Annotated in this window: 59 protein-coding genes and 1 pseudogene (2 of these 60 cut by a window edge); 44 read left to right on the plus strand and 16 right to left on the minus strand. The window is 67.6% G+C overall.

Annotation, left to right across the window (positions count from 1 at the left end; genetic code table 11):
• The 6 genes from PCQ86_RS02730 to PCQ86_RS02755 form a co-directional block, all read left to right on the plus strand.
• A protein-coding gene (locus PCQ86_RS02730) for an RNA polymerase factor sigma-54 (protein ID WP_270174813.1) crosses the window boundary here: on the plus strand, nucleotides 1-760 show its final stretch. Its footprint begins 818 nt before the window's first position; 760 of the gene's 1,578 nt are visible here — the last part of the coding sequence; the start codon falls outside the window, past its left edge; its stop codon occupies nucleotides 758-760.
• Between the two features lie 3 nt (nucleotides 761-763).
• Nucleotides 764-1,207 (plus strand): acyl-CoA thioesterase, encoded by a 444-nt coding sequence (locus tag PCQ86_RS02735; protein ID WP_012655408.1) that lies wholly within the window; start codon nucleotides 764-766, stop codon nucleotides 1,205-1,207.
• The gene (locus PCQ86_RS02740) at nucleotides 1,204-2,517 is read left to right on the plus strand and encodes a THUMP domain-containing class I SAM-dependent RNA methyltransferase (protein WP_270174814.1); all 1,314 of its coding nucleotides are present in this window, start codon (nucleotides 1,204-1,206) and stop codon (nucleotides 2,515-2,517) included. Before PCQ86_RS02735 ends, PCQ86_RS02740 begins: the two co-directional genes overlap by 4 nt.
• Nucleotides 2,507-2,992, plus strand: a complete 486-nt coding sequence (locus tag PCQ86_RS02745) for a putative toxin-antitoxin system toxin component, PIN family (protein ID WP_270174815.1) — start codon at nucleotides 2,507-2,509, stop codon at nucleotides 2,990-2,992. Before PCQ86_RS02740 ends, PCQ86_RS02745 begins: the two co-directional genes overlap by 11 nt.
• On the plus strand, nucleotides 2,980-4,281 hold the full coding sequence (locus PCQ86_RS02750; RefSeq protein WP_011803815.1) for a UDP-N-acetylglucosamine 1-carboxyvinyltransferase: 1,302 nt from the start codon (nucleotides 2,980-2,982) through the stop codon (nucleotides 4,279-4,281). The genes PCQ86_RS02745 and PCQ86_RS02750 overlap by 13 nt, the downstream gene beginning before the upstream one ends.
• Nucleotides 4,282-4,763: 482 nt before the next feature.
• Nucleotides 4,764-5,594 (plus strand): YecA/YgfB family protein, encoded by an 831-nt coding sequence (locus PCQ86_RS02755; protein ID WP_270174816.1) that lies wholly within the window; start codon nucleotides 4,764-4,766, stop codon nucleotides 5,592-5,594.
• 245 nt (nucleotides 5,595-5,839) lie between these two features.
• Here the strand turns inward: PCQ86_RS02755 and PCQ86_RS02760 are convergent, their stop codons facing one another.
• From PCQ86_RS02760 to apaG, 7 genes are all read right to left on the minus strand, one after another.
• A complete protein-coding gene (locus tag PCQ86_RS02760) occupies nucleotides 5,840-6,379 on the minus strand; it encodes a CinA family protein (RefSeq protein ID WP_270175413.1) in 540 nt (179 codons plus the stop codon).
• 5 nt (nucleotides 6,380-6,384) lie between these two features.
• Complete coding sequence (locus tag PCQ86_RS02765; protein ID WP_011803818.1) at nucleotides 6,385-6,915, minus strand: phosphatidylglycerophosphatase A family protein; 531 nt, start codon at nucleotides 6,913-6,915, stop codon at nucleotides 6,385-6,387.
• A 63-nt stretch (nucleotides 6,916-6,978) separates the two neighbouring features.
• Nucleotides 6,979-7,953 (minus strand): thiamine-phosphate kinase, encoded by a 975-nt coding sequence (thiL, locus tag PCQ86_RS02770; protein ID WP_270174817.1) that lies wholly within the window; start codon nucleotides 7,951-7,953, stop codon nucleotides 6,979-6,981.
• A 15-nt stretch (nucleotides 7,954-7,968) separates the two neighbouring features.
• Nucleotides 7,969-9,093, minus strand: coding sequence for a YbdK family carboxylate-amine ligase (locus tag PCQ86_RS02775; protein WP_012655413.1), 1,125 nt, complete (start codon nucleotides 9,091-9,093; stop codon nucleotides 7,969-7,971).
• A complete protein-coding gene (locus PCQ86_RS02780; protein ID WP_011803821.1) occupies nucleotides 9,083-10,348 on the minus strand; it encodes a cation:proton antiporter in 1,266 nt (421 codons plus the stop codon). The genes PCQ86_RS02775 and PCQ86_RS02780 overlap by 11 nt, the downstream gene beginning before the upstream one ends.
• Before the next feature lie 181 nt (nucleotides 10,349-10,529).
• Nucleotides 10,530-12,512: a site-specific recombinase gene (locus PCQ86_RS02785; RefSeq protein WP_270174818.1), complete on the minus strand. Its 1,983-nt coding sequence runs from the start codon at nucleotides 12,510-12,512 to the stop codon at nucleotides 10,530-10,532.
• On the minus strand, nucleotides 12,509-12,916 hold the full coding sequence (gene apaG, locus PCQ86_RS02790) for a Co2+/Mg2+ efflux protein ApaG (RefSeq protein WP_047349333.1): 408 nt from the start codon (nucleotides 12,914-12,916) through the stop codon (nucleotides 12,509-12,511). The genes PCQ86_RS02785 and apaG overlap by 4 nt, the downstream gene beginning before the upstream one ends.
• Before the next feature lie 111 nt (nucleotides 12,917-13,027).
• Between apaG and rpe the strand changes: the two genes are divergently transcribed.
• Entirely contained in the window at nucleotides 13,028-13,708 is a 681-nt protein-coding gene (gene rpe / locus PCQ86_RS02795) for a ribulose-phosphate 3-epimerase (protein ID WP_270174819.1), read from the plus strand.
• Between the two features lie 40 nt (nucleotides 13,709-13,748).
• Here the strand turns inward: rpe and PCQ86_RS02800 are convergent, their stop codons facing one another.
• Nucleotides 13,749-14,114, minus strand: a complete 366-nt coding sequence (locus tag PCQ86_RS02800; protein WP_270174820.1) for a hypothetical protein — start codon at nucleotides 14,112-14,114, stop codon at nucleotides 13,749-13,751.
• A 166-nt stretch (nucleotides 14,115-14,280) separates the two neighbouring features.
• Between PCQ86_RS02800 and gph the strand changes: the two genes are divergently transcribed.
• Nucleotides 14,281-15,006, plus strand: coding sequence for a phosphoglycolate phosphatase (gph, locus tag PCQ86_RS02805; RefSeq protein WP_088887799.1), 726 nt, complete (start codon nucleotides 14,281-14,283; stop codon nucleotides 15,004-15,006).
• 51 nt (nucleotides 15,007-15,057) lie between these two features.
• On the opposite strand, the pseudogene PCQ86_RS02810 reads toward gph, so the two are convergent.
• Nucleotides 15,058-16,828: pseudogene (locus tag PCQ86_RS02810) on the minus strand (methyl-accepting chemotaxis protein).
• 121 nt (nucleotides 16,829-16,949) lie between these two features.
• The gene (locus PCQ86_RS02815; RefSeq protein ID WP_270174821.1) at nucleotides 16,950-17,552 is read right to left on the minus strand and encodes a chalcone isomerase family protein; all 603 of its coding nucleotides are present in this window, start codon (nucleotides 17,550-17,552) and stop codon (nucleotides 16,950-16,952) included.
• Between the two features lie 355 nt (nucleotides 17,553-17,907).
• On the opposite strand from PCQ86_RS02815, the gene trpE reads away from it, so the two are divergent.
• From trpE to PCQ86_RS02855, 8 genes are all read left to right on the plus strand, one after another.
• Nucleotides 17,908-19,407 carry an anthranilate synthase component I gene (trpE, locus tag PCQ86_RS02820; RefSeq protein ID WP_012655421.1) on the plus strand — a complete coding sequence of 500 codons (1,500 nt, stop codon included), beginning with the start codon at nucleotides 17,908-17,910 and terminating at the stop codon, nucleotides 19,405-19,407.
• On the plus strand, nucleotides 19,404-19,748 hold the full coding sequence (locus tag PCQ86_RS02825; protein WP_270174822.1) for a chorismate mutase: 345 nt from the start codon (nucleotides 19,404-19,406) through the stop codon (nucleotides 19,746-19,748). The genes trpE and PCQ86_RS02825 overlap by 4 nt, the downstream gene beginning before the upstream one ends.
• Complete coding sequence (locus PCQ86_RS02830; protein ID WP_270174823.1) at nucleotides 19,745-20,317, plus strand: aminodeoxychorismate/anthranilate synthase component II; 573 nt, start codon at nucleotides 19,745-19,747, stop codon at nucleotides 20,315-20,317. Before PCQ86_RS02825 ends, PCQ86_RS02830 begins: the two co-directional genes overlap by 4 nt.
• 97 nt (nucleotides 20,318-20,414) lie before the next feature.
• On the plus strand, nucleotides 20,415-21,449 hold the full coding sequence (gene trpD, locus PCQ86_RS02835) for an anthranilate phosphoribosyltransferase (protein ID WP_011803832.1): 1,035 nt from the start codon (nucleotides 20,415-20,417) through the stop codon (nucleotides 21,447-21,449).
• A 10-nt stretch (nucleotides 21,450-21,459) separates the two neighbouring features.
• Entirely contained in the window at nucleotides 21,460-21,633 is a 174-nt protein-coding gene (locus PCQ86_RS02840) for a hypothetical protein (protein WP_162844513.1), read from the plus strand.
• A gap of 70 nt (nucleotides 21,634-21,703) precedes the next feature.
• Entirely contained in the window at nucleotides 21,704-22,504 is an 801-nt protein-coding gene (gene trpC / locus PCQ86_RS02845; RefSeq protein WP_270174824.1) for an indole-3-glycerol phosphate synthase TrpC, read from the plus strand.
• 138 nt (nucleotides 22,505-22,642) lie between these two features.
• Nucleotides 22,643-25,324: a diguanylate cyclase gene (locus PCQ86_RS02850; protein WP_270174825.1), complete on the plus strand. Its 2,682-nt coding sequence runs from the start codon at nucleotides 22,643-22,645 to the stop codon at nucleotides 25,322-25,324.
• A 45-nt stretch (nucleotides 25,325-25,369) separates the two neighbouring features.
• Entirely contained in the window at nucleotides 25,370-26,083 is a 714-nt protein-coding gene (locus PCQ86_RS02855; protein ID WP_103738512.1) for a uracil-DNA glycosylase, read from the plus strand.
• On the opposite strand, the gene PCQ86_RS02860 is transcribed toward PCQ86_RS02855, so the two are convergent.
• The 3 genes from PCQ86_RS02860 to PCQ86_RS02870 form a co-directional block, all read right to left on the minus strand.
• A complete protein-coding gene (locus PCQ86_RS02860; RefSeq protein WP_103738511.1) occupies nucleotides 26,084-26,971 on the minus strand; it encodes a DMT family transporter in 888 nt (295 codons plus the stop codon). It lies immediately after the preceding gene.
• Complete coding sequence (gene queA, locus PCQ86_RS02865) at nucleotides 26,968-28,068, minus strand: tRNA preQ1(34) S-adenosylmethionine ribosyltransferase-isomerase QueA (protein ID WP_270174826.1); 1,101 nt, start codon at nucleotides 28,066-28,068, stop codon at nucleotides 26,968-26,970. The genes PCQ86_RS02860 and queA overlap by 4 nt, the downstream gene beginning before the upstream one ends.
• A gap of 103 nt (nucleotides 28,069-28,171) precedes the next feature.
• Complete coding sequence (locus PCQ86_RS02870; protein ID WP_270174827.1) at nucleotides 28,172-29,431, minus strand: HD-GYP domain-containing protein; 1,260 nt, start codon at nucleotides 29,429-29,431, stop codon at nucleotides 28,172-28,174.
• Nucleotides 29,432-29,489: 58 nt separating this feature from the next.
• Here PCQ86_RS02870 and recG point away from each other — a divergent pair, with 58 nt between their 5' ends.
• The 5 genes from recG to ubiA all read left to right on the plus strand — a co-directional run bounded on the left by recG (nucleotide 29,490) and on the right by ubiA (nucleotide 35,921).
• Nucleotides 29,490-31,661: an ATP-dependent DNA helicase RecG gene (recG, locus tag PCQ86_RS02875; RefSeq protein ID WP_270174828.1), complete on the plus strand. Its 2,172-nt coding sequence runs from the start codon at nucleotides 29,490-29,492 to the stop codon at nucleotides 31,659-31,661.
• A 68-nt stretch (nucleotides 31,662-31,729) separates the two neighbouring features.
• On the plus strand, nucleotides 31,730-32,695 hold the full coding sequence (locus tag PCQ86_RS02880; RefSeq protein WP_011803839.1) for a LysR substrate-binding domain-containing protein: 966 nt from the start codon (nucleotides 31,730-31,732) through the stop codon (nucleotides 32,693-32,695).
• Nucleotides 32,696-32,772: 77 nt separating this feature from the next.
• The gene (locus tag PCQ86_RS02885) at nucleotides 32,773-33,291 is read left to right on the plus strand and encodes a Dps family protein (protein ID WP_011803840.1); all 519 of its coding nucleotides are present in this window, start codon (nucleotides 32,773-32,775) and stop codon (nucleotides 33,289-33,291) included.
• Nucleotides 33,292-33,315: 24 nt separating this feature from the next.
• Nucleotides 33,316-34,854 (plus strand): CYTH and CHAD domain-containing protein, encoded by a 1,539-nt coding sequence (locus PCQ86_RS02890; RefSeq protein WP_103738507.1) that lies wholly within the window; start codon nucleotides 33,316-33,318, stop codon nucleotides 34,852-34,854.
• Nucleotides 34,855-35,048: 194 nt separating this feature from the next.
• On the plus strand, nucleotides 35,049-35,921 hold the full coding sequence (ubiA, locus tag PCQ86_RS02895) for a 4-hydroxybenzoate octaprenyltransferase (protein WP_196994511.1): 873 nt from the start codon (nucleotides 35,049-35,051) through the stop codon (nucleotides 35,919-35,921).
• A 54-nt stretch (nucleotides 35,922-35,975) separates the two neighbouring features.
• Here ubiA and proC read toward each other — a convergent pair whose 3' ends face one another.
• The 3 genes from proC to PCQ86_RS02910 form a co-directional block, all read right to left on the minus strand.
• The gene (gene proC, locus PCQ86_RS02900; protein ID WP_270174829.1) at nucleotides 35,976-36,806 is read right to left on the minus strand and encodes a pyrroline-5-carboxylate reductase; all 831 of its coding nucleotides are present in this window, start codon (nucleotides 36,804-36,806) and stop codon (nucleotides 35,976-35,978) included.
• A 165-nt stretch (nucleotides 36,807-36,971) separates the two neighbouring features.
• A complete protein-coding gene (gene glpK, locus PCQ86_RS02905; RefSeq protein WP_270174830.1) occupies nucleotides 36,972-38,468 on the minus strand; it encodes a glycerol kinase GlpK in 1,497 nt (498 codons plus the stop codon).
• 49 nt (nucleotides 38,469-38,517) lie between these two features.
• Entirely contained in the window at nucleotides 38,518-39,285 is a 768-nt protein-coding gene (locus tag PCQ86_RS02910; RefSeq protein WP_135147736.1) for a DeoR/GlpR family DNA-binding transcription regulator, read from the minus strand.
• Nucleotides 39,286-39,479: 194 nt separating this feature from the next.
• Here PCQ86_RS02910 and PCQ86_RS02915 point away from each other — a divergent pair, with 194 nt between their 5' ends.
• The 23 genes from PCQ86_RS02915 to rpsD all read left to right on the plus strand — a co-directional run.
• Nucleotides 39,480-40,574 carry an ABC transporter ATP-binding protein gene (locus PCQ86_RS02915; RefSeq protein WP_123674858.1) on the plus strand — a complete coding sequence of 365 codons (1,095 nt, stop codon included), beginning with the start codon at nucleotides 39,480-39,482 and terminating at the stop codon, nucleotides 40,572-40,574.
• Between the two features lies 1 nt (nucleotide 40,575).
• Nucleotides 40,576-41,646, plus strand: a complete 1,071-nt coding sequence (locus PCQ86_RS02920) for an ABC transporter ATP-binding protein (protein WP_270174831.1) — start codon at nucleotides 40,576-40,578, stop codon at nucleotides 41,644-41,646.
• Nucleotides 41,643-41,801, plus strand: a complete 159-nt coding sequence (locus PCQ86_RS02925) for a hypothetical protein (RefSeq protein WP_270174832.1) — start codon at nucleotides 41,643-41,645, stop codon at nucleotides 41,799-41,801. Before PCQ86_RS02920 ends, PCQ86_RS02925 begins: the two co-directional genes overlap by 4 nt.
• Nucleotides 41,794-42,690, plus strand: coding sequence for a carbohydrate ABC transporter permease (locus PCQ86_RS02930; RefSeq protein WP_270174833.1), 897 nt, complete (start codon nucleotides 41,794-41,796; stop codon nucleotides 42,688-42,690). The genes PCQ86_RS02925 and PCQ86_RS02930 overlap by 8 nt, the downstream gene beginning before the upstream one ends.
• Nucleotides 42,683-43,495 (plus strand): carbohydrate ABC transporter permease, encoded by an 813-nt coding sequence (locus PCQ86_RS02935; protein ID WP_012655440.1) that lies wholly within the window; start codon nucleotides 42,683-42,685, stop codon nucleotides 43,493-43,495. Before PCQ86_RS02930 ends, PCQ86_RS02935 begins: the two co-directional genes overlap by 8 nt.
• A gap of 12 nt (nucleotides 43,496-43,507) precedes the next feature.
• A complete protein-coding gene (locus PCQ86_RS02940; RefSeq protein WP_011803850.1) occupies nucleotides 43,508-43,816 on the plus strand; it encodes a DUF2160 domain-containing protein in 309 nt (102 codons plus the stop codon).
• A 174-nt stretch (nucleotides 43,817-43,990) separates the two neighbouring features.
• Nucleotides 43,991-45,724: an ABC transporter substrate-binding protein gene (locus PCQ86_RS02945; RefSeq protein WP_123674860.1), complete on the plus strand. Its 1,734-nt coding sequence runs from the start codon at nucleotides 43,991-43,993 to the stop codon at nucleotides 45,722-45,724.
• A gap of 102 nt (nucleotides 45,725-45,826) precedes the next feature.
• Entirely contained in the window at nucleotides 45,827-47,425 is a 1,599-nt protein-coding gene (locus PCQ86_RS02950) for a glycerol-3-phosphate dehydrogenase/oxidase (protein ID WP_270174834.1), read from the plus strand.
• Between the two features lie 191 nt (nucleotides 47,426-47,616).
• Nucleotides 47,617-47,985, plus strand: coding sequence for a 50S ribosomal protein L14 (gene rplN, locus PCQ86_RS02955; RefSeq protein ID WP_011803853.1), 369 nt, complete (start codon nucleotides 47,617-47,619; stop codon nucleotides 47,983-47,985).
• Between the two features lie 10 nt (nucleotides 47,986-47,995).
• Nucleotides 47,996-48,316, plus strand: coding sequence for a 50S ribosomal protein L24 (gene rplX, locus PCQ86_RS02960; protein ID WP_011803854.1), 321 nt, complete (start codon nucleotides 47,996-47,998; stop codon nucleotides 48,314-48,316).
• Between the two features lie 9 nt (nucleotides 48,317-48,325).
• Nucleotides 48,326-48,865: a 50S ribosomal protein L5 gene (gene rplE, locus PCQ86_RS02965; RefSeq protein WP_103738498.1), complete on the plus strand. Its 540-nt coding sequence runs from the start codon at nucleotides 48,326-48,328 to the stop codon at nucleotides 48,863-48,865.
• A 9-nt stretch (nucleotides 48,866-48,874) separates the two neighbouring features.
• A complete protein-coding gene (gene rpsN / locus PCQ86_RS02970) occupies nucleotides 48,875-49,180 on the plus strand; it encodes a 30S ribosomal protein S14 (RefSeq protein WP_011803856.1) in 306 nt (101 codons plus the stop codon).
• Nucleotides 49,181-49,200: 20 nt separating this feature from the next.
• Entirely contained in the window at nucleotides 49,201-49,596 is a 396-nt protein-coding gene (rpsH, locus tag PCQ86_RS02975) for a 30S ribosomal protein S8 (protein ID WP_011803857.1), read from the plus strand.
• Nucleotides 49,597-49,620: 24 nt separating this feature from the next.
• A complete protein-coding gene (gene rplF / locus PCQ86_RS02980; protein ID WP_011803858.1) occupies nucleotides 49,621-50,154 on the plus strand; it encodes a 50S ribosomal protein L6 in 534 nt (177 codons plus the stop codon).
• A gap of 11 nt (nucleotides 50,155-50,165) precedes the next feature.
• Entirely contained in the window at nucleotides 50,166-50,531 is a 366-nt protein-coding gene (gene rplR / locus PCQ86_RS02985) for a 50S ribosomal protein L18 (protein ID WP_011803859.1), read from the plus strand.
• A 17-nt stretch (nucleotides 50,532-50,548) separates the two neighbouring features.
• Entirely contained in the window at nucleotides 50,549-51,070 is a 522-nt protein-coding gene (rpsE, locus tag PCQ86_RS02990; RefSeq protein ID WP_011803860.1) for a 30S ribosomal protein S5, read from the plus strand.
• A gap of 14 nt (nucleotides 51,071-51,084) precedes the next feature.
• A complete protein-coding gene (gene rpmD, locus PCQ86_RS02995) occupies nucleotides 51,085-51,267 on the plus strand; it encodes a 50S ribosomal protein L30 (RefSeq protein ID WP_012655443.1) in 183 nt (60 codons plus the stop codon).
• A 10-nt stretch (nucleotides 51,268-51,277) separates the two neighbouring features.
• Nucleotides 51,278-51,709 carry a 50S ribosomal protein L15 gene (gene rplO, locus PCQ86_RS03000; protein ID WP_011803862.1) on the plus strand — a complete coding sequence of 144 codons (432 nt, stop codon included), beginning with the start codon at nucleotides 51,278-51,280 and terminating at the stop codon, nucleotides 51,707-51,709.
• A 23-nt stretch (nucleotides 51,710-51,732) separates the two neighbouring features.
• Complete coding sequence (gene secY, locus PCQ86_RS03005) at nucleotides 51,733-53,052, plus strand: preprotein translocase subunit SecY (protein ID WP_011803863.1); 1,320 nt, start codon at nucleotides 51,733-51,735, stop codon at nucleotides 53,050-53,052.
• A 144-nt stretch (nucleotides 53,053-53,196) separates the two neighbouring features.
• A complete protein-coding gene (rpmJ, locus tag PCQ86_RS03010; RefSeq protein ID WP_003050535.1) occupies nucleotides 53,197-53,310 on the plus strand; it encodes a 50S ribosomal protein L36 in 114 nt (37 codons plus the stop codon).
• A 23-nt stretch (nucleotides 53,311-53,333) separates the two neighbouring features.
• Nucleotides 53,334-53,699, plus strand: a complete 366-nt coding sequence (rpsM, locus tag PCQ86_RS03015) for a 30S ribosomal protein S13 (protein ID WP_011803864.1) — start codon at nucleotides 53,334-53,336, stop codon at nucleotides 53,697-53,699.
• A 17-nt stretch (nucleotides 53,700-53,716) separates the two neighbouring features.
• A complete protein-coding gene (gene rpsK / locus PCQ86_RS03020; protein ID WP_011803865.1) occupies nucleotides 53,717-54,121 on the plus strand; it encodes a 30S ribosomal protein S11 in 405 nt (134 codons plus the stop codon).
• Nucleotides 54,122-54,209: 88 nt separating this feature from the next.
• A protein-coding gene (gene rpsD, locus PCQ86_RS03025; RefSeq protein ID WP_012655444.1) for a 30S ribosomal protein S4 crosses the window boundary here: on the plus strand, nucleotides 54,210-54,781 show its 5' portion. 52 nt of this gene lie beyond the right edge of the window; the window shows 572 of its 624 coding nt (coding positions 1-572); its start codon is at nucleotides 54,210-54,212; the stop codon falls past the right edge of the window.

The following is a 54,781-nucleotide window of genomic DNA, read 5'->3' on the forward strand; positions in this document are numbered from 1 at the left end:
GGCCAAGCGCGACGTGCGCCGCCTGGCGCAGGCCTGCGGCACCAGCGAAGAGCGCACGCGCGCTGCGATGGCCTTGATCGCGCGGCTGGAGCCACGCCCGGGCAGGCGCTTTGCCGACGTGGACCGCAACATCATCGTGCCCGACGTGATCGTCAAGAAAACCGGCCGCGGCGGACAGCAGAACTTCAGCGTGCAGCTCAACCCGGACGTGATGCCGCGCCTGCGCGTGCACGACATCTACGCCGGCGCGTTGCGCGGCGGCCGTGGCGAAGGCCACCAGGCGCTGCAGGCACGGCTGCAGGAGGCGCGCTGGTTCATCAAGAACATCCAGCAGCGTTTTGACACCATCCTGCGCGTGTCGCGCGCCATCGTGGAGCGGCAGAAGAACTTCTTCGTGCATGGCGAACTGGCCATGCGCCCGCTGGTGCTGCGCGACATTGCCGATGAACTGGGCCTGCACGAGTCCACCATCAGCCGCGTGACCACCGCCAAGTACATGGCCACACCCCAGGGCACGTACGAGCTCAAATACTTCTTCGGCTCGGGGCTGGGCACCGAAACCGGCGGCAACGCCTCCAGTACGGCCGTGCGCGCGCTCATCAAGCAGTTCATCGCGGCCGAGAACCCGCACAAGCCGCTGTCGGACAGCCAGATCGCCGAGATGCTCAAGGAGCAGGGCATTGAATGTGCGCGCCGCACCGTGGCCAAATACCGTGAGGCGCTCAAGATCGCCCCGGCCAACCTCCGCAAGGCACTTTGAACCATGGCACGCGTCGTCTTCGACCTTCCCCCGCACTTCGGCTTCAGTACCGAGCTGCAGATCTACATCAGCCATGTCAACCAGGGCGGGCACCTGGACAACGCGCAGTTGCTCAGCCTCGTGTCCGAGGCGCGCGTGCGTTTCTTCAAGTCGCTGGGTTACCCCGAGGCCGACGTGGCGGGCCTGTCCACCGTGGTGGGCGACATCGTGGCGCAATACAAGTCCGAGGCGTTCCACGGCGAGACGCTGCGCGTGGAGATGACGCCGCAGGACTTCAACCGCTACGGCTTCGACCTCGTCTTCCGGTTGACCGAGAAGAGCCAGGGGCGCGAGATCGCGCGCGGCAAGACCGGCATCGTCTTCATCGACCGGGCGGCCCGCAAGCCCGCACCCATTCCCGAATCCGTGCTCCAGCCATTGCTGCAGCGCGCAGCACAGCCGCAATGAACCAGCTTCAACTCTTTTTGCCCTGCGCCGCTGGCGTGGAGGGCTATCTGGCCGACGAGGTGCATGGCCTCACGGGGCTGGCCGGGCAGGACCTGCTCGTGGGCCGCGCGGGCGTGCTGCTGCGCGCCTCCTGGCGCGACGCGCTGCGCCTGAACCTGCACAGCCGCCTGGCGCAGCGCGTGCTGGTGCAACTGGCCGAGCGGCCCTACCGCAACGAGGACGACATCTATGCCGCCGCGGCCGACGTGGCCTGGGAGATCTGGTTCACCCCGCGCCAGAGCTTCAAGGTGGAGGTGACGGCCCAGCACAGCCCGCTCAAGAGCCTGAACTTCGCCGCGCTGCGCGTGAAGGATGCCGTGGCCGACCGCTTCCGCGCCAAGGCCGGCGTGCGCCCCGACGTGCAGACGCAGTGGCCCGACGTGCGCGTGCACCTGCACCTGACCAGCGACCGCGCCCAGATCTACATCGACACCTCGGGCGAACCGCTGTTCAAACGCGGCTGGCGCGAGGACAAGGGCGACGCGCCGCTCAAGGAAACGCTGGCCGCCGCCATGATCGCCGCCACCGGCTGGGACCCGCATGGCGAGCAGCCGCTGCCGCTGTACGACCCCTGCTGCGGCAGCGGCACCGTGGTCATCGAGGCCGCGCAGATCGCCTGCCGCATCGCGCCGGGGCTGCAGCGGCGCTTTGCCTTCGAGAAGCTTTTGCCGCACCAGGCCCATGTCTGGTCTGCGATCAAGGACGAAGCTGCCAGCGCCGTTACCGCGGCCTCGGTGCCGATTTTTGGCAGCGACGTGTCGCACCGCATGGTGGACTTTGCCCAGCGCAATGCCGTGCGCGCCGGCGTGGCCGACGCGGTGCAGCTGCGCGGGGGCGACGCGCTGCAGCGCATGCCGCCCAGTGAACAACCCGGGGTCATGCTGCTGAATCCGCCGTATGGCGAGCGCATCGCCGCGGCCGGCACGGCGGGGCGCAATGCGCGTGAGCGCATGTCCACGGTCGAGCGCATGGGCCGCGAGACGGCGCAGACCGAAGACGGCGTGGACTTCTTCGCGCAGTTGGCCGCGCACTGGAAGAAGCACTACGCCGGCTGGCAGGCCTGGATGCTCACGCCCGACCTCAAGCTGCCCGGCAAGATGCGCCTGAAGGAGTCGCGCCGCGTGCCGCTGTGGAACGGCCCCATCGAATGCCGCCTGTTCCGCTTCGACCTCGTGGCGGGCGCCGTGCGGGATCGGCCGCGCGCCGGCCACGCGGGGGAGGGCGGCGCGGCCAACGGTGCGCCGGCCGGCGGAGCCTCGGATGCGTCCTGAGCTGCGCCTGCCTGCCGTGGCGCCGGCGGGCGAGAGCGCGCGTGTCGTGGTGCTGGACACCAACATCGTGCTCGACCTGTTCATCTTCGCCGACGCGGCCGTGGCCACCGTGCGTGCGCTGCTGCAGGCCCAGCGCCTGGACTGGATCGCCACGCAGCACATGCGGGACGAGCTGGAGCGCGTGCTGCAGTACACCCACCTGCAGCCGCGCATGGCGTATTACGGCGTGGGCGCGAATGACGTACTGACGGCGTTCGACGCGGGCGTGCGCCTGGTCGAGGTGGCGCCGCGCGCGCCCTGGGCCTGCAAGGACGCGGACGACCAGAAGTTCATCGACCTGGCGGTCGCGCACCGCGCCATCATCGTGTCCAAGGACAAGGCTGTGCTTTGCATGCGAAAACGGCTGTTGACGCAGGACACGCATGCGGTGGCAGCTATTGTTTTTGAAGAGGTTTGCGAACCATGTCCAACCTGATCGTGCATGGCGGCACGCCGCTGCGTGGCCGCGTCACCCCCTCGGCCAACAAGAACGCGGTGCTGCCCGTGCTGTGCGCCACGCTGCTCACGCGCGCGCCGCTGCGCCTGGTGGGCGTGCCCGACATCACCGACGTGCGCAAGATCCTGGAGATCTTCCGCACCCTGGGCAGCGAGGTGCGCTGGGACCATGCCAGCGCCACGCTGGAACTGCACCACCAGGCCACGCATTTCGACGCCGCCACGCACCGCCTGCCCGAGGAGATGCGCTCGTCCATCATGCTGGTGCCGCCGCTGCTGGCGCGCTTCGGCGTGGCGCGGCTGGAGGACAACGTGAAGGGCTGCACCCTGGGCGTGCGCGAGATCGACCCGCATGTGGAGGTCTTTCGCAGCTTCGGCGGCCAGGTGGAGCGGGCCGAGGGCTCGCTGCTGGTGCGCCGCGTGGGCATGCTCACGCCGGTGCACCACTGGCTGGACTATGCCTCGGTGACCACCACCGAGAACTTCGTGCTGTGCGCCGTGGCCGCGCAGGGCACCTCCACGCTGACCAACGCGGCGTCCGAGCCGCACGTGCAGGAGTTCTGCCGCTTCATGCAAATGCTGGGCGCGCAGATCGAGGGCGTGGGCACCTCGCGGCTTACGGTGCACGGCGGCGGCGACCTGGGGGGCGGTGAATTCCGCTTTGCCGAGGACTTTCACGAGATCACCACTTTCCTGGCGCTGGGGGCCATCACCGGCGGCGACGTGGTGGTGAAGAACAGCGCACCGGAGAACTTCCCGCTGATCGACCGCACGTTTGCCAAGTTTGGCGTGCGCGTGGAGCACCGGGACGGCTGGTCGCGCGCCTTCGTGGACGGGCCGCTCACGGTGCAGACGCCCTTCACCCCCAACGTGCTGACCAAGGTGGAGGCCGCGCCCTGGCCCTATTTCCCGGTGGATCTGCTGCCGATCTTCATCGCGCTGGGCGTGCGCGCGCAGGGCAACGCGATGTTCTGGAACAAGGTGTACGACGGCGCTTTAGGCTGGACGGGCGAGCTGTCCAAGTTTGGCGCGCATGTGTACCAGTCCGACCCGCACCGCATCGTCACCTTCGGTGGGGGGCCGCTGGCGCCGGCGGTGGTGGAGAGCCCCTACATCATCCGCGTGGCGATCGCGCTGTTCATGGTGGCGGCCAGTATCCCGGGGCGCTCGGAGATCCGCAACGCCACGCCCATCCGCCGCGCGCACCCGCACTTTGTGGAGAACCTGCGCAGCCTGGGGGCCCGGGTGGAGTGGACGGCAGAGGAGTAGCCGCGCCCTGATCGCCCCAGCCTTCGCTGCGCTGCAGCACAAAAGTGGATTGTGGTTTATACTTACGCCTAAGGGTTAACACTTAGTGGTTAACCCGATGTTGGTCGGCGTATGAGATGCGCGCCGTTCCGCACCGGATGAGCATCTCAGTCAGGAAACCACACCATGCGCGAAGCCGTCCGTCTGATCCTCGAGTTCATCCAAGAAGCCCGCGAGGCCCATCTGGAAATCGCCAGCCAATAAGGCTGGGCGGGCCGCCCAAGTGGCCCTTTGTTACCGACCGCTGCGCCCCATTGCCTTGGCATGGGGCGTTTCTGTTTTTGAGGCCAAATCAAGCTCTAGCGCTTGTGTGATAAGCGCGAGAAGCTATTAATAAAATAGCTTGCGCGCAACCTACGACGTTACACTGCGCGCCTCAGGCCTCCTGGGGCCCTGTTTCTCCTCCTCCTTAGCCCGCGGGTCCAAGCCCCGCCCGATTCCGCATGAACGCCACCTCCGACACCCCCGCATCCGCCGCCGCCCCCGCCCTGGGGCCGGATGAACTGGACGAACTCGACAGCCTGCTGGACGACCTGCGCACGCGTGAGGAAGATGTGCCGCAGTGGGAGTTCTGCGACGGCTTCCTGACGGCGCTGGTCTGCACGCGCCGCCCCGTGCCCGCGGCGGAATGGCTGCCCATGCTGCTGGGCGACGGCCAGGAGCTGGACGTGGCCGAAGGCGAGCCCCTGCCGCTGGTGCCCACGTTCAAGGACCTGGCGCAGCAGGAGCGCTTCCTTGCCTTGTGGGAGCTGCGCCGCGCCGAAGTGCAGGCGCAACTGGACGAGCAGGCCGAATCGCTGGACGCCGACAACGCCTTCCAGCCCGAGGTGATCGACATGCGCGGCGCCATCGCCAGCCTGCCCGAGGAGGAGCGCGCCGAGATGGCGGGGCAGGAGATTCCTTCCTTCGGCCAGGTCTGGGCGCTGGGCTTCATGTTCGCCGTGGAGAACTGGCCCGAGGACTGGGCCACCCCGCGCGACAAGGAAGCCGCCCAGTGGCTGGACGGCGCGCTCGAATCCATCGTCGCCCTCACCGAGGACGACACCGGCAAGCCCGAGATCTGCATGTACGCCGAAGACGGCCCGCCCAGCACCAGCCAGGAGCGCCTGGAGGTCTTTGGCGAGGCCATCTGGGGCGTGTACGACCTGCGCCAGCTCTGGCGCAGCCTGGGTCCGCGCCAGGAAACCATCGTCAAGGGCGAGCAGCCCGGCCGCAACGACCCCTGCCCCTGCGGCAGCGGCAAGAAGTACAAGAAGTGCTGCGGCGCGGCTTGACGCGGCTGTGGCCAGGTGTGGCTGGCCTGGCACGGCCTTGCCTGGTGTAGCTGGCCTGGCGCGGCCCGGCCTGACGCGGCACGGCCTGGCGCGGCCCGGCCTGGCGCGGCCCGGCCTGGCGCGGCCCGGCCTGACGCGGCACGGTTCGACTCGCCGGCATTGAGTGGGCGGCACGCAGCCGGTGGCCCGGTATTGCGCTCTGGGCCTGCCCAGGTGCTACGGCGCCGCCAGGCCCAGTGGGACCGTCAGGAGCGCGAAGGGGCGGGCGCCTGGGCCAGCAACTGCGCCAGCCGCCCCAGCGCGTGGCGCACCGTGGCGGCGCGCACGGCGGCGCGGTCTCCGGCAAAGCGCCGCAGTTCCGAATGGGTGGCGCCAGCCACGCACCAGCCGAACCACACCGTGCCCACCGGCTTGTCCGGGCTGCCGCCCGTGGGGCCGGCCACGCCCGTCACGGCCACGCTGACCTGCGCGGCGCTGTGGCGCACGGCGCCCTCGGCCATGGCGCGGGCCACGGGCTCGCTCACGGCGCCGTGGGCCGTGATGAGATCGGCGGGCACGCCCAGCAGCGCGGTCTTGGCGGCGTTGGAATAGCTGACGAAGCCGCGCTCGAACCATTGGCTCGACCCCGCCAGGTCGGTGCAGGCCGCCGCGATCAGGCCGCCGGTGCAGCTCTCGGCCGTGGCCAGCATCCAGCCGCGTGCGAGCAGGTCCGTGGAGATATGAATCAAATTGGCCTCCAGCGCCCGTCCATCAAGCGCTGGCAGCTCTATTTTTGATAGCTCCATGGCATTCACCCGAACCAGTGGCGCCACAGCGCGATCACCAGCAGCGTGCAGAACGCGGCCACCAGGTCGTCCAGCATGATCCCCAGGCCGCCGCGCCAGCCGAAGCCCTTGAACAACCGGTCGGCCCAGGCCACGGGGCCGGGTTTGGCGGCATCGAAATAACGGAACAGCGCAAAGGCGGCGAGCTGGCCCCAGAAGCCCATGGGCATGGCCAGCCACAGCACGATCCAGATCGCGACGATTTCATCCCACACGATGTGGCCGGGGTCTGCCACGCGCATGTGGCGTGCGGTGACGGTGCAGGCCCACCAGCCCAGCAGCAGCGACAGCGCGATCAGCAGCCCCATGCCGCGCGGCGTGAGCCACAGTTGCAGCACCAGGAACGCCAGCCACCCCCACAGCGTGCCCACCGTGCCCGGTGCCACACGCGACAGTCCGCTGCCAAAGCCCAGCGCGATGCAGTGCGCGGGGTGCACGAACAGAAAGCGGCGCAGGGCGTGGGGCGGCAGCGGGGTGGGGGGCGGCGTATCGGGCATGGGCGACAAGGATGCAAGTGCCGGCCGATGCTACCAGCGGCGCCGGCCCGGTAGCGGGAGCGGTCAGGCGAAGTGGTCGAACGAGGCGAAGTGCTGCGCCACGGGCTGCCCCTGGCCGTCCACTACACGCAGGCCGGGCGCGGCCTCGACGCGGCCGATGCGCGTGGCGCGCGTACCGCTGGCCTGCGCGGCGGCCTGCACGGCGGCCTGCTGTGCGGGAGGGGCGGTGAAGACCAGTTCGTAGTCGTCGCCGCCGGCCAGCGCGCATTGCATCAGCGTTTGTGCGTCAAAATCGGCTGCAGCTCCCGCCTGTTGGGCGCTGGCAGCTAGTAAATTGGTAGCGACGGTGGCGTCCACGCAGGCGCCCACGCCCGAAGCCTTCAGGATGTGCCCCAGGTCGCCCAGCAGGCCATCGCTCACGTCGATGGCGCTGCTGGCCACGCCGCGCAGCGCCAGACCCAGCGCCACGCGCGGTGTGGGCTGCTCCAGCCGTGGGCGCAACTGCTGCAGGGCGGCGGGCGGCAGCGCCAGGCGGCCGCGCAGCGCATCCAGCGCCAGGCGCGCCTCGCCGGGCGTGCCGCTCACGTAGATGTCGTCGCCCACCCGCGCACCGCTGCGCAGCAGGGCCTGGCCCGTGGGCACTTCGCCGAACACGGTGACGCAGAGGTTCAGCGGCCCCTGCGTGGTGTCGCCACCGACCAGCTCGCACTGGTGCGCGTCGGCCAGCCGCAGCAGGCCGTCCGCAAACGCTTGCAACCAGGGCGCATCCACGCGCGGCAACGCCAGCGCCAGCGTGAAGGCCAGCGGCCTGGCGCCGCAGGCGGCCAGGTCCGACAGGTTCACCGCCAGCGCCTTGTGGCCCAGGTGCGCGGGGTCCACGTCGGCAAAGAAATGGCGGCCCTCGACCAGCATGTCGCTGGACACGGCCAGCTGCATGCCGGGCGTGACCGACAGCAGCGCGCAGTCGTCGCCCACGCCCAGCGTCGCACGGCGCACCGGGCGCGTGAAGTAGCGCGCAATCAGGTCGAACTCACCCATGGGCGGCTGCCGCGTTCAGATGTCGTGCCCGCGAAAGCGCAGCGCGGCCTGGCGGCTGACCTCGGCCAGCAACTGCTCTTCGCGCTGGCGCTCGCGCAGCCAGCGGGCGTCGTTCTGGCCCAGCGCGGTCTCACCGCGCAGCATGTGCAGCGCGCCCGATGCGCCATGCGTGCCGGCGTAGCGCGCCACGTGGTCCAGCGTCTGCAGGATGTGGTCGCGCAGCGGCATGTGGTCGCCGCTGGCGGGGTCCACGTACACCGCGTCCAGTCCGAAGCGGCAGGCCTGGAAGCGGTTGTAGGTGTAGACGAGGTAGTCGTCCTCGGTGGGGGTGAAGGGCTGCTCGGCCAGGAACCACGCGGCCAGCGACTGCACGTAGCCGGCCAGGGCCGCGGCGCGCTCGATGGTGAGCGGCGTGTCGAACACGCGGATCTCGATGGTGCCGTACTCGGGCTTGGGGCGGATGTCCCAGTAAAAGTCCTTCATGCTCTTGACCACGCCGGTGCGCGTCATTTTGTTGAAGTACTGCTCGAACTCGCTCCAGGTGAGTACGCAGGGCGCGCGGCCCGACAGCGGGAACGCGAACACCGAGTTGAGGCGCGCGGAGTCGAACTGCGTGTCCTGCGCCTGCACGTACGGGCTGGAGGCCGACAGCGCGATGAAGTGCGGGATGTAGCGGCTCATGCGGTGCAGCATGAGCAGGGCGGAGTCGGCGTCGGGGCAGCCGATGTGCACGTGCTGCCCGAAGATGGTGAACTGCTTGGACAGGTAGCCGTACAGCTGCGACAGCTCCTGAAAGCGCGGCTTGTCGTAGATGCGCCGCTCGTGCCATTGCTGGAAGGGGTGCGTGCCGCCGCCGACGACGGCGATGTTGAGCTTGTCCGCGCTCTTGACCAGCGCGTCGCGGATCTGCGTGAGTTGGCCCAGCACCTCGGAGCTGCTGTGGCACACGCCGGTGGAGATCTCGATCATGCTGTTGGTCATCTCGGGCACCACGCTGCCGGGCAGCGGCACCTTCTTCATGAGGCGCAGCATGTCTTCGGCGTAGGGCGCGAGGTCGTAGTCGTTGGTGCTCACGAGCTGCAGTTCCAGCTCGACGCCCAGCGTCAGGGGCTCGGAATGGTGGAAGGCTTCAAGACTCACGTTGGGTGTCTCCGGTGTTGCTGCCGCGGCTGCTCAGGGGCGCCCAGGGCTTGGAGCTTTCGCCCGCGCGGTAGATGGCCACGGTGGCGATCACTGCGCCCAGCACTTCCATCACCAGGATGGCCGGCAGGGCGATGCGCGCGATCAGGTGGCCCGTGGAGGCCGAGGCCACCACGAACTGCGAGGCCACCAGCAATGCGATGGCCGACATCGGCGCCATGGCGCAGCTCAGCCACAGGGCCTGGCGCCAGCTGGCGCCACTGCCCACGTTGCCCACGCCCACGCCCAGCGCCTTGGCCAGCAGGCGCACGAAGATCAGCGCCAGCACGGCGCCGACCACCGGGCCGCTCCAGTCGGCCTGCGCGGCGACGGTGGAGACGAGCACAAACATCAGCATCGTCAGCAGCGAAGAGGCGGTGCCCATCTGCCGCGGCCAGGCCCAGGGGCGCGGGTGCAGTTGCTTGAGCAGCATGCCGCCCAGCAGCGCGGCCAGCGGGGCCGAGCCGCCCATGTGCGCGGTGACGGCGGTGCTGGCGGCGATCAGGGCCATCAGCAGCATGGAGGTGTTCTCGCTCGTCGGGCTCATCACGCGCAACGCCAGGCGCAGGATGAGCGACAGCAGTGCACCCACGGCCACAGAAACGCCCAGCACCACCAGCGCGGGATACAGCGTGCCCACCAGGCCCACGCCGGGGCGGTTGATGAGCTCGGCCTGCGCGCTGCCCAGCGCCAGCGCATACAGGGACGACAGCGTTGCGAGCACCACGGCACGGTCGGTCACGGGGCCGGCGGCGCGCGTGTCGGACACCACGCGCGTCAGAACCGCCGGTGATGCCGCCATCGCGACCAGGGCCAGCGGGCCGGCGGCGCGCTCGGGTACGTCGAACCACAGCATCGTCCAGTACACCGCGAAATAGGTGAAGGCGGACTCCGCGATGCTCTGCACCAGCACCATGGGGTTATGGCGGAACCAGCGCAGCGGAATGCGACCGCCCGCCTCGAACAGCACCACGGCCACGCCCAGCTCCACCAGGAACAGGCCAATGCCCTGCAGCGGCCACACGGCGCCGCCAAAGCCCAGCAGGCCCACGATGGTGCCCACGAGCGTGTAACCCACGACCTTGGGCAGGCCGCTGTAGCGTTGCACCAGATAGCCCGTGATGGAGGCCACGGCCAGCAGCAGCGACCACTGCACCGTGGGCAACCCCGCCGATGGGCGCAGCCACTGCGCCCAAAAGCTCATCAGCTCATTCATTGTTGTAGATCCTCTGTCTCGTGCGGGCAGGCCCGCTGGATGCCGGGGCGCAGCCTGCGCCAAGGGCGCGCGCTGCAGCTGCGTGGAACGTGACTACGTTCCCAGGCTGTTAACTGAATGTATCTGCAGCGGTCGCGTTGCTTCTGTAGGACGGCGCGCAGCCTGCGGTGGGCGCACCTTATCAGACGGTGCGGCGCGGGGGCAGGAAAAAGCCCAGCGGCGCGCTGCGCCAGCGCGCCAGCAGCGCGCGGTAGATGCGCGCGCGGTCCACGCTGCCCACGTTGTGCGCACGCAATGCCAGGCGGAACGCCAGGTAGAAGCTGACGAGGACGTTGAGCGCACCGTTGAAGGGCACCATGGCCACGGCCCACCAGAAAGCCGGCTGGTGCAGCACGTCCATGCCCAATGTGGCGCTGGCCACGCCGATCTGCCCGGTGGACAGCGTAACGTGGCGCACATCCAGGCCCAGCCCGAAGAACGCGGCAAAGGCCGGCGTCAGCCCCAGCATGAAGCCGAGCGAAATGTTGGCCGCAAAGCCCGAGATGTTGCCCCGCAGGAAGCGCGCCCAGCGGGCGGCGCGTGCAGCACCCAGCATGTGCGTGATGCGCGGGTTGTACTGGATGGCCGAGTCCAGCCGGCGCAATACGAACCAGTTCTCCACCCAGCCCGCGAAAATGCTGGACGCGAACAGCAGCACGCCGGTGAAGGCCGCGAACAGCAGCGAGGGGCCCAGCAGGTGCAGCGACTGCAGCACGTGTTCCGCCTGGGCCGTGCCGATGGCCGGCTGCCCGAGCATCTGCGCGATGAGCAGCGCCAGGGCCAGCGCCCCGGGGAACACCAACAGCACGTTGCCCAGCACGGCGGCCACCTGCGAGCGCACGAGATGCGCGACCTCGTCCACGAAGGATTCCAGCCCCTGCGCCTCGTCCAGGTCCTTGAGCTTGGCGGCCATGGCGGGTGCCGTCATGGCGGGCTGCTTGGTGGCCACCGTGAAGTGCAGCAGCTGGATCAGCACGAAGCTGACGGCGTAGTTCACGCCCGCCATGAAGCCGCCCCAGAACGCGGACAGCGCCAGCGCGTACAGCCCGAACTTGGCCAGCGTGGTGAAGGCCATCACCAGCCCGCCACCCGCCGCCTTGCGCACCATGGCCAGGTATTCGCCCGCCGTGCGGGTGATGTAGTGCTCGCCCGTCTCGGCGCTGCGCTCGGCGACCTTGGCCGCCAGCATGGACGAGTTGGACGCCACCAGCGCACGCAGGCTGCGCCGCTCGCGCCCCACGGTCACCAGGCGCGCAAGGAACTTGGCCGCCGCCACGGCGGGGCGGGGCGACAGCAGGCATTCCAGCAGCTCGCGCACGCGCAGGATGCGCTCGCGCAGCTGGCGCAGGCGAAACACCAGGCCCACGGAGATGCCGTTGTCCTCGAAGTGCGCATACACCGTGTTGGTGGCGGCGCGGCAGGCGTCCAGGCGCTCGCGCAGGCGCTGCACGGCTTCCTGCAGGCGGTCGCCGGTGCGCAGCGGGTGCTCCACCTCCACGCGCAGGCTCTCCACATCGCGGATCAGCGCATGAAAGGGCTGGGCCTCGCGCGCCTCCTCGCTCATGCGCAGACGCAGCTCGGGCGCAAAGCCGGTGGACAGGATCTGCCCGGCGCAGTAGGTGATGGCGTCCAGCAGCGCGCGCTGCCAATGGCTGGCGCCGCCCTGCTCGCTGGCGGGCACCAGCACGGCCAGCAGGCGGCCCAGCAGGGTTTCGTCCAGCGACGCGAGCCAGCGCGCGTCGAAATCGCCAGGCAGCGCCAGCATGAACAACTCCGACGCATCCAGCGTTTCGGGGCTGGAGGGCAGCAGTTTGTAGCGCACGCGCTCGGCCAGCTCGCTGGCCATGGAGGTGCGCTGGGCAAAGCCGAAGTCCGCCAGCAGCGTGGTGATGTCCACCTGCTGCGTGAGCGCTGCCCACCAGGCCTGCAGCCGCACCTGGATGTCGGGCGAGCGTTCCGCCGCGTCGACCAGCAGGGCCACGCGGCCTGCGGCGCCCTCCGTGGACTGGCCGTCGCCGCGCACCCAATCCAGCACGGCGATGAGTTGCAGGTGCCGCTGTGCCAGCGGTGCGGTCGGGTCGATACCGGCGAGCAGCTGCGCCAGGTCAGGGCCGCTGCGGCTCAATGCAGCACCCTTGCCGCCATGGGCTGGCCCGGTTGGCCGGGCGAGAAGGCCTCCAGCACGAACAGCTCGATCGGACAGGTGAACGGCTCACCATCCTCGGCCACGCAGAAATAGCTGCCGTGCATGCTGCCGCTGGCGGTGCGCAGGCGGCAGCCGCTGGTGTACTGAAATGCCTCGCCGGGCTTGAGCAGCGGTTGTTGGCCCACCACGCCCAGGCCCTTGACCTGCTCGGTGTGGCCATTGGCATCGGAGATGATCCAGTGGCGTGAAATCAGCTGCGCGGTCACGTCGCCCGTGTTGGTGATCGTGATGGTGTAGGCAAAGCTGTATACGCCTTCGTCGGGCGCGGACTGGTCGGGAAGGTACTGCGGTTGCACCTCCACCTGGAACTGGTATTTCGGCATCGTGCAATGGTAGCGGCGATGGTGAGTCCCGTGCCGCACAAGGACCCGCTCCGGCTGTGCCCGGCATGCGACCGTCGCGCTGCAGCGGCGTCAACTGCGACAATCGCGGCCATGAGCCGCACCTACCGCATCGCCCCTTCTATCCTGTCCGCCGACTTTGCCCGCCTGGGCGAAGAAGTGCGCAACGTCATCGCCGCCGGCGCCGACTGGATCCACTTTGACGTGATGGACAACCACTATGTGCCCAACCTCACCTTCGGCCCGATGGTGTGCCAGGCCCTCAAGCCCCATGCCGTGACGCCCGCAGGGCATGCCGTACCGATCGACGTGCACTTGATGGTGCAGCCCGTGGACGAACTGGCCACGGCGTTTGCCAAGGCGGGGGCGGACCTCATCAGCTTCCACCCCGATGCCTCGGCGCACGTGCACCGCAGCATTCAGAACATCCGCGCGCAGGGCTGCAAGGCGGGCCTGACCTTCAACCCCGCCATGCCGCTTGACGTGCTGGACTGGGTGATCGAGGACATCGACCTGATCCTGTTGATGAGCGTGAACCCCGGCTTTGGCGGACAGAGCTTCATCGACAGCACGCTGCGCAAGGTCGAAGCGGCCCGCAAGCGCATCGAGGCCTCGGGCAAGGACATCCGCCTGGAGGTGGACGGTGGCATCAAGGCCGACAACATCCGCCGGGTGGCGGATGCGGGCGCAGACACGTTCGTTGCAGGCAGCGCCATCTTCGGCAAGAGCGACTACAAGGCGGTGATCGACGCCATGCGCGCCGAACTGGCGTGAGGCGCCGCCGCGCGGCTTGATCGCAATCCGCTGAAAAAGCCTATTGCACCGGCGTGGTGGCTTCGCGCAGCACGCCACCGCCTTCCACCGAGCCCGACACCGTGGCGCTGCTGCGCACGCGCGCCTCGCAATCGGACCGGTCCTGTGGAGTCTTGAAGGCCTCGCAGCGGGCCAGCGCGTTGCGCTCATAGATGCTGGTGTCGCTGCTGGACAGCTGGCCCGTGCGCGCGGCCTGGGCGGCCGCCCCTGCCTCGCGTACGCAGGCGGCGCGGCTTTCCGCGGGCACGGACGCGCAGGCGGCACGGTCGCTGCTGTACTGGCTGCGCACTTCGTTGGCAGCCTGCGCCGCGCCGGCGCACAGCAACAATGCGGCGGGAAGCAGGGCGGTGAATCGATGCAATGGCATGGGATGACCTCCTGAAGGGCGATGGTTTTGACGGTTCCAACAATGGCTGTCCAGCGTAGGGCGCCACCCGGAAGGCGTCTGTCCGCGTGCGGCGCCGTGGTGTGTCGGACGGGTCGGACAGCGCATACACTGCCCGCGCTCAATGCATGACTGACAAGGACAAGGGATGGAACGGGTGCAACAAGACCTCGCCGCGCTGCTCGCGCGCACCGACGCCGCGATCGTGGACCTCGACGGCACTATGGTGGATACGTTGGGCGATTTTGCCGAGGCGCTCAATCGCATGCTGCGCGACCTGCAGCTGCCCGCCATCGCGCCGGGGGCGATCGAGCGCATGGTCGGCAAGGGGTCGGAGCATCTCCTGCGTTCAGTGCTAAAACACGTTCTAGCGCCCGACCAGCAAGCGCTGACAGCTATGCAATTGGAAGCAAAGGCCGAGGCCTTGTATCCCCAGGCGTGGGAGCGCTACCAGCACCATTACCTGGCCATCAACGGCCAGTATGCGGCGCTGTACGCCGGCGTGGCCGAAGGGCTTGCGGCGCTGCACCGCACCGGTCGGCCGCTGGTGTGCCTGACCAACAAGCCCACCGACTTCGCCCGGCCTCTGCTGCGCGCCAAAGGGCTGGACGGCTTCTTCACCCACGTGTTCGGCGGCGATGCGTTCGCGCGCAAGAAGCCCGACCCGCTGCCACTGCTCAAGGCCTGCGAGGCGGTGGGAACCTCGCCCGCGCGCACGCTGATGATCGGCGACTCCAGCAACGATGCCCAGGCCGCGCGTGCGGCGGGCTGCCCCGTGGTGCTGGTGACGTACGGCTACAACCACGGCCAGCCCGTGCGCGGCGTGGACGCGGACGGCTACGTGGATGCGCTCACCGAGCTGATCGCTAGCTGAATTCCTCCGGCCGCATGCGCGCCATGGGCGCCGCGCGGGGCGCCCGGGTCCTCAGAAGCTCTCCCATTCGTCGTTGTCGGCAGCCGTGCGGGCCGCCTGCGCGGGTTGAGGACGCGCTGCAGCCGGACGTGCCAAGGCGGCGGTCGGCGCCCGGGCGGACGCCGGCGGCGTGGCGGGCCGGGCAGGGGCGGCGGGTGTCGCGGAGGTGGCGGGTACGGGAGCCGGCACGGCCGCGGCATGCACGGGCGCCATGCGTGGCAGGGCGGAGGCGTTCTGCGCCAGCTTGAACACGGCGACGGCCTCGACGAGCTCGCGGGCCTGGCCGCTGAGGCTGCTGGCGGCGGCGGCCATCTCCTCGACCAGCGCGGCGTTCTGCTGCGTGGCCTGGTCCATCTGGGTGATGGCCTCGCCCACCTGGGCCACGCCCGCGCTTTGTTCGCTGCTGGCGGCGCTGATCTCTCCCATGATGTCGGTCACGCGGCGAATGGCGGTGACCACCTCGGTCATGGTGGCACCGGCCTTGTCCACCAGCTGCGAGCCCTGCTCCACGCGCTCCACGCTGGCGGTGATGAGCTGCTTGATCTCCTTGGCGGCCTCGGCCGAGCGCTGCGCCAGCGCGCGCACCTCACCGGCCACCACGGCAAACCCGCGGCCTTGCTCGCCGGCACGCGCGGCCTCCACGGCGGCATTCAGCGCCAGGATGTTGGTCTGGAAGGCGATGCCATCGATCACCCCGATGATGTCGGCGATCTTGCGGCTGGACTCATTGATGCCGCGCATGGTGTCCACCACCTCGGAGACCACCTCGCCGCCCTGCACGGCGACGGTGCTGGCATTCATGGCGAGTTGGTTGGCCTGGCGGGCGTTGTCGGCGTTCTGGCGCACGGTGGCGCCCAACTGCTCCATGGAGGCGGCCGTTTCTTCCAGGGCGCTGGCCTGGCTCTCGGTGCGGCCGGACAGGTCGTGGTTGCCCTGCGAGATCTCCGCGCTGGCCGACGCGACGCTCTCCGCATTGGCGCGCACGCCGGCCACTACGCGAGCGAGGTTGCCCTGCATGTGGCCCAGTGCCTTCAGCAGCGCCGCGGCTTCGTCGCGGCCGTGGGCTTGGATGGACTGGGTGAGGTCGCCTTCGGCGATCAAGCCTGCGCCGCGCACGGCCAACTGCAGGGGCCCGGTCACGGATCGGCTCAACAAGATGGCGGCGCCCGCGCCCACCAGCAGCGCCACTGCGGTCACGACCATCAGGATGGCGCGACTGAGCGTGGCCTGCTTGGCAGCGTTGTCGCGGGTGCTTTCGTAGAGCGCGCGCTGGCGCTGTTCCATGGCAACGATGGACTGTAGGTAAGCGTCGGCCAGCGGCTTGAGTTGACTGTCGAGCAACTCACCCACACTCTCGCCGGCAGCCTTGCGCTTGAGCAATTCAGCCCGCGGGCCGCGATAGGCTTCGCGCGTCTTCGCGCGTCTTCGCGATGTCGGCGAGCAAGCGGCGTCCTTCGTCGGTGGTCACCAGCCGCTCCACCACCTCCTGCGCCTTGGATGCTTCTTCGGAGGTCTTGGCAATCTCGCTTTGCCAGCTCGAGAGATGGGAGGTGTCCGCATCCAGGATGGCGGCGCGCGTGCGCACCCAGTTCAGGTCAATCGCCTGCCGCCATGTGCTGGCGGCGCGCAGCCGTTCGTTGTCCGTGCTGGTGAGCTGGTGGGTGACGCTTGCCAATTCCTGCAAACGCCATATGCCTACCGCCGCGATGACCACGGTGATGAGCAGAACCAAGCCGAAGGACAAGGCCAGGCGCGTGCCGACCTTGAGGTTGCTGAGATGCATAGAGGCCCCTTGCTGCGCAATTGCAATAAAGTGTATCGCCAAGGTGAGATGGCTGAAAACGCCATCAAAGGGGCAATGGCATGCTTTCTCTGCGCATCGTCACTGCGTGGGCCGACGGGCTTTATTCCTTGCCCAGCAGGGCGTCCTTGAGCTTCCAGTCGGCGGGCTGGCTGCCGAGCCAGATGCCCAGCAATGCGTTGAAGAATTCGGGCTCCTTGAACGGTTCGCCCTGCGGGACGCCCTTCACCGTCACCTGCGTGCCCGTGCCGGGCAGCCAGTCCACGACGAACTGTTCGCCCGCCATGAGTTTCTTGTGCTCCGAAAAGATCTGGCTCATGCGCAGCACGCCCGGAATCAGCTTGGAAAAGGCGGCCTTGTCCATGTTGTCTTCCATACCGCGCGAGAACAGCTTGCCGAGTTCCGTGGAGTCGATGTCGCGCAGCATGGTCACGCTGATGCGCTTGGGGCCGCGCAGCGCGTAGACCTCGGCAGGCGTGGACGCCTTCTTCTCCAGGTACAGGCCTGCGGCATACACCTTGAACACGGCCTTGTAGCGCACACCGGCGCCATTGAGTTGCAGCTTGCTGCCGCCCAGGTCGAGGGTGGGCTCGAACTTGACGCCGGCTGCGGTCGTCGGCTCCGTCGATGCGGGAGCCGGAAGCGCCAGGCACAGGAGAAGGGCCAGAGCACCCCACTGCAGGGTGCGACGACGGGTGAAGGGCATTGCGCAACTCCAAAAAAGAACGATCGTTCGTTTCTAAATGTTGCGCCATCGAGGGGTGGTCGGCAATAGGGTTTTCGCGTGGATGCGGTGCAGCATCCACCGCGCAGGTGACAAAGTGCTTTGCTACACTGCGGGTCCATGTTCATTCACCACACGTTCATCACAGGTTGCAGCGACCGGGGAGCCTGGCCCTGGCGCAAGCCTGCGTCGTTGAACCCCTGACTGCACCTGGGCGCCTCCCCAGCGTGCGCCCGTGGCCCCACACGTGCTGTCCTGCACGGGGCCGACTCCTCTGAATGATCCTGCGGCGCACTGGCCAGCCAGCGACCGCGCCGCACGAGCTGGGAATCTTCTTGTGATCACTGAACTGGAATTCAAAAGCCTGGCCAGCGAAGGCTACAACCGCATCCCGCTGATGGCGGAAGCCTTTGCGGACCTGGAAACCCCTCTCTCCCTGTACCTCAAGCTGGCCCATGGCAAGGGCGACGGCAAGCACAGCTTTCTGCTGGAGTCGGTCGTCGGCGGCGAGCGCTTCGGGCGCTACAGCTTCATCGGCCTGCCTGCGCGCACCTTGCTGCGGTCCAGCGGCTTCGGCGATGCGGCGCGCACCGAGGTGGTGACCGACGGCCAAGTGGTGGAGACGCACCCGGGCAACCCGCTGGACTTCATTGCCGCCTACCAAAAGCGCTTCAAGGTGGCGCTGCGCCCGGGGCTGCCGCGCTTTTGTGGCGGGCTGGCGGGCTACTTCGGCTACGACGCGGTGCGCTATATCGAGAAGAAGCTAGAGGCCACCTGCCCGCCCGACACCCTGGGCTGCCCCGACATCCTGCTGCTGCAGTGCGAGGAGCTGGCGGTCATCGACAACCTCTCGGGCAAGCTGTATCTCATCGTCTACGCCGACCCGGCCCAGCCTGAGGCCTATGCCAAGGGCAAGAAGCGCCTGCGGGAGCTGAAGGACCAGCTCAAGTATTCCGTGAGCGCGCCCGTGGTGCGGCCCACCGAGAGCCACACCGCACAGCGCAGCTTTGCCAAGGCCGACTACTTGGCGGCCGTGGAGCGCGCCAAGGAACTCATCGCCGCGGGCGACTTCATGCAGGTGCAAGTGGGCCAGCGCATCCACAAGCGCTACACCGAATCGCCGCTGTCGCTGTACCGCGCGCTGCGCTCGCTGAACCCGTCGCCGTACATGTACTACTACAACTTCGGCGATTTCCAGGTGGTGGGCTCCAGCCCCGAGATCCTGGTGCGCCAGGAGAGCACGCCTGAGGGGCAGAAGGTCACCATACGCCCGCTGGCCGGCACGCGCCCGCGCGGCGCCACGCCAGAGGCCGACAAGGCCACCGAAGTGGAGCTGGTGAACGACCCCAAGGAACGCGCCGAGCACGTGATGCTGATCGACCTGGCGCGCAACGACATCGGCCGCATCGCCAAGACCGGCACCGTGAAGGTGACCGAGGCCTTCGCGGTCGAGCGCTACAGCCACGTGATGCACATCGTGAGCAACGTGGAGGGCATCCTCAACGACGGCATGACCAGCATGGACGTGCTCAAGGCCACCTTCCCGGCCGGCACGCTCACCGGCGCGCCCAAGGTGCACGCCATGGAACTGATCGACCAGCTGGAGCCCAGCAAGCGGGGCCTCTACGGCGGCGCCTGCGGCTACCTGAGCTATGCGGGCGACATGGATGTGGCCATCGCCATCCGCACCGGCATCGTCAAGGACGGCACGCTCTACGTGCAGGCGGCGGCCGGCGTGGTGGCCGACTCGGTGCCCGAGCTCGAATGGAAGGAAACGGAACACAAGGCGCGCGCCCTGCTGCGTGCGGCCGAACTGGTGGAGGAGGGGCTGGAATGACCACCCGTGCAATCGACAAGACCCAGCCCTGCGCCAGCATGGCCGAGGTGCGCGCGCGCATCGACGCGCTGGACGACATTTTGGTGCCGCTGCTCGTGGAGCGCGGCGGCTACATGACCCAGGCTGCCCTCAACAAGCCGCGGGAAGACCAGGTGCGCGACGAAGCGCGCATCGAGGCCATCGTGCAGCGCGTGCGCGCGCGTGCGGCGGCCGAGGGCGGCGAGCCCGACGTGATCGAGGCCATCTACCGCAGCATGATGGAGGCCTACATCGCCTACGAACACAGTGAATTCGCGCGCCTGTGCGCAGAGGGCCGCAAGGGCCAGGAGGTGACGCCATGACGCGCGTGCTGATGGTCGACAACTACGACAGCTTCACCTACAACATCGTGCAGTACTTCGGCGAACTGGGCGCCGAAGTCGAGGTGTTTCGCAACGACGAGATCACGCTGGAGGGCATTGCCGCGCGTGCGCCCGACCGGCTGGTGATCTCGCCCGGGCCATGCTCGCCGGCCGAGGCGGGTATCTCGGTGGCGGCGATCCAGCACTTCGCCGGCAAGCTCCCCATCTTGGGCGTGTGCCTGGGCCACCAGAGCATTGGCGCGGCCTTCGGCGGCAAGATCATCCGGGCGCAGCAACTCATGCATGGCAAGACCAGCGTCATCACCACCACGCAGACGGGCGTGTTCGCCGGCCTGCCCAAGCAGTTCACGGTGAACCGCTACCACTCGCTGTCCATCGAGCGCGCGAGCTGCCCCGAAGTGCTGGAGGTGACGGCCTGGACGGACGACGGCGAGATCATGGGAATCCGCCACCGCGAGCTGGCCATCGAGGGCGTGCAGTTCCACCCCGAGAGCATCCTCACCGAGCACGGCCACGCGATGCTCAGGAACTTCCTGGATCAAAAATAATAGCTGCCAGCGCTTGCCTGTAAACGATTTCAATGCGGAAAACGCTTGAATGGCTTATGTAGCAAGCGCAAGCAGCTATCAAAATAGAGGTACTTCCATGACCCCCATCACCCCCCAGGAAGCGCTGCAGCGCACCATCGAGCACCGCGAGATCTTCCACGACGAGATGCTGCACCTCATGCGCATGATCATGAGCGGCGAACTCTCGCCCGTCATGACCGCGGCCATCACCACCGGCCTGCGCGTGAAGAAGGAAACCATCGGCGAGATCACCGCCGCCGCGCAGGTGATGCGCGAGTTTTCCCACAAGGTGCAGGTGCACGACACCAAGCACCTCGTGGACATCGTGGGCACGGGCGGCGACGGCGCCAACACCTTCAACATCTCCACCTGCGCCACCTTCGTGATCGCCGCCGCGGGCGCCAAGGTCAGCAAGCACGGTGGGCGCAGCGTCAGCAGCAAGAGCGGCAGCGCCGACGCCATGGAGGCGCTGGGCGTGCACATCAACCTGCAGCCTGCGCAGATCGCGCAGTGCATTGGCGACGTGGGCATCGGCTTCATGTTCGCGCCCAACCACCACCCCGCCATGAAGAACGTGGCGCCGGTGCGCAAGGAGCTGGGCGTGCGCACCATCTTCAACATCCTGGGGCCGCTGACCAACCCGGCAGGTGCGCCCAACATCCTCATGGGCGTGTTCCACGAAGACCTGGTGGGCATCCAGGTGCGTGCGCTGCAGCGCCTGGGCGCCGAGCACGCGCTGGTGGTCTACGGCCGTGACGGGCTGGACGAAATTAGCCTGGGCGCGGGCACGCTGGTGGGCGAATTGAAAGACGGCGCGGTGCGCGAGTACGAGATCCACCCCGAGGACTTCGGCCTGCGCATGGCGGGCACGCGGGCGCTGCGCGTGGAGAACCCGACCGAATCCAAGGCCATGCTGATGGGCGTGCTGCAGGGCGACGAAGGCCCGGCGCGCGACATCGTCTGCCTGAACGCCGGTGCCGCCTTGTATGCCGCCAACGTGGCCGACTCGCTGGAAGACGGCCTGCGCCGCGCCCAGCAGGCCCTGGCCAGCGGCGCGGCCCTGGCCAAGCTGCAGCAGCTGGTCGCCTACACCCAGAAGCTCGCGGCCTGAGCGCACGGCGATGAGCCTGCTGGACGCTCCCATCTGGAACGACCCCGCGACGTGGATCGTGCTGGGCGTGTCGCTGCTGTTCATCGTCGTGGGCATCGTGATGCACCGCATCATCATGAAGGTGGTGCGCGGCCCGGCACCGCCCACGCAAGGCCACGAGGGCCCGGTACCTCCGCGCGAATGAGCGGGACGGGCGCTGGCGCCAGTGCGCGCCGTCACCATTGACGCTCCCTGCGGGGAGCAAGGAAGCAAGCATGTCGGACATCCTGAAGAAAATCTGCGACGTGAAGGTCGAGGAAGTGGCCGCCGCGCAAAAGCGCGTGTCCTTCGCCGACATGCGCCGCGACGCCGAGAGCCGCGTGCTCACGCGCGACTTCGTGGGCGCGCTGCGCGCCAAGATCGACCAGGGCCAGGCCGGCGTGATCGCCGAAATCAAGAAGGCCAGCCCCAGCAAGGGCGTGATCCGCGAGGATTTCATCCCGGCCGACATCGCGCAAAGCTACGCCGAGGGCGACGGCAAGGTCGGCGCGGCCTGCCTGTCGGTGCTGACCGACCGCCAGTTCTTCCAGGGCCAGCCCGATTACCTGAAGCAGGCACGCGCCAGTTGCCCGCTGCCGGTGCTGCGCAAGGACTTCATGATCGACCCGTACCAGATCTACGAGTCGCGCGCTTTTGGAGCGGACTGCGTGCTGCTGATCGCCGCCTGCCTCGAGGATGGCCTGATGGCCGAGATGGAGCAGATCGCCCGCAGCCTGGACATGGCCGTGCTGGTGGAGGTGCACGACGGCGCCGAGCTGGAGCGCGCGCTGCGCCTGCAGACGCCGCTCGTGGGCATCAACAACCGCAACCTGCGCACCTTCGAGGTCAGCCTGCAGACCACGCTGGACCTGAAGAAGGAAGTGCCCGCCGACCGCCTGCTGGTGGCCGAGTCCGGCATCCTTGCGCCGGTGGATGTGCACACGCTGCGCGATGCCGGCGTGAATGCGTTCCTGGTGGGCGAGGCCTTCATGCGCGCGCCCGACCCGGGGCGGGCGCTGGCCCAGCTGTTCGCCTGACGGCCGTAGGCCGGGCGTCCCCCGGGGTTGGGGCGGTGGCGGCATACTGGGCCCATGAAAGTCATCGGGCCGCGTCGATGAGCCTTGTCTGAGGCGGTTACCCGGCCATTCTTATCGTGCCCGCATGGAGGAGTTGCCTTGCGCGAGAGACCGGATACGCAGGCCGAGCGTTTTCGCAGGGAGTGGTGGTTGCTGGCGGGCCTGTGGCTGGCGCTGGGGGCGCTGATTGCGGTCGTGCTGATCCTGGAGCGGCGGGACACCGAGGCACGCGAGCGCCAGCAGGTCGCGCACCAGGTGCATATCGTCCATGAGAACCTGGAGCGCCAACTGCATGCCGTGAACCAGGCGCTGGGGGATATTGTTGCGAACCTGGCGCAGTGGCGCGCGCGCCCTGAAGGCGCCTTGCCATTCAACGAGCGGCTGCGGGCCTTCAGCGACGCCATGACCGGCGTGCGCACGCTGACCGTGCTGGATGCCGAGGGTACGGTGGTCGCCTCCAGCCGTGCCGAGTTGCTCGGAGAGAACCTCGCCTACCGCGATTACTTCCAGTCGGCGCGGCGACTGGCAAGCCGCGAGCAGCCCTCGCTGATCGTCAGCGCGCCCATGCGCACGGTGCTGGGTGTCTGGGCCATCACGCTGTCGCGCCCCGTACCGGCGGAGGATGGGCTGTTTGGGGGCGTGGTCACCGCGACGCTGGACCCCGAGGAGTTCAAGACCCTGCTGGATTCCGTGCGCTACACCCCCGACGTGGAGAGCACCCTGGTGCACGGCGACGGCGTGCGCTTCCTGCGCGTGCCCGAACGGGCGGGGCTGCTGGGCGCCACGCTGGCGCAGCCCGGCACGCTCTTTCAGGCGCACCTGGACAGCGGGCGGATGGAAAGCCTCTTCGTCGGCGCGATGGAGCCGGACCCGGCCGTGCGGCTGGTGGCGCTGCGCACCATCTTTCCGGCGCACCTGCACATGGACAAGCCGTTGGTTGCGGCCGTCGCGCGGGACTGGAGCCAGGTGTTCGCCGCCTGGCGCGCGCGGGCCTGGACGCTGGGCGTGGCATGGCTGCTGATGGGGGTTGCCATTGGGCTGGGCCTGGGCTTCATGCAGCGCCGGCGCCGCCAGCTGTGGCGCCGCGAGCAGGCGCTGGCTGCCCAGGAAGCCGCCTTGCAGGCCCGCTGGCAGGCGGTGCTGCACGCCACCCAGCAGGGCGTGTGGGACTGGGACATGGCCGCGGGCACGGTGTATTTCTCGCCGGTATGGAAGACCATGCTCGGCTACGCGGAAGGCGACATCGGCGACAGCCTGCAGGAATGGGAAAGCCGCGTGCATCCCGACGATCTGGCGCGCGTGCACGCCGACGTGGCGCGCCACCTGGCGGGTGAAACGGCGGTCTATGAAAACGTGCACCGCATGCGCTGCAAGGACGGCAGCTACAAATGGGTGCAGGACCGCGGCCAGGTGACCGCGCGCGACGCCAGCGGCCGACCCACCCGGCTCATCGGCACCCACACGGACGTGACCGCGCAGCGGCAGCACCAGGAGACGCTGGACCGCCTGGCCGAGAACGTGCCCGGCGCGCTGTACCAATACCAGCGCGAGCCCGACGGGCGCAGCCACTTCCCGTACGCCAGCCCCGGGGTGCAGGACATCTACGGGCTTCCCCCGCAGGCCCTGTGCGTGGATGCGGAGCAGGTCTTCGCGCGCATCCACCCCGACGACCTGCAGGCGCTGCGCGAGAGCGTGCTGGCATCCGCGCAGACCCTGGAGCTGTGGCGCACCGAATACCGTGTGCTCGTGCCCGGGGAGCGCGAGCGCTGGGTCAGCGGCCAGGCACGGCCCGCGCGCACGGCCTCGGGCGCCGTGCTGTGGCATGGCTATATCCACGACGTGACGCTGGCCAAGCAGCAGGCGCTGCAGCAGCAGGAGACCGAGCGCCTGCTCACGCACCTGATGCAGGAGATGCCCATCGGGCTGTGCATGATCAATGCCGCGGGCGTGATCTATTTTCGCAACCGGCGCTTCATGGACCTGTTCGGCTACACCGAGGCCGAGGTGCCCACGCTGCAGCAGTGGTGGCTGCGCGCGTATCCCGATCCGCACTACCGCGAACAGGTCATCGCCGCGTGGAACGCAGACCTGGCGCAGGCCGGTGCGCAGGGGGGCGAGATCGCGGACAGGGAATACCGCGTCACCGACCGCGACGGCAGGCTGCATACGATGACCATCGGCGGGCTGGCTTTGGGCGACCATTGCATGGCCACCTTCGTGGACGTGACCGAGCAGCGCGCGCAACATGAACTGCTGCGCAAGCTGGCCTTCATGGACGGGCTGACGGGCCTGGCCAATCGCCGCCAGTTGGACCGCACCCTCAAGGCCGAATGGCGGCGCTGCCGGCGCAGCGGCCAGCCCCTGTCCGTGGTGATGGTGGACATCGACCATTTCAAGCAGTTCAACGACCTGTATGGCCACCAGCAGGGTGACGATTGCCTGCGCGCCGTGGCCGCCGCGCTGCGCGGCGGCCTGGGGCGGTCGCACGACCTCGTGGCCCGCTACGGCGGCGAAGAGTTCGTCTGCCTGCTGCCCGAGTGCGACCTGGACGGCGCGCGCGCCAAGGCGCAGGCGCTCTGCCGGGCCGTGCATGCGCGGCAGATGGAACACCGCGGCTCGCCGGTGGCGCCCGTGGTCACCGTGAGTGCCGGGGTGGCCTGTGTGGTGCCCAGCGCCGAAGACACCCCCGAACAGTTGCTGGCGCGCGCGGATGCGAACCTGTACCGCGCCAAGGCGGCAGGCCGCAACCGGGTGCATGACGGAATGGATGTGCTATCGTAAATATAGCTTGTAGCGCAGAATGGATAAGCCTTGGAGCAAGATTTGATGCTGAATACTCCCGCCGCCACGCAACTGCAAAGTGCCGACCCTGCCGACTGGCCTGTCGCGCCGGGCTGGCAGCCGCTGGTCGACACGTTCTTTGCCAGCGCGCGCGGCCGGCAGTTGCTGGCCTTCCTGCAGGCGCGGCTGGAGGCCGGCGCCGCCATCTTCCCGCCGCAGCCGCTGCGGGCGCTGCAGCTCACCGCCCCCGAGGACACGCGCGTGGTCATCCTGGGGCAGGACCCGTACCACGGCCGTGGCCAGGCCGAGGGGCTGGCGTTCTCGGTGGCGCCGGGCGTGCGCCTGCCGCCCTCGCTGCAGAACATCTTCAAGGAAATGCAGCGCGACATGGGCGTACCCCTCCCACCGTTTCCCAACCCGGGCGGCAGCCTGGTGAAGTGGGCGCAGAACGGTGTGCTGCTGCTCAACACCTGTCTCACGGTGGAAGAGGGCCAGGCCGCGAGCCACGCGGGCAAGGGCTGGGAGCAGCTGACCGATGCCGTCATCCGCGAGGTGGCCGAAGGGCCGCGCCCCGTGGTGTTCATGCTCTGGGGCAGCCATGCGCAGTCCAAGCGTGCCTTCATCCCGCAGGACCGGGGGCACCTGGTGCTTACCTCCAACCATCCCTCGCCGTTGTCGGCGCTGCGCCCGCCCGTGCCGTTCATCGGCAACGGCCACTTCGGCCAGGCGCGGGCGTTCCGCCAGCAGCACGGGTATTGATCAGCGCCGCTCGCGCACCGTCAGCCACGCGCTCGCGGCGCCGCTGGCGGCGATCAGGCAGATGCCCAGCAGCGACCAGCGGTCCGGCATGTGGCCGTACACCGCCCAGCCGGCCAGCATGGCAAACGCGATCTGGGTGTAGAGGAACGGCGCGATCGTGGCGGGCGCTGCGCAGGCGTAGGCCCGCAGCAGCAACAGATGGCCCAGCGCGCTCGACAGTCCCATGACCACCAGTCCCAGCCATACCCAGGCGCTGGTGATGGCGGTCCACACGAAGGGCGCCGCCAGCGTCATCAGCCCGGCGGCAATCCAGCTGGTATAGAACTGCGTGGTCGTGGGCGCCTCCTGCCCGGCCATGCGGCTGCTGAGGATTTGATAGCCCGTGCCGCAGGCCAGCATGCCCAGCGGCAGCACCAATACCCCGCTGAAGGACTGGCCGCCCGGGCGCAGGATCAGCAGCACGCTGGCCAGCCCCGTGGCCACCAGCAGCCAGCGCAGTGGGCTGACCGGCTGGCGCAGCCACAACGCGGCCACGAGCGTCACGCACAGCGGCGTGGCGGCCACGATGGCGGTGAACTCCGCCAGCGGCATGGCGCGGATGCTGAAGATGCCGAACAGGCTGGTGGCCGCGAACAGCACCGCGCGCAACAGTTGATAGCGCGGGTGGTCCGTGCGGGGCGGGCGCCAGCCGCTGCGTGGCAGCACATAGGCGCTGGTGACCAGCGACTGGAACACATAGCGCAGCCACAGCGCCAGCAGCAGCGGCGTGGTGGCGCTCACCAGCTTGGTGGCGGTGTCCAGCAGCGCGAACGAGGCGCAGGCGCCCACCGTGAGCGCGATGCCGGCCAGGGCGGTGCGGGGGCTGTGCCCGGCCGGCGCGGCGCTCATGCGCGGGGCCGCTCCAGCAGCATGCAGTCGCCGTAGCTGAAGAAGCGGTAGCGCTGCGCGACCGCGTGGCGGTACAGGTGCATGATGTGCTCGTAGCCCGCAAAGGCGCTCACCAGCATCATCAGCGTGCTCTTGGGCAGGTGGAAGTTGGTGAGCAGCAGGTCGACCACCTGGAATGGAAAGCCCGGCGTAATGAAGATGCTGGTGTCGCCCGCGGCCTGGCCGCTCGCGGCCCAGGACTCCAGCGTGCGCACCGTGGTCGTGCCTACGGCCACCACGCGGCCGCCGCGCTGGCGGCAGCGCTCCAGCGCCGCCAGCGTGGCCAGCGGCACCTCGTACCACTCGCTGTGCATGCGGTGTTCGGCCAGGTTCTCGGTCTTCACGGGCTGGAAGGTGCCCGCGCCCACGTGCAGCGTGACGCTGGCGCGCTCGATGCCGCGTTCGGCCAGGCGGGCCAGTACGGCATCGTCGAAGTGCAGCGCGGCGGTGGGCGCGGCCACCGCGCCGGGCGCGCGCGCGAACACGGTCTGGTAGCGCTCGCTGTCCTCGCCGGCATGGGGGTCGTTGCCGCCGGCCTGCTGGCGCTCGATGTAGGGCGGCAGCGGCAGGTGGCCGTGGCGCTCCATGAGCTCCCAGGGGCTCTCGCCCGCAGGGCCGCGCAGGGCCAGGCGAAACAGCGGGCCGTCCGCGTCCGGGTAGCGGCCAAGCAGCGTGGCGTCGAACCCGCCAGCGGCCGCGCCGCCGGCCAGGTGGAGCGTGGCGCCGGGCAGCGGCTTTTTGCTGACCTTCATGTGCGCCACGACCTCGTTGCCGGTGAGCACGCGCTCGATCAACAGCTCCAGCTTGCCGCCGCTGGCCTTCTCGCCGAACACGCGGGCCTTGACCACGCGTGTGTCGTTGAACACCAGCAGGTCGCCCGGCTGCAGCAGGTCGGGCAGTTCGCGGAAGATGCGGTCGGTGGGCGGGGCGGCGCGCCCGTCCAGCAGGCGCGAGCCGCTGCGCTGGGGGGCCGGGTGCTGGGCGATGAGCAGCTCGGGCAGCTCGAAGTCGAAGTCGCTCAGGGTGAAGGTGCGGGGTGCGGTGGAGGCAGAGGACATGCGGGGCTTGAGGGCCGGACGGGCCCGTTCCAAGGCAGAAAGACAAGCCCGCGATTCTCGCAAAGATGCCGCCGCCGTGCAGCGCGTTGGTGCACCTCGGGCGCTACCAGCGAGGGTCGGGCAGGTCGGACCAGAGTTGCGCGAGGTCGGGGAACTGCCAGCGCGCCGGGTCCTCGCGCGCGATGATCTTGTCGCGGCAGCCGGGCTCGGACAGGTCCACCACCTCGGGGGGGATGCGCAGATCGGATCGGGTGGAGTAGAAGACCCTCACGCGCGGCGCAATCAGCTTGCCCGGCGACTGCTCGGTCACCACACCCAGGCGGCCCGAGGCGAGGCGCACCAGCGACCCCACGGGGTAGATGCCGATGGTCTTGACGAAGGCCTGGAACAGCCGGCTGTCGAAATGGTCGCGGGTCCATTCCGCCATGCGGCGCAGCGACTCTGAGGGGTCCCAGCCGCGCTTGTAGGGCCTGTCCGACGTGATGGCGTCGTACACGTCGCAGATGGCAGCCATGCGCGCCAGCGTGCTGATCTGCTCGCCCGTGAGGCGGTGGGGGTAGCCCGTGCCGTCCATCTTCTCGTGGTGGTGCAGGCACGCGTCCGGCACGGGCTCGGGCAGGTCGGTGCCCTGCAGCAGGGCGTAGCCGGCCACGGGGTGGCTGCGCACCACGGTGAACTCGTCGTCGGTCAGCTTGCCGGGCTTGTTGAGCACTTCCAGCGGCACGGCCGCCTTGCCGATGTCGTGCAGCAGCCCGGCCAGCCCGGCCATGCGCGTGGCGCCATCGTCCATGCCGATCTGCCGGGCCAGCGCCACCATCAGCGCGGACACGGCGACCGAGTGCATGTAGGTGTACTCGTCGGCCGTCTTGAGCCGTGCCAGGCTGATGAGCGCGCCGGGGTTGCGCGTGACCGAGTCGGTGATCTCGTCGACCATCTCCTGCGCCACGGCGGTATCGATGGCGCGGCCCAGGCGTGCCTGGCCGAACATCGTGACCACGGCCTGCTTGGCCTGCGAGCAGATGGCCGCCGCCCGGCGCAGCTCCTGGTCCATGCCTGCCGGCTGGGGCGTCACGGCCGGGGCAGGCGCGGGCTGGGTAGGCAGGTCCTCCAGGTGTTGGAAGTCGCTGTCCAGCTGCGCGTCGGCTTCGGCGCGGGACACGCAGGCCGTGCCGGGCGCGATGTCCAGGCCCTTGGATGTGTCGATCCAGACCTCGTGGATCTCCGTGGCGCGGATGCGCGCCAGGTCTTGCGGGTCCTGCAGCAGAAAGCGCGAGCGCCAGAAGGGGTGCTCCATCCAGGAGCCGCAGAACTCATGCAGGTACATGCCCAGGGTGAGATGCTTGACTTCGATGCGCTTGAGCATGACGGGAGACGACGGGACGGTAACGTGCGGTAACTGCGGGCATGATAGCCTTTTTGCCGTGCCCAGACCCACACGTTCCTCCACCTCCGCCTCGTCCTCCGCGAAGCCCGCCCCCAGCCCCGCACAGCAGGCCCTCGTCAAGCTGGGGCTGGTGCGCGACATCGACCTGGCCCTGCACCTGCCCCTGCGCTACGAGGACGAGACGCGCATTACGCCGATCCGCAGCGCACGCGATGGCGACACGGTGCAGATCGAGGCCACGGTGACCGCCAGCGAGGTGCAGATGCGCCCGCGCCGGCAACTGGTGGTGACCGTGGAGGACGGCACCGGCAGCTGCGAGCTGCGCTTCTTCAGCTTCTACCCTTCGCACCAGAAGACCATGGCCGTGGGCGCGCGCCTGCGCGTGCGCGGCGAAATCAAGGGGGGCTTCTGGGGCCGCCAGATGCTGCACCCGGCGTTCCGCAAGGCCGAAGGGGACTTGCCCGCGGCACTGACCCCCGTCTATCCCACGGTGGCGCAGCTGCCTCAGGCGTACCTGCGCCGCGCCGTGGCGAGCGCCCTCACGCGCGTGGAATTGCCCGAGACGCTGCCGCCGGGGCTCGAACCCCCCGCGGTTCCCTCGGGGGTGCGGATTGATGACCAAAACGGCCTCCAGCGCCCATGGAGCCTGCGCGAGGCGCTTCTGTTTTTGCATCACCCCACGCCCGATGTGGCGCTGGCCACGCTGCAGGACCACAGCCACCCGGCGTGGCAGCGCCTGAAGGCCGAGGAACTGCTGGCGCAGCAGCTGTCGCAGCTCACCGCCAAGCGCGAGCGCGCCCGCCTGCGTGCCCCGGCCCTGCGCCCGCAGGCGCAGGCGGGAAGCACGCCGCTGCACGAGCAATTGCTGGGCGTGCTGCCCTTCAGCCTGACGGCCGCGCAGCGCCGCGTGGGTGAGGAGATCGCGCGCGATCTGGCCCGGCCGGTGCCCATGCACCGTTTGCTGCAGGGTGATGTGGGCTCGGGCAAGACCGTGGTGGCCGCGCTGGCCGCCACGGTGTGCATGGACGCGGGCTGGCAGTGCGCGCTGATGGCGCCCACCGAGATCCTGGCCGAGCAGCACTTCGCCAAGCTCATCGGCTGGCTGCAGCCGCTGCTGGCCGCGCGCGGGCGCCAGGTGGCGTGGCTGGTGGGCGGGCAGAAGAAGAAGGAGCGCGCCGAGATGCTCGCGCGCATCGAAAGCGGCGAGGCCGCGCTGGTCGTGGGCACGCACGCCGTCATCCAGGAGCAGGTGCGTTTCAAGAACCTGGCGCTGGCGGTGATCGACGAGCAGCACCGCTTCGGCGTGGCACAACGCCTGGCGCTGCGCAAAAAGCTGCAGCACGCCGGCATGGAGCCGCACCTGCTGATGATGAGTGCCACGCCCATCCCGCGCACGCTGGCCATGAGTTACTACGCCGATCTGGACGTGTCCACCATCGACGAGCTGCCGCCCGGGCGCACGCCCATCGTCACCAAGCTGATCGCGGACAGCCGCAAGGATGAGGTGGTCGAGCGCATCGGTGCGCAGGTGGCGGCGGGCCGGCAGGTGTACTGGGTGTGCCCCCTGATCGAGGAGAGCGAGGCGCTGGACCTGTCCAACGCCACCGCCACGCACGCCGAGTTGAGCGAGGCGTTGCAGGGCGACGCGGCGCACGGGCGCGCGCCCGTGATGGTGGGCCTGCTGCACTCGCGCATGCCCGCCGCCGAGAAGAAGGCCGTGATGGACCTGTTCAAGGGCGGGCAGATGGGCGTGCTGGTGTCCACCACCGTGATCGAAGTGGGCGTGGACGTGCCCAACGCCTCGCTCATGGTCATCGAGCATGCCGAGCGCTTCGGCCTGTCGCAGCTGCACCAGCTGCGCGGGCGCGTGGGGCGCGGCGCGGCGGCTTCGGCCTGCGTGCTGCTGTACTCCACGGGCGACTCGGGCCGCCTGGGCGAGACCGCGCGCGACCGCCTGAAGGCCATGGCCGAGACCACCGACGGTTTCGAGATCGCGCGGCGCGACCTGGAGATCCGCGGGCCTGGCGAGTTCCTGGGCGCTCGCCAGTCGGGCGACGCACTGCTGCGCTTTGCCGACCTGGCCACCGATACGCTGCTGCTGGAATGGGCGCGCGAGACGGCGCCGCAGATGCTGGACCGCCACCCGCTGCTGGCCGAGCGCCACATCCAGCGCTGGCTTGGCGGAAAATCGGACTATCTCAAAGCCTGATGGGCCGCCCGCGGCCGCACAGCGCGGCGGGCGTTGCACAATGGCCGATTCTGCCGGCCGGATTCGCCATGACTCTTACCGAACTCAAATACATCGTCGCCGTTGCGCGTGAAAAACACTTCGGCCGCGCCGCCGAAGCCTGCTATGTCTCGCAGCCCACGCTGTCGGTAGCGGTGAAGAAGCTCGAGGACGAGCTGGAGGTCAAGCTCTTCGAGCGCAGCGCGGGCGATGTCTCCGTCACGCCGCTGGGCGAGGAAATCGTGCGCCAGGCGCAGAGCGTGCTGGAGCAGGCCGCTGCCATCAAGGAGATCGCCAAGCGCGGCAAGGACCCGCTGGCCGGCGCCCTCACGCTGGGCGTGATCTACACCATCGGCCCCTACCTGCTGCCCGAGCTGGTGCGCCATGCCATCGCGCGCACGCCGCAGATGCCGCTGATGCTGCAGGAGAACTTCACCGTGAAGCTGCTGGAGATGCTGCGCACCGGGGAGATCGACTGCGCCATCATGGCCGAGCCGTTCCCCGACACCGGCCTGGCCATCGCGCCGCTGTATGACGAACCCTTCCTGGCGGCCGTGCCCAGCAGCCACCCGCTGGCCGAGCGCGATGCTGTCTCGGCGTCGGAACTCAAGAACGAAACCATGCTGCTGCTGGGCGCGGGCCACTGCTTTCGCGACCACGTGCTGGGGGTGTGCCCCGAGTTCGCGCGCTACGCGAGCAATGCCGAAGGCATTCGCCGCACGTTCGAAGGCTCGTCGCTGGAGACCATCAAGCACATGGTCTCCGCCGGCATGGGCGTGACGCTGGTGCCGCGCTTGTCGGTGCCGCGGGATGCGCTGCACACGGGCGCACGCCGGCGCAAGAGCGACGACACGCACATCCGCTACCTGCCCATCAAGGAGAGCGACGGCAGCCCGCCGCCCATGCGCCGCGTGGTGCTGGCCTGGCGGCGCAGCTTCACGCGCTACGAGGCCATCGCCGCGCTGCGCAACGCTGTCTACGCCTGCGAGTTGCCCGGCGTCACGCGCTTGTCTTGACGCAGGGCGATGCTGCGCGGCGCGGCAGTTGGTACAGTCATGGCAGAGTCATCCCAACCACCCAGAAAGGACGCACCATGGCCAAGCCCAGCAGCAAATCCGTCAGCACCAAGAGCGGCGCACCGCGCATCAACATCGGCATCAGCGACAAGGACCGGGCCGCCATCGCGCAGGGCCTGTCGCGCCTGCTGGCCGACACCTACACGCTGTACCTCACGACCCACAACTTCCACTGGAACGTGACGGGCCCGATGTTCAACACGCTGCACACCATGTTCATGGCGCAGTACACAGAGCTGTGGAACGCCGTGGACCCGGTGGCCGAGCGCATCCGCTCGCTGGGCCATGTGGCGCCGGGCTCCTACGCGCAGTTCGGCCAGCTCACCAGCCTGCCCGACGTGCCGGCCCAGCCGCCCAAGGCCACCGAGATGATCCGCATCCTGGTGGAAGGCCATGAGGCCGTGGCCCGCACCGCGCGCGAGCTGTTTCCCCTGGCCGACAAGGCCAGCGACGAGCCCACGGCCGACCTGCTGACCCAGCGCCTCACGGTGCACGAGCAAACGGCCTGGATGCTGCGCTCGCTGCTGGAGGACTGAGCAACTGTGCACGCGGGCCGGGCCATGTCCGCCACCGAGACAGAGCTCAAGCTGGCGCTGCCCCCGCGCGATGCGGCGGCGCTGGCGGCGCGCCTCATGCGCGTGCCGGCGCTGGCACGGGCCACGCCGGTGCGTGAGCACCTGGTCAGCCTCTACCACGACACGCCTGCGCAGGACCTGCTGCGCCAGCGCGTCGCCCTGCGCCTGCGCCGCGAGGGGCCTGAGGGCGCGGGTGCCCGCTGGCTGCAGACCCTCAAGACCGCGGGCGACACCACGTCCGCGCTGAGCCAGCGCGGCGAGTGGGAAATGCCCGTGGCCGGCCCGGCGCTGGAGCTGCACCGGTTGGAGGGCACGCCCTGGCCCGCCATGGACCCCGATGGCGTGCTGGCCGCCGCGCTGCAACCGTGCTTTACCACCGACTTCGTGCGCACCCGCTGGCGTGTGCGGGTGCGCGGCGGCGCCGTGGTGGAGGTGGCGCTGGACGTGGGCGCCGTGACCGCCACGGTGGACGGCGCGGCGCATGCCACGCCGCTGTGCGAACTGGAGCTGGAGTTGCTGCAGGGGCCTCCCGAGGCACTGCTGGCGCTGGCGCGGCGCATCGCGCGGCACGTGCCGGTGTTGCCGCTGGCCGCGAGCAAGGCCGCACGCGGCTACGCGCTGCTGCACCCGCCGGCCAGCCCGGCCTTGGAGGCCCAGCCGCCCGCGCTGAAGCGCGGCATGACGGTTGCGCAGGTCGCCGAACGCGTGCTGCAGGAGCCTTTCCACCAGTTCTGCGCCAACCTGTTTGCGCTGCAGCAGGGCAGCGACGCGCCCGAGGTGGTGCACCAGGCCCGCGTGGGCTGGCGCCGGCTGCGCAGCCTGGCGCGCCTCTTCGCCCCGGCCTGTGCCGCGCGGCCGGCCCCCGCCGCCGCAGCGCTTGCGCCGCTGCTGCAGTCCCTGGGACATTTACGCGACCTGGATGTGGCGCGCACCCAGACGCTGCCTGCGTTGGCCGCGCACTACGCGCAGGGCGGCGCGCGGCAGGCCGCCGCCTGGGCGGCAGCGCAGGCCGCGCTGGATGCCGCCGCAGACCAGGCCCGCGCGCAAACGCGCGCCGCACTCCATCGGCCCGCCGTGGGCGCCGCGCTGCTGGCCTGGCAGGACTGGTTGCATGGCTGGGCGCTGGCCGCGCAGGGGGAGTGCGGCGTGGACGCCTGTGCCAGCGATGCCCTGGCCGGCGCGCCGGCGCGGCACTGGGTGCGCAAGCGCGTCCAGCGGCTGGTGCGGCGCCTGGGCGCGGCGCTCAAAACGGCGGGCGATGACGAAGGCCTGCACCATGCCCGCATTCTCGCCAAGCGGTTGCGCTACGGCAGCACGTCGCTGGCGCCGCTGCTGCCCCGTCGCATGGGCCGCCACCGGGGCGCGGCCGAGCAGTGGCAGGAGCGCCTGGGCGCGCAGCGCGACTGGGCGCAGGCCGCCGCTCTGGTGGCTGGCTGCGGGGGCGATGCCGCCGTGGTTGCCTTCCTGCGCGGCGCCGCGCTGGGGCGCGGCTGGGATCCCCTGCGGGACGCCGCGCGCCGTTGAACGGCAGTCTTCCGGTCAAGGACAGTGCCGTGCGACCACGCGGACGCGCCGGCCGCCATGGCGTATAAAAGCGGGCTTTGGCGCACGCTGGCGGGCACCCGCCCCCGTGTGCTGCGTCGTCCGCGGGCCTTGTGCCTTAGGTGTCCGTGTCCGCCCCGTGGCGCCCCGCGCAACCTGTCTTTTCCCTTGCCTCCATGTCCGCTGTCGCCCCGCGCTCCCGCCTGTCCCTGTACCTCGACCTGATCCGCTGGAACCGCCCCGCGGGCTGGCTGGTGCTGGTGTGGCCCACGCTGGCGGCGCTGTGGGTGGCGGCGGACGGCTTTCCAGGCTGGCACCTGCTGGCGGTGTTCGTGGCCGGCACGGTGCTCATGCGCAGTGCGGGCTGCACCATCAACGACATTGCCGACCGCGACTTCGACCGCCATGTGAAGCGCACCACGCAGCGCCCCATCACGAGCGGCCAACTCAGCGTGAGGGAGGCCGCGCTGGTGGGCGTGGTGCTCACGCTGGTGGCTTTCGTGCTGGTGCTCACCACGCGCTGGGAGGCGGTGGCCTGGTCGGTGCCCGCGGTGCTGTTCACCATCCTGTACCCGTTCACCAAGCGGTTCTTCGCCATGCCGCAGGCGTTCCTGGGCATTGCGTTCAACTTCGGCATCGTGATCGCCTTTGCGGCCGTGCAGGGCCGGGTGCCTGCCACGGCCTGGGTGCTGTGGCTGGCCAACCTGTTCCTGGTGCTGGCCTACGACACCGAGTACGCCATGGTGGACCGCGACGACGATCTGAAGATCGGCATGAAGACCTCGGCCATCACGCTGGGGCGCTTCGACGTGGCGGCCATCATGGGCTTCTTCGTGCTGTGCCTGGGGCTCACGGCGTGGGTGCTCGCGCCCTACGGCCTAGGCTGGCCGCTGTGGCTGGGGCTGGGCGTGGCGGCGGCGCAGGTGGCATGGCACTTCACGCTGATCAAGGACCGCACGCGCGAGGGGTGCTTTACCGCCTTCAGCAAGAGCCACTGGATCGGCGCGGCGATCTTTGCCGGCGTGGCGCTAGGGTATTTGCTACGCTAGTGATAGCTGCCAGCGCTTGACTGTCAAGCGCTGGAGCTATTTTTGACGCATGAATCAGGCGCCGAACTCGGCCGCCAGTTCCTTGGCACGGGCCTCTGCCGCGCGCATGGCGGCGATGAAGTGCGCGGGCACCTGTGCAGCCTGCAGGTGCGTGATGGCGGCGTGCGTGGTGCCGCCCTTGCTGGTCACGCGCTGGCGCAGCACCTCGGCGCTCTCGGGCGAGCGCGCGGCCAGCTCCGATGCGCCCTGGAACGTGGCCACGGCCAGCTGGTAGGCCTGCGCGGGGGGCAGGCCCATGTCCACGCCGGCCTGGGTCATGGCTTCGAGGAACAGGAACACATAGGCCGGGCCGGAGCCCGACAGCGCGGTGACCGCGTCGAGCTGCTCCTCGGCCTCCACCCAGACGAACTGGCCGGTGGTGGCGATCACGCGTTCCACCAGCGCCTTGCCCTGCGGGTCCACTTGCGGGCGGGCGAACAGGCCGGTGATGCCCTTGCCCACCAGCGCGGGGGTGTTGGGCATGGCGCGCACGATGTGCTGCGTGTCCAGCCAGCGCGCGATGCTGTCCGTGGGAATGCCGGCGGCCACGCTCAGGTGCAGGGCGGTGGCGGTGTGGGCGCGGGTGGCGGCGGCGGCTTCCTTGAAGGTCTGGGGCTTGACGGCCCAGACGACCAGCGCGGCGCGCGCGAGCGCATTGCCAGCCGCGGGCTGCGCGGTGATGCCGAACTTCTCCCGCAGCGCAGCGCGCGCGGGCTCGAAGGGTTCGACCACCTCGATCTGGCCGGCCGGCAGGCCGCGCTGCAGCAGGCCGCCGATGATGGCGCTGGCCATGTTGCCGCCGCCGATGAAGGCAATGGGGGGAAGGGGGGATGCGCTGGCTGTCATGGGATGGGGCGGGGAAGCGATGGGGTCAGGCGGCATTGTGCGCCGTCCAGCATCATTCAGAGTGATTCAAAAACAGGAGCTGCTCGCGCTTGCTACGCAGTGGATTCAGAGGGTTTTGTGTCTGAAAATGGGTTGCAGCAAGCGCCAGCAGCTATGGTTTTTACGTCAACCGGGTAGCACGGCCTGCGCGACGGCGTGCTCCCAACGCGCCATCAACGCCTCGGCCTGGCTGCGCGGCAGGGTGGGGGTGAAGCGCCGCTCGGCCTGCCACAGGGCAGACAGTTCGTCGGTGCTGGCATACACGCCGCTCGCCAGGCCCGCCAGGTAGGCGGCGCCCAGGGCGGTGGTCTCCACCACGGCGGGGCGCACCACGGGAATGCCCAGCAGGTCGGCCTGGAACTGCATCAGCAGGTTGTTCACGCAGGCGCCGCCGTCCACGCGCAGCTCGCTCACCGGGGCGCCGCCTGCGGCCACGGCGTCGCGGCTCATGGCGGCCAGCAGCGCGGCACTCTGGTAGGCAATGGATTCGAGCGCAGCGCGCGCGATGTGCGCGATGGTGGTGCCGCGCGTGAGGCCGGTGATGGTGCCGCGCGCGTCGGGTTTCCAGTAGGGCGCGCCCAGGCCGGTGAAGGCAGGCACCATCATCACGCCGCCCGAGTCGGGCACGCTTTCGGCCAGCGCCTGCACCTCGGAGCTGGCCGAGATGGCGCGCAGCCCGTCGCGCAGCCACTGCACCACGGCGCCGCCCACGAACACGCTGCCTTCCATGGCGTACTCGGGCGATCGGCCGGCCTGCGCTGCGCTGGTGGTGAGCAGGCCGTTCTCGCTTTTCTGAAAGCGGCTGCCGGTGTGCATGAGCATGAAGCAGCCCGTGCCGTAGGTGTTCTTGGCCATGCCGGCGGTGAAGCACGCCTGGCCGAAGAGCGCGCTTTGCTGGTCGCCCGCCACGCCGCCGATGGCGATCGGGCCGCCCAGCAGCGCCGCGTCGGTGGCGCCGAAGTCGCTGGCCGATGGCAGCACCTCGGGCATCAGCGCGCGCGGGATGCGCAGGAGCTGCAGCAGCTCATCGTCCCACTGGTTGGTGTGCACGTTGAACAGCATGGTGCGGCTGGCGTTGCTCACGTCGGTGACATGGCGCGTGCCGCCGGTGAGCTGCCAGATGAGCCAGCTGTCCACGGTGCCGAAGGCCAGCTCGCCGGCCTCGGCCGCGTCGCGCGCGCCGGGCACGTGGTCCAGCAGCCACTGCAGCTTGGTGCCGGAGAAATAGGCGTCGATCAGCAGGCCCGTCTTGGCCTGGATGGCGGCGGCATGGCCCTGTTCGCGCAGTTGCGCGCAGGCGGGCTCGGCGCGCCGGTCCTGCCAGACGATGGCGTGGTGCACGGGCTCGCCGGTCTTGCGGTTCCACAGCACGGTGGTCTCGCGCTGGTTGGTGATGCCCAGGGCGCGCACGTCCTGCGCGGTGATGCGCGCCTCGCGCAGCGCGTCCTGCGCGGTGGCGAGCTGCGTGCGCCAGATCTCGCGCGGGTCATGTTCCACCCAGCCGGGGCGGGGATAGATCTGCGGCAGCTCGCGCTGCGCCTGGGCCACGATGCGGCCACGTTCGTCGAACACGATGCTGCGGGAGCTGGAGGTGCCTTGGTCGAGTGCGAGCAGGTAGGTCATGGGCGGAGCGTAACGTGTTGGGGCGCTGTTCAGTCGCCGGGAGGGCCTCTCATGCGGCAGCCACGGTGCATTGCACGCCGGCCTCGTGCAGCAGGGCCGGGAAGGGCTCGGGCGGCGGCGCGTCGGTGAACAGCCGGTCGATCTGCGCGAGCTGCGCCAGCTGCACCATGGCCGGACGGTTGAACTTGGTGTGGTCGGCGGCCAGCCAAACCTCGCGCGCGTGTTCGATGATGGTCTGCGCGACCTTCACCTCGCGCATGTCGTAGTCGCGCAGCGAGCCGTCGGGCTCGATGCCGGAGATGCCGATGAGTGCGATGTCCACGCGGAACTGGCGGATGAAGTCCACCGCCGCCTCGCCCACGATGGCGCGGTCGCGCTTGCGCACCACGCCGCCGGCCACGATCACCTCGCAGTCGGGGTTGGCGCACAGGATGGCGGCCACGTTCAGGTTGTTGGTCAGCACGCGCAGGCCCTTGTGGTGCAGCAGCGCCTTGGCAATGGCTTCGGTGGTGGTGCCGATGTTCAGGATCAGCGAACAGTTGTCGGGCACCTGCGCGGCCGCGGCGCGCGCGATGCGCGCCTTGCCCGTGGAGTTCAGCGCCTCGCGCTGGGTGTAGGCCAGGTTCTCCACGGTGGAGCTGGGCATGCGCACCCCGCCATGAAAGCGGCTGACCAGGCCCAGTTCGGCCAGGCGCTGCACGTCGCGGCGCACGGTCTGCAGCGTCACGCCCAGGATGTCGGCCAACTGCTCCACGCTCAGCGACTTGCGCAGGCGTACTTCATCGAGCAACTGGAGTTGGCGGGGGTTGGTGTTCACGGGCGGCGCTGGGACGGGCATGTCAGTGGGGCGGGATGCACTTTAAAACGAACAAAAAGGAATCGAACAAGGGTAAACCTTGATTCGTTTCGATCACAAAAGAACAAAAATGAATGAATACGAAGATTTTGCCGGGAGTGGCAGGCGTGCGGACGCCTGGCACCCCGCTGCCACAGGGGAGGCGAGGAGCGCGCATGGAGCTGATTTTGGACGGCATCACCAAGCGGGTCGGCCCGCAGGTGTGGCTGCATGGCATGGACCTGCGGCTGCACAGCGACGCCGTGACCGTGCTGCTGGGGGCCACGCAGGCGGGCAAGACCAGCCTGATGCGCATCATGGCCGGGCTGGACCGGCCCACCGAGGGCCGCGTGCGTGTGGACGGCGTGGACGTCACCGGCGTGCCCGTGCGTGAGCGCAACGTGGCCATGGTGTACCAGCAGTTCATCAACTACCCGTCGCTCACGGTGGCGGACAACATCGCCTCGCCGCTCAAGCTGCGCGGCGACAAGAACGTGGCCGCGCGCGTGCGCGAACTGGCCGAGCGGCTGCACATCACGCCTTTCCTCGATCGGCTGCCGTCCGAGCTGTCGGGCGGGCAGCAGCAGCGCGTGGCGCTGGCGCGCGCACTGGCCAAGGGCGCCCCGCTGATGCTGCTGGACGAGCCCCTGGTCAACCTGGACTACAAGCTGCGCGAGGAGTTGCGCGAGGAACTGTCGCAACTGTTCGCCGCCGGCGGCTCCACCGTGGTCTACGCCACCACCGAACCGGGCGAGGCGCTGCTGCTGGGCGGCTACACCGCTGTGCTGCACGAGGGCGAGCTGCTGCAGTACGGCCCCACGGCCGAGGTGTTCCACGCGCCGCGCTCGCTGCGCGTGGCACGCGCCTTCAGCGACCCGCCCATGAACCTGCTGCCCGCGCAGCCCGTGCCCGGCGGCGTGCAGCTGGCGGGCGGCAGCGTGCTGGCCCTGCGCCAGCCGCTGCAGGCCCCTGCGGGCGGCACGCTCACGGTGGGCCTGCGCGCCAGTGCCCTGCGGCTGGCCCAGCGCGCGGGCGACGTGGCGGTGCAGGGCGTGGTGGAGCTGGCGGAGATCTCCGGCTCCGACACCTTCGTGCACGCCGCCACGCCCTGGGGCGCGCTGGTGGCGCAGGTCACGGGCGTGCACTATCTGGAACTGGGCAGCGCCGTCACGCTGTACCTCGATCCGGCGCAGGCCTATGTGTTCGGCGCCGATGGCGCGCTGGCCCTGGCGCCCGTGCGCGCCTCGGAACGCGCGCAGGGAGGGCACTGACATGGCGCGCATCGAGCTCAACCTGGCGCATTCCTACAAACCCCGCCCGCAGCAGGACAGCGACTACGCGCTGCTGCCGCTGGACATGGTCTTCGATGACGGCGGCGCCTACGCGCTGCTGGGCCCCTCGGGCTGCGGCAAGACCACCATGCTGAACATCATGTCCGGCCTGCTCGTGCCCTCGCAGGGGCAGGTGCGGTTTGACGGCCGCGACGTCACGCGCGCGAGCCCGCAGGAGCGCAACATCGCCCAGGTGTTCCAGTTCCCGGTGATCTACGACACCATGACGGTGGCCGAGAACCTGGCCTTCCCGCTGAAGAACCGCAAGGTGCCTGAGGCGCACATCCGCCAGCGCGTGGGGAAAATCGCCGAGATGCTGGAGATGAGCGGCCAGCTCGACCAGCGCGCGGCCGGCCTGTCGGCCGACGCCAAGCAGAAGATCTCGCTGGGCCGCGGCCTGGTGCGCGAGGACGTCGCGGCCGTGCTGTTCGACGAGCCGCTCACGGTGATCGACCCGCACCTCAAGTGGCAACTGCGCCGCAAGCTCAAGCAGATCCACCATGAGCTCAAGCTCACGCTGATCTACGTGACGCACGACCAGGTGGAGGCACTTACCTTCGCCGACCAGGTGGTGGTGATGACGCGCGGGCGCGTGGTGCAGATGGGCACGCCGGGCGATCTGTTCGAGCGTCCGCAGCACGCCTTCGTGGGCCACTTCATCGGCTCGCCGGGCATGAACTTCCTGCCCGCGCAGGTGCAGGGCGGCGAGATCACCGTGGCCGCGCAGCGCTGGGCTCTGCCGCGTGCGCTGCCGGAGGGCGCCGTGCAACTGGGCGTGCGCCCCGAATACCTGGCCCTGGCCGACGCGCATGCGCCCGGTGCGTTGCGCTGCACCGTGGCGCGCGTGCAGGACGTGGGTACGCACCAGATGCTCACGGCCACCGTGGAGGGTCAGTCCCTCAAGGCCCGCTTCGCGCCCGAGCAGGTGCTGCCCGCGCCGGGCCAGGCGGTCTGGCTGCAGGTGCTGGGCGAGCACACCTGCTTCTACAAGAACGAGGAGCTGCTGCCATGAATGGCTACCCCCTGAGCCGCAGCGCGGCTTCCCCCTGGATGGGGGACGGCGCCCTTTGCTGCGGAGCGGCCCTTGCTGGGCGCCCCGCCGTCTGCGCCGCACCAGTGGTGCGCGTCGCAGGCAATGCCCACTCCCTGGAGCACTGCCATGAGTAGTACTACCAAACCCGTGAACCAGAAGGCCTGGTTCCTGGTGCTGCCGGTGATCCTGTGCGTGGCCTTCTCGGCCATCCTGCCCTTGATGACGGTGGTGAACTACTCGGTGCAGGACATCATCAGCCCCGAGCGCCGCGTGTTCGTGGGCACGGAATGGTTCGCCGCCGTGCTGCGCGACGAGGAACTGCACGGCGCGTTGCTGCGCCAGCTCACGTTCTCGCTGGCGGTGCTACTGGTGGAAATTCCGCTGGGCATCCTGCTGGCGCTCAGCATGCCCGCGCAGGGCTGGAAGTCGTCGGCGGTGCTGGTCATCGTGGCGCTGTCGCTCTTGATCCCGTGGAACGTGGTGGGCACCATCTGGCAGATCTTTGGCCGCTCGGACATCGGCCTGCTGGGCGCGGCGTTCGAGGCCATCGGCTTCGACTACAGCTACACCGGCAACGCCACCCACGCCTGGCTCACCGTGCTGGCCATGGACGTGTGGCACTGGACCCCGCTGGTGGCGCTGCTGTGCTTCGCGGGGCTGCGCAGCATTCCCGACGCGTACTACCAGGCCGCGCGCATCGACGGTGCGAGCAAGTTCGCCGTGTTCCGCTACATCCAGCTGCCCAAGATGCGCGGCGTGCTGATGATCGCCGTGCTGCTGCGCTTCATGGACAGCTTCATGATCTACACCGAGCCCTTCGTGCTCACCGGCGGCGGGCCGGGCAACGCGACCACCTTCCTCAGCCAGTACCTCACGCAAAAGGCCGTGGGCCAGTTCGACCTGGGGCCTGCGGCGGCGTTCTCGCTGATCTACTTCCTCATCATCCTGCTGCTGTGCTTCATCCTCTACAACTGGATGCAGCTCGTGGGCACCACGCCGAAGGAGGGTGCCGGCCATGAATGAGCCCCGCTTCCAGAAACGCACGCTGTTCCTGATCGCCTACCTGGTGTTCGCCGTGCTGCCCATCTACTGGATGGTCAACATGAGCTTCAAGACCAACGAGGAGATCCTGTCCAGCTTCTCGCTGTGGCCCCAGCACTTCACCTGGGCCAACTACCAGACCATCTTCACCGACGAGAGCTGGTACTCGGGCTACATCAACAGCCTGATCTACGTGGCCATCAACACGGTGATCTCGCTCACCGTGGCGCTGCCCGCAGCCTATGCGTTCAGCCGCTACCAGTTCCTGGGCGACAAGCACGTGTTCTTCTGGCTGTTGACCAACCGCATGACGCCGCCGGCCGTGTTCCTGCTGCCGTTCTTCCAGCTCTACACCACCGTGGGGCTGATGGACACGCACATCGCCGTGGCGCTGGCGCACCTGCTGTTCAACGTGCCGCTGGCGGTGTGGATCCTGGAAGGCTTCATGAGCGGCATCCCGCGCGAGATCGACGAGACGGCGTACATCGATGGCTACAGCTTTCCGCGCTTCTTCCTCACCATCTTCCTGCCGCTGATCAAGGCGGGCGTGGGCGTGGCAGCGTTCTTCTGCTTCATGTTCTCGTGGGTGGAATTGCTCTTGGCACGCACGCTCACCAGCGTGAATGCCAAGCCCATCGTGGCCACCATGACGCGCACCGTGAGCGCCAGCGGCATGGACTGGGCGACGCTGGCTGCTGCCGGCGTGCTGACCATCGTGCCGGGCGCCATCGTGATCTGGTTCGTGCGCCACTACATCGCGAAGGGGTTCGCGATGGGCCGTGTTTGAGGAGGGCGGGCAATGTTTGACTGGATGGCCTGGACCACCCCGGTGGCGGTGTTCTTCACCTGCATCGTGCTCATGCTGATCGGCATGACGGTGTGGGAAATCCAATCCCCCACGGTGGAGCGCAAGGGCTTCCTGCCCATGACCACCACGCGCGGCGACCGGCTGTTCATCGGCCTGCTCACCGCCGCGTACATCAACCTGGCCTGGGTGGGCCTGGGCGAGAAGATGGCGCAGTGGTTCTCGCTGGAGGCCGAGCCCTCGGTGTGGATCAGCTTCGTGCTGTCCATGCTGGTGCTGGCGCTGGTGCTGCGCAAAGGGTAGTCAAAAAAGATAGCTGCTTGCGCTTGATTTACGGGGATTTGAGATAGAAAACTATCTAAAAACCAATAACAACAAGCGCCAGTAGCTCACATTTTTATAAAAGGGGCCAGCCGACTCTCCCCCGGCACCGGCGCCCATCCAACCCCCGGGGAGCGTTCTTGTGAGGAGACAGCAATGAAGATGCAGTTCAAGGCGATCGCGTTTGCCGCCGCGGCGCTGGCGCTGGGGCAGGCAGCCTGGGCCGGCGAGGCCGAGGCCAAGAAGTGGATCGACAGCGAGTTCCAGCCCTCCACGCTGAGCAAAGACCAGCAGATGGCCGAGATGAAGTGGTTCATCGACGCGGCCAAGAAGCTGCAGGCCAAGGGCGTGAAGGAGATCGCGGTGGTCTCCGAGACCATCACCACCCACGAGTACGAATCCAAGACCCTGGCCAAGGCGTTCAGCGAGATCACGGGCATCCAGGTCAAGCACGACCTGATCCAAGAGGGCGACGTGGTCGAGAAGCTGCAGACCTCCATGCAGTCGGGCAAGTCCATCTATGACGGCTGGATCAGCGACTCCGACCTCATCGGCACCCACTACCGCTACGGCAAGATCCTGAACCTGTCCGACTACATGGCCGGCCCGGGCAAGGACTACACCAACCCCGGCCTGGACCTGCAGGACTTCATCGGCACCAAGTTCACCACCGCCCCGGACGGCAAGCTGTACCAGCTGCCCGACCAGCAGTTCGCCAACCTGTACTGGTTCCGCGCCGACCTGTTCGACCGCAAGGACTTGAAGGACAAGTTCAAGGCCAAGTACGGCTACGACCTGGGCGTGCCGCTGAACTGGAGCGCCTATGAGGACATCGCCGAGTTCTTCACCAACGATGTGAAGAACATCGACGGCAAGCCGATCTACGGCCACATGGACTACGGCAAGAAGGACCCGTCGCTGGGCTGGCGCTTCACCGACGCCTGGCTGTCCATGGCCGGCAGCGCCGACATCGGTACGCCCAACGGCCTGCCCATCGACGAATGGGGCATCCGCGTGGCCGACGACAAGTGCACCCCCGTGGGCGCCAGCGTGGCCCGTGGCGGCGCCACCAACTCGCCGGCCGCCGTCTACGCGCTCACCAAGTACGTGGACTGGATGAAGAAGTACGCGCCCAAGGAAGCCATGGGCATGACCTTCGGCGAGGCCGGCCCCGTGCCCGCCCAGGGCCAGATCGCGCAGCAGATCTTCTGGTACACCGCCTTCACCGCCGACATGACCAAACCCGGCCTGCCCGTGGTCAACGCCGACGGCACGCCCAAGTGGCGCATGGCCCCCGGCCCCAACGGCCCGTACTGGAAGCAGGGCATGCAAAACGGCTACCAGGACGTGGGCAGCTGGACCTTCTTCAAGGACCACAACCCCGACCGCCTGGCCGCCGCGTGGCTCTACGCCCAGTTCGTGACGGCCAAGAGCACGTCGCTGAAGAAGACCGTCGTCGGCCTGACGCCGATCCGCGAGTCCGACATCCGCTCCAAGGCCATGACCGACATGGCGCCCAAGCTGGGCGGCCTGGTCGAGTTCTACCGCAGCCCGGCGCGCGTGGCCTGGTCGCCCACCGGCACCAACGTGCCCGACTACCCCAAGCTGGCGCAGCTGTGGTGGAAGAACGTGGCCCAGGCCGTCACGGGCGAGAAGACCCCGCAGGCCGCCATGGACACACTGGCCGACGAGATGGACCAGGTGATGGCCCGCCTGCAGCGCGCCGGCATGGAGCGCTGCGCGCCCAAGCTGAACGCCAAGGGTGACCCGGCCAAGTGGCTGAGCGACCAGCACGCGCCATGGAAGAAGCTCGCCAATGAGAAGCCCAAGGGCGAAACCATCAACTACAACACCCTGCTGCAGGCCTGGAAGGACGGCAAGGTGCGTTGATGCCGCAGCGGATGGGCCCTTTGCCGGGCCCATCCCCGCGGATCCGGTCACAATTCAGGGTAAACCCTGATTTTTCCGCCAGGGTTACGGACCATTCCCCTTATGACTAGCGACACCTCCACCCCTTTGGCAACCGTACGGGCCGACCTGCTGGCCCGCCTGGCTCAACCCGTGACCTACGACCTTGCGGTCGTCGGAGGTGGGGCGACGGGCCTGGGGGTGGCGCTGGATGCGGCGGCGCGCGGCTTTTCCGTCGTGCTGCTGGAATCGCACGACTTCGCCAAGGGCACCTCCTCGCGTGCCACCAAGCTGGTGCACGGCGGCGTGCGCTACCTCGCTCAGGGCAACATCGCCCTGGTGCGCGAGGCGCTGCACGAGCGCACCACGCTGTTGCGCAACGCCCCCCACCTGGCGCAGCCGTTGGCATTCGTCATGCCTTCTTACAAGGTGTGGGAAACGCCGTTCTACGGCATGGGCCTGAAGATGTACGACGCCCTGGCCGGCAAGGCTGGCCTGGGGCCTACCGAATTCCTTGGGCGCATGGAGACCCTGCGCTGCCTGCCCACGGCCATGGCCGACGGGCTCAAGGGCGGCGTGAAGTATTGGGACGGGCAGTTCGACGACGCCAGACTGGCCCTGGCCCTGGCGCGTACCGCCGCGCAGCGGGGGGCCCTGCTGCTCAACTACTGCCCCGTGGACGACCTGTTGTACGACGGGGGGAAGGTGGCGGGCGTGGTTTGCCAGGATGCCGAGACCGGGCGGCGCTACGAGGTGCGTGCGCGCTGCGTGGTCAACGCCACCGGCGTGTGGGTGGATGCCCTGCGCCAGCGCGATGGCGATGTGAGCGGCCAGCCCGCCAAGCCCATGGTGGCGCCCAGCCAGGGGGTGCACATCGTGGTGGACCGCGAGTTCTTGCCCTCCGATCATGCGCTGATGGTGCCCAAGACGGCCGACGGGCGGGTGCTGTTTGCGGTGCCCTGGCTGGGCAAGGTGATTTTGGGCACGACCGACAGCCCACGCCAGGATCTGGCGCGCGAGCCCCAGGCCATGCGGGAGGAAGTGGCCTTCATCCTGGGGGAATCGGCGCGCTACCTGCGGCGTGCCCCCCAGGCGAGCGATGTGCGCAGCATCTGGGTGGGCCTGCGTCCCTTGGTCAAGCCCTCGGACGAAGACGCCGCCGCCACCAAGAGTATCAGCCGGGAACACACTGTGTTGGCCAGCCGCAGCGGGCTGGTCACCGTGACTGGCGGCAAGTGGACCACCTACCGCGCCATGGCCGAGGATGTACTGCTCAAGTGCATGGACGAACACCTGCTGCCGCGCCGCCCGGGCGGGATCACCGTTGCGCTGCCCCTGGTAGGAGCCGGTGCCACCCGGGAGCGCCAGGGAATGAACGCGCCCCAGGGTCTGCATTCCTACGGTGACGAGGCCGCACGGGTGCAAGCCCTTCCGGGTTCGCAGGTGCAACTGGCCGAAGGGCTCAGCGAGGCCATGGTGCGCTTTGCCGCGCGCCATGAGTACGCACGCACCGTGGAGGACGTGCTCGCACGGCGCTCGCGCGTGCTGTTTCTCGATGCGCGCCTGGCGGCCGCGCTGGCGCCGCGCGTGGCGGACATCCTGCGCGAGGAAATCCCCGGCCAGGACCCGCAGCTGCCCGCGTTCCTAGAGTTGGCCGCACACTACGCCACGGTGCCGGCATAAAAAGCGCTTGACGCCCGGTTTTAAGTTTGCGATACTGCCGGGCTTCGCGTTAAGTGCGCGAGGTTTCTGCCCAGCGGGAAGCGCCGCAAATGGTTTGCGGCGTGGACGACGGGCCCAAGACTGACTGGCAGGTCGGCCGCCTTGAAAGGCTTCGGGGCATTCGACCGCTGGTGCAAGTTGGGAATATTGAAATGATCCAAACAGAATCTCGGTTAGACGTTGCCGACAATACCGGCGCGAAGTCCGTCCTGTGCATCAAGGTGCTGGGCGGTTCCAAGCGTCGCTATGCCAGCGTTGGCGACATCATCAAGGTGAGCGTGAAGGAAGCTGCTCCGCGTGGCCGCGTCAAGAAGGGCGAGGTCTACAGCGCAGTGGTTGTGCGTACGGCGAAGGGTATCCGCCGCGGCGACGGTTCGCTCGTGAAGTTCGACGGCAATGCAGCAGTGTTGCTCAATTCCAAGCTGGAGCCCATTGGCACCCGCATCTTCGGCCCCGTGACGCGTGAACTGCGTACCGAGCGCTTCATGAAGATCGTGTCCCTGGCTCCCGAAGTTCTCTGAAGGACGCGCCATGAACAAGATCCGCAAGGGCGACGAAGTCATCGTGCTCACCGGGCGCGACAAGGGTAAGCGCGGCACGGTGTCGCTGCGCAAGGATGACTCTCATCTGGTCATCGAAGGCATTAACCTGGTCAAGAAGCATGTCAAGCCGAACCCCATGAAGGGTACGACTGGCGGCATCGTGGAAAAGGCCATGCCCATCCACCAATCCAACGTGGCCATTTTCAATGCCGCTACCGGCAAGGCTGACCGCGTGGGCATCAAGGTGCAGGCCGACGGCACGCGTGTTCGCGTGTTCAAGTCCAGCGGCGCCGAAATCAAGGCTGCCTAAGGAGTCCACATGGCACGACTGCAAGAAATCTACCGCGACAAGATCGCCCCCGAACTGGTCAAGCAGTTCGGTTACACCTCGCCCATGCAGGTTCCCCGTCTGACCAAGATCACGCTCAACATGGGCGTGAGCGAGGCCGTGGCGGACAAGAAGATCATGGACAACGCCGTGGCGGACCTGACCAAGATCGCAGGTCAGAAGCCCGTGGTGACCAAGGCCAAGAAGGCTATCGCCGGTTTCAAGATCCGCGAAGGCCAGGCCATTGGTTGCATGGTGACGCTGCGCGGTGCGCGGATGTACGAATTCCTGGATCGCTTCGTGACGATCGCGCTGCCCCGCGTGCGCGACTTCCGTGGTATCTCCGGTCGCGCATTCGACGGCCGTGGCAACTACAACATCGGCGTCAAAGAGCAGATCATTTTCCCTGAGATCGAGTACGACAAGGTGGATGCCTTGCGCGGCCTCAATATCAGCATCACCACGACGGCCAAGACCGACGAAGAAGCCAAGGCGCTTCTCACGGCTTTCCGTTTCCCGTTCAAGAACTAAAGGCAGCGTATGGCTAAAGTAGCTTTGATCCAGCGCGAACTGAAGCGCGAAAAACTGGCCGCCAAGTACGCCGCCAAGTACGCGGAACTGAAGGCGATTGCCGGCGATGCCAAGCGCAGCGACGAAGAGCGCGAAGCGGCCCGTCTGGGCCTGCAGAAACTGCCTCGCAACGCCAACCCCACGCGCCAGCGTAACCGCTGCGAAATCACCGGTCGTCCCCGTGGCACTTTCCGTCAATTCGGTCTGGGTCGCGCAAAGATCCGTGAACTGGCATTTGCCGGTGACATCCCCGGTGTCACCAAGGCCAGCTGGTAAGCAGGCAGGAGAGATACAACATGAGCATGAGTGATCCCATCGCTGACTTGCTGACCCGCATCCGCAACGCACAAATGGTGTCCAAGGCCACCGTGTCAGTGCCTTCTTCCAAAGTGAAGGTTGCCATCGCCCAGGTGCTGAAGGACGAGGGTTATATCGACGGCTTCGAAGTGAAGTCCGAGAGCGGCAAGACTGAACTCGAAATCACCCTGAAGTACTACGCCGGTCGCCCGGTGATCGAGCGCATCGAGCGCGTGAGCCGTCCCGGCCTGCGCGTGTACAAGGGCTGTGGTTCCATTCCGCAAGTCATGAACGGCCTGGGCGTGGCAATTGTCACGACGCCCAAGGGTGTGATGACCGACCGCAAGGCGCGCGCTACCGGTGTCGGTGGCGAGGTGCTTTGCTACGTCGCTTAACGTGGCATTGAGGAGAAGACTGAAATGTCCCGTGTAGGTAAATCCCCGGTAAGCATCCCCGCAGGCGTGGATGTGTCCATCAAGGACGACCAGATCAGTGTCAAGGGTGCTGGTGGCGTGCTGTCGCTGGCGCAGAACGCGCTGGTGAAGGTGTCTAACAACGAAGGCAAGCTGAGCTTTGAGCCGGTCAACGACTCGCGTGAAGCCAATGCCATGAGCGGCACCGTGCGCCAGTTAGTGAACAACATGGTGGTCGGTGTGAGCAAGGGCTTTGAGAAGAAGTTGACGCTGATTGGCGTGGGCTTCAAGGCAGCAGCCTCCGGCAACAAGCTGAACCTGGCAATCGGTTTTTCGCATCCCGTGAACTTCGAGATGCCCACCGGCATCACCGTTGCCACGCCGACGCCCACCGAAATCGTGATCAAGGGTGCTGACCGCCAAGTGGTGGGCCAGCTGGCCGCCGAGATCCGTGCCGTTCGTCCGCCCGAGCCCTATAAGGGCAAGGGTATCCGCTACGCGGACGAAAAAGTCACGATCAAAGAGACCAAGAAGAAGTAAGGAGCTGCAGCATGTTGACCAAAAAAGAGCAGCGTCTTCGTCGTGCCCGCCAGACCCGCATCCGCATTGCCCAGCAAGGTGTCGCGCGTCTGACGGTCAATCGTACGAATCTCCATATCTACGCCAGTGTGATCTCCGGCGATGGCAGCAAGGTGCTGGCCAGCGCATCCACGGCCGAAGCCGATGTGCGCAAGTCGCTCGGTGGCTCGGGCAAGGGTGGCAACGCCGCTGCAGCCCAGATCATCGGCAAGCGCATCGCCGAGAAGGCGAAGGCGGCCGGTGTCGAGAAGGTTGCATTTGATCGTGCAGGTTTTGCATACCACGGCCGCGTGAAGGCCCTGGCCGATGCAGCCCGTGAAGCCGGCCTGCAGTTCTAAGCGGAGCGGAATACAAAATGGCTAAATTTCAACCCAAGGTACAGAGCGAAGGTCAGGACGACGGTCTGCGCGAAAAAATGATCGCGGTCAACCGCGTGACCAAAGTCGTGAAGGGTGGCCGCATTCTGGGCTTCGCTGCGCTGACGGTGGTTGGCGATGGTGACGGCCGCGTGGGCATGGGCAAGGGCAAGTCCAAGGAAGTGCCCGCCGCCGTGCAAAAGGCCATGGAAGAGGCACGTCGCAACATGGTGAAGGTGTCGCTGAAGAACGGCACCATTCACCACAACGTGACGGGCCACCACGGCGCAGCCGTGGTGATGATGGCCCCGGCCCCCAAGGGTACCGGCATCATCGCTGGCGGCCCGATGCGCGCCGTGTTCGAGGTGATGGGCATTACCGATATCGTGGCCAAGAGCCACGGTTCGTCCAACCCTTACAACATGGTTCGCGCCACGTTTGACGCCCTGACCAATTCCACTACGCCGGCCGAAGTGGCCGCTAAGCGCGGTAAGACGGTCGAAGACCTCTTCGCTGCCTGATAGGGAGGCGTGCAATGACAACGCAACAAACCATCAAGATTCAACTGGTGCGCAGCCCGATTGGCACCAAAGAATCGCACCGCGCTACCGTTCGTGGCCTGGGTCTTCGCAAGCTCAACAGCATCAGCGAACTCAAGGACACGCCTGAAGTGCGCGGCATGATTAACAAGATCAGCTATCTGGTCAAAGTCCTCTGAGAGGTTGATGATGGAACTCAATAGCATCAAGCCCGCAGATGGTGCCAAGCACGCCGCGCGCCGCGTTGGTCGCGGCATTGGTTCCGGCCTGGGCAAGACCGCTGGCCGTGGCCACAAGGGACAAAAGTCCCGCTCCGGGGGGTACCACAAGGTGGGCTTCGAAGGCGGTCAAATGCCTTTGCAGCGCCGTCTGCCCAAGCGCGGCTTCAAATCGCACCTGCTGAAGTTCAATGCGGAAATCTCCTTGACCGCCCTGGAAAACCTGGGGTTGGCTGAGGTGGATGTGCTGGCGTTGAAGAACGCAGGACTGGTGGGCGAGCTGGCCAAGGTGGTCAAGGTGATCAAGAGTGGCGAGATTTCCAAGGCTGTGAAGCTGTCGGGAATCACCGCAACTGCTGGCGCCAAGGCTGCCATCGAAGCGGCCGGCGGTAGCCTGGCCTGATCTGGTTCTGACGAAAGGCATCTGTGGCTACTAACGCAGCTCAACTGGCAAAAACCGGTAAGTTTGGCGATCTACGCCGGCGTCTGGTCTTTCTGCTGCTCGCGTTGGTTGTGTACCGCATCGGCGCGCACATTCCCGTTCCTGGGATTGACCCGGCGCAGCTGCAGCAGTTGTTCAGTGGCCAGCAGGGCGGCATTCTCAACCTTTTCAATATGTTTTCGGGTGGAGCGCTCTCGCGCTTCACGGTCTTCGCGCTGGGGATCATGCCGTACATCTCGGCATCGATCATCATGCAGCTGATGACCTATGTGGTGCCCACATTCGAGCAGTTGAAGAAGGAAGGGGAGGCCGGGCGCCGCAAGATCACGCAGTACACCCGTTATGGAACGTTGGGCTTGGCGATTTTCCAATCGCTGGGTATCGCGGTGGCTCTGGAGAGCTCCGCAGGTCTCGTGTTGAGTCCGGGCTTCGGCTTCCGGCTCACGGCAGTGGTCAGCCTGACCGCCGGCACGATGTTCCTGATGTGGCTGGGTGAACAGATCACCGAGCGCGGCCTGGGCAACGGTATTTCGATCCTGATCTTTGCCGGTATCGCCGCGGGTCTGCCCAGTTCTATCGGTGGTCTGTTGGAGCTGGTGCGCACGGGGGCGATGAGCATCCTGGCAGCCATCTTCATCGTGATCGTCGTGGGGCTGGTGACGTACTTCGTCGTCTTCGTCGAACGTGGTCAGCGCAAGATACTGGTGAACTATGCGCGGCGCCAGGTGGGCAACAAGGTCTATGGTGGGCAATCCTCCCATCTGCCTTTGAAGCTCAACATGGCAGGTGTGATTCCTCCAATCTTTGCGTCGTCCATCATCCTGCTGCCTGCAACCATTGTGAATTGGTTCAGCGCGGGAGAGTCGATGCGGTGGTTGCGTGATATTTCTGCGGCACTGACGCCCGGCCAGCCGGTCTATGTGATGTTCTACGCCGCGGCGATCATCTTCTTCTGTTTCTTCTACACGGCTCTGGTTTTCAACAGCCGCGAAACGGCAGACAACCTGAAGAAGAGCGGAGCATTCATTCCAGGCATCCGCCCGGGTGAACATACCGCGCGCTACATCGACAAGATCCTGGTGCGGCTGACGCTGGCCGGGGCTGTTTACATCACATTCGTGTGTTTGCTGCCCGAGTTCCTGATCCTGAAGTACAACGTGCCGTTCTATTTTGGTGGTACGTCGTTGCTGATCATCGTTGTCGTGACGATGGACTTCATGGCTCAGGTACAGAACTACATGATGTCGCAGCAGTACGAGTCGCTGCTGAAGAAGGCTAACTTCAAGACGACATTAGGTACCTGATGTCCGTGTGCCTTTGGCGAATGCGCTATAGTCGCGGGTTCGCCAAGAAGCAACGGCTTATTGATGCCCTTCGATCCATCGCGGGCACTTATTTTGTGTTCCGCGCACTGGGCCGGAACGATTGGACAAGTTTAGGAGAATGCAATGAGGGTTTCGGCTTCGGTCAAGAAAATTTGCCGTAACTGCAAAATCATCCGCCGTAAGGGCGTTGTGCGCGTGATCTGCACGGATCAGCGCCATAAGCAGCGCCAAGGTTGATTGGGAAGTATTAGAGGACGAACATGGCACGTATTGCTGGTATCAATATCCCGCCCCATCAGCACACCGAGATTGGCCTGACGGCTATCTACGGGATCGGGCGTACCCGTGCTCGCAAGATTTGCGAGGCATGCGGAATTGCTTATTCCAAGAAGGTCAAGGAATTGACCGATGCCGATCTGGAGAAGATTCGCGACCAGATCGCTCAGTTCACCATCGAAGGTGACCTGCGCCGTGAGACCACGATGAACATCAAGCGACTGATGGACATTGGTTGCTATCGCGGTTTCCGTCATCGTCGCGGTCTGCCGATGCGTGGTCAGCGCACGCGCACCAACGCACGCACCCGCAAGGGCCCGCGCAAGGGTGCAGCGGCACTGAAGAAGTAAGATTCTGAAAGATCACTATGGCTAAATCTCCTGCCAATAATGCCGCGCAACGTGTGCGCAAGAAGGTTCGCAAGAACATTTCGGACGGCATCGCCCACGTGCACGCCTCCTTCAACAACACGATCATTACGATCACCGATCGCCAAGGCAATGCTCTGTCCTGGGCGTCTTCTGGTGGCCAGGGCTTCAAGGGTTCGCGCAAGTCAACTCCTTTTGCTGCTCAGGTGGCATCGGAAGTGGCCGGTCGCGCAGCCATTGAGCAAGGCATCAAGAACCTCGATGTCGAAATCAAGGGTCCCGGTCCTGGCCGCGAATCCTCGGTGCGCGCGCTGGGCGCTCTCGGCATCCGCATCACCTCCATCTCGGATGTGACGCCTGTGCCCCACAACGGTTGCCGTCCCCAGAAACGCCGCCGTATTTAATTGGTTTCATAAGCCCACCGCCACCGATCGCCTGGCGCGATGGTGGCTCCCGCAGTCCGCTGCGGCAGTCGATTCAAGGATATAAAAAGTGGCACGTTATCTCGGCCCCAAGGCCAAACTCTCCCGCCGCGAAGGCACCGACCTGTTCCTGAAGAGCGCACGCCGCTCTATCGCGGACAAGGCCAAGTTTGATTCGAAGCCAGGCCAGCATGGCCGTACTTCCGGTGCGCGTACGTCAGACTATGGTCTGCAACTGCGCGAAAAGCAGAAAGTCAAGCGCATGTATGGCGTGCTGGAAAAGCAGTTCCGCCGCTATTTCGAGGCCGCTGAACGCCTCAAGGGCAATACGGGCGCTAATTTGCTCGGCCTGCTCGAGTGCCGCCTGGATAACGTGGTTTACCGCATGGGCTTCGGCTCTACCCGTGCCGAAGCGCGTCAGCTCGTGTCCCACAAGGCCATCACGGTGAATGGTCAAAGCGTCAACATCGCATCCTATCTGGTCAAGGCCGGCGACGTGGTTGCGGTACGCGAAAAATCCAAGAAGCAGGCACGTATTGTTGAAGCTTTGCAATTGGCGCAGCAGGTGGGCATGCCCGTTTGGGTCGAAGTGAATGCCGACAAGGTAGAAGGTACCTTCAAGAAGGTCCCGGATCGCGATGA

Source organism: Diaphorobacter sp. ED-3, from assembly GCF_027625375.1.
Taxonomy (GTDB): Bacteria; Pseudomonadota; Gammaproteobacteria; order Burkholderiales; family Burkholderiaceae_C; genus Diaphorobacter; species Diaphorobacter nitroreducens.

Bases quoted from the DNA above. Each gene is read 5' to 3' on its own strand.
- PCQ86_RS02735 (WP_012655408.1), top strand. From the start codon at position 764: ATGGCACGCGTCGTCTTCGACCTTCCCCCGCACTTCGGCTTCAGTACC.
- PCQ86_RS02740 (WP_270174814.1), top strand. From the start codon at position 1,204: ATGAACCAGCTTCAACTCTTTTTGCCCTGCGCCGCTGGCGTGGAGGGC.
- PCQ86_RS02745 (WP_270174815.1), top strand. From the start codon at position 2,507: ATGCGTCCTGAGCTGCGCCTGCCTGCCGTGGCGCCGGCGGGCGAGAGC.
- PCQ86_RS02750 (WP_011803815.1), top strand. From the start codon at position 2,980: ATGTCCAACCTGATCGTGCATGGCGGCACGCCGCTGCGTGGCCGCGTC.
- PCQ86_RS02755 (WP_270174816.1), top strand. From the start codon at position 4,764: ATGAACGCCACCTCCGACACCCCCGCATCCGCCGCCGCCCCCGCCCTG.
- PCQ86_RS02760 (WP_270175413.1), bottom strand. From the start codon at position 6,379: ATGGAGCTATCAAAAATAGAGCTGCCAGCGCTTGATGGACGGGCGCTG.
- PCQ86_RS02765 (WP_011803818.1), bottom strand. From the start codon at position 6,915: ATGCCCGATACGCCGCCCCCCACCCCGCTGCCGCCCCACGCCCTGCGC.
- thiL (WP_270174817.1), bottom strand. From the start codon at position 7,953: ATGGGTGAGTTCGACCTGATTGCGCGCTACTTCACGCGCCCGGTGCGC.
- PCQ86_RS02780 (WP_011803821.1), bottom strand. From the start codon at position 10,348: ATGAATGAGCTGATGAGCTTTTGGGCGCAGTGGCTGCGCCCATCGGCG.
- apaG (WP_047349333.1), bottom strand. From the start codon at position 12,916: ATGCCGAAATACCAGTTCCAGGTGGAGGTGCAACCGCAGTACCTTCCC.
- rpe (WP_270174819.1), top strand. From the start codon at position 13,028: ATGAGCCGCACCTACCGCATCGCCCCTTCTATCCTGTCCGCCGACTTT.
- PCQ86_RS02800 (WP_270174820.1), bottom strand. From the start codon at position 14,114: ATGCCATTGCATCGATTCACCGCCCTGCTTCCCGCCGCATTGTTGCTG.
- gph (WP_088887799.1), top strand. From the start codon at position 14,281: ATGGAACGGGTGCAACAAGACCTCGCCGCGCTGCTCGCGCGCACCGAC.
- PCQ86_RS02815 (WP_270174821.1), bottom strand. From the start codon at position 17,552: ATGCCCTTCACCCGTCGTCGCACCCTGCAGTGGGGTGCTCTGGCCCTT.
- PCQ86_RS02825 (WP_270174822.1), top strand. From the start codon at position 19,404: ATGACCACCCGTGCAATCGACAAGACCCAGCCCTGCGCCAGCATGGCC.
- PCQ86_RS02830 (WP_270174823.1), top strand. From the start codon at position 19,745: ATGACGCGCGTGCTGATGGTCGACAACTACGACAGCTTCACCTACAAC.
- trpD (WP_011803832.1), top strand. From the start codon at position 20,415: ATGACCCCCATCACCCCCCAGGAAGCGCTGCAGCGCACCATCGAGCAC.
- PCQ86_RS02840 (WP_162844513.1), top strand. From the start codon at position 21,460: ATGAGCCTGCTGGACGCTCCCATCTGGAACGACCCCGCGACGTGGATC.
- trpC (WP_270174824.1), top strand. From the start codon at position 21,704: ATGTCGGACATCCTGAAGAAAATCTGCGACGTGAAGGTCGAGGAAGTG.
- PCQ86_RS02855 (WP_103738512.1), top strand. From the start codon at position 25,370: ATGCTGAATACTCCCGCCGCCACGCAACTGCAAAGTGCCGACCCTGCC.
- PCQ86_RS02860 (WP_103738511.1), bottom strand. From the start codon at position 26,971: ATGAGCGCCGCGCCGGCCGGGCACAGCCCCCGCACCGCCCTGGCCGGC.
- queA (WP_270174826.1), bottom strand. From the start codon at position 28,068: ATGTCCTCTGCCTCCACCGCACCCCGCACCTTCACCCTGAGCGACTTC.
- PCQ86_RS02870 (WP_270174827.1), bottom strand. From the start codon at position 29,431: ATGCTCAAGCGCATCGAAGTCAAGCATCTCACCCTGGGCATGTACCTG.
- PCQ86_RS02880 (WP_011803839.1), top strand. From the start codon at position 31,730: ATGACTCTTACCGAACTCAAATACATCGTCGCCGTTGCGCGTGAAAAA.
- PCQ86_RS02885 (WP_011803840.1), top strand. From the start codon at position 32,773: ATGGCCAAGCCCAGCAGCAAATCCGTCAGCACCAAGAGCGGCGCACCG.
- PCQ86_RS02890 (WP_103738507.1), top strand. From the start codon at position 33,316: ATGTCCGCCACCGAGACAGAGCTCAAGCTGGCGCTGCCCCCGCGCGAT.
- ubiA (WP_196994511.1), top strand. From the start codon at position 35,049: ATGTCCGCTGTCGCCCCGCGCTCCCGCCTGTCCCTGTACCTCGACCTG.
- proC (WP_270174829.1), bottom strand. From the start codon at position 36,806: ATGACAGCCAGCGCATCCCCCCTTCCCCCCATTGCCTTCATCGGCGGC.
- glpK (WP_270174830.1), bottom strand. From the start codon at position 38,468: ATGACCTACCTGCTCGCACTCGACCAAGGCACCTCCAGCTCCCGCAGC.
- PCQ86_RS02915 (WP_123674858.1), top strand. From the start codon at position 39,480: ATGGAGCTGATTTTGGACGGCATCACCAAGCGGGTCGGCCCGCAGGTG.
- PCQ86_RS02920 (WP_270174831.1), top strand. From the start codon at position 40,576: ATGGCGCGCATCGAGCTCAACCTGGCGCATTCCTACAAACCCCGCCCG.
- PCQ86_RS02925 (WP_270174832.1), top strand. From the start codon at position 41,643: ATGAATGGCTACCCCCTGAGCCGCAGCGCGGCTTCCCCCTGGATGGGG.
- PCQ86_RS02930 (WP_270174833.1), top strand. From the start codon at position 41,794: ATGAGTAGTACTACCAAACCCGTGAACCAGAAGGCCTGGTTCCTGGTG.
- PCQ86_RS02935 (WP_012655440.1), top strand. From the start codon at position 42,683: ATGAATGAGCCCCGCTTCCAGAAACGCACGCTGTTCCTGATCGCCTAC.
- PCQ86_RS02940 (WP_011803850.1), top strand. From the start codon at position 43,508: ATGTTTGACTGGATGGCCTGGACCACCCCGGTGGCGGTGTTCTTCACC.
- PCQ86_RS02945 (WP_123674860.1), top strand. From the start codon at position 43,991: ATGAAGATGCAGTTCAAGGCGATCGCGTTTGCCGCCGCGGCGCTGGCG.
- PCQ86_RS02950 (WP_270174834.1), top strand. From the start codon at position 45,827: ATGACTAGCGACACCTCCACCCCTTTGGCAACCGTACGGGCCGACCTG.
- rplN (WP_011803853.1), top strand. From the start codon at position 47,617: ATGATCCAAACAGAATCTCGGTTAGACGTTGCCGACAATACCGGCGCG.
- rplX (WP_011803854.1), top strand. From the start codon at position 47,996: ATGAACAAGATCCGCAAGGGCGACGAAGTCATCGTGCTCACCGGGCGC.
- rplE (WP_103738498.1), top strand. From the start codon at position 48,326: ATGGCACGACTGCAAGAAATCTACCGCGACAAGATCGCCCCCGAACTG.
- rpsN (WP_011803856.1), top strand. From the start codon at position 48,875: ATGGCTAAAGTAGCTTTGATCCAGCGCGAACTGAAGCGCGAAAAACTG.
- rpsH (WP_011803857.1), top strand. From the start codon at position 49,201: ATGAGCATGAGTGATCCCATCGCTGACTTGCTGACCCGCATCCGCAAC.
- rplF (WP_011803858.1), top strand. From the start codon at position 49,621: ATGTCCCGTGTAGGTAAATCCCCGGTAAGCATCCCCGCAGGCGTGGAT.
- rplR (WP_011803859.1), top strand. From the start codon at position 50,166: ATGTTGACCAAAAAAGAGCAGCGTCTTCGTCGTGCCCGCCAGACCCGC.
- rpsE (WP_011803860.1), top strand. From the start codon at position 50,549: ATGGCTAAATTTCAACCCAAGGTACAGAGCGAAGGTCAGGACGACGGT.
- rpmD (WP_012655443.1), top strand. From the start codon at position 51,085: ATGACAACGCAACAAACCATCAAGATTCAACTGGTGCGCAGCCCGATT.
- rplO (WP_011803862.1), top strand. From the start codon at position 51,278: ATGGAACTCAATAGCATCAAGCCCGCAGATGGTGCCAAGCACGCCGCG.
- rpmJ (WP_003050535.1), top strand. From the start codon at position 53,197: ATGAGGGTTTCGGCTTCGGTCAAGAAAATTTGCCGTAACTGCAAAATC.
- rpsM (WP_011803864.1), top strand. From the start codon at position 53,334: ATGGCACGTATTGCTGGTATCAATATCCCGCCCCATCAGCACACCGAG.
- rpsK (WP_011803865.1), top strand. From the start codon at position 53,717: ATGGCTAAATCTCCTGCCAATAATGCCGCGCAACGTGTGCGCAAGAAG.